51 protein-coding genes (2 of these 51 cut by a window edge) are annotated in these 56,475 nt (G+C 69.3%); 32 read left to right on the top strand and 19 right to left on the bottom strand.

Features of this window, described 5'->3' with window-relative positions; translation table 11 throughout:
- Positions 1–1,844, top strand: partial view of a preprotein translocase subunit SecA gene (gene secA / locus ON759_RS09610; protein ID WP_271680153.1) — the 3' portion only. Its footprint begins 892 nt before the window's first position; only the last 1,844 of its 2,736 coding nucleotides appear in the window; its start codon lies beyond the left edge, outside the window; it ends in the stop codon at positions 1,842–1,844.
- 187 nt (positions 1,845–2,031) lie between these two features.
- Entirely contained in the window at positions 2,032–2,982 is a 951-nt protein-coding gene (locus ON759_RS09605) for a Nudix family hydrolase (protein ID WP_271680152.1), read from the top strand.
- On the opposite strand, the gene coaE is transcribed toward ON759_RS09605, so the two are convergent.
- From coaE to pilB, 4 genes are all read right to left on the bottom strand, one after another.
- Positions 2,979–3,590: a dephospho-CoA kinase gene (gene coaE, locus ON759_RS09600; RefSeq protein WP_271680151.1), complete on the bottom strand. Its 612-nt coding sequence runs from the start codon at positions 3,588–3,590 to the stop codon at positions 2,979–2,981. The two genes, ON759_RS09605 and coaE, sit on opposite strands and share 4 nt — an antisense overlap.
- 172 nt (positions 3,591–3,762) lie before the next feature.
- Entirely contained in the window at positions 3,763–4,626 is an 864-nt protein-coding gene (locus ON759_RS09595; RefSeq protein ID WP_271680150.1) for a prepilin peptidase, read from the bottom strand.
- A gap of 17 nt (positions 4,627–4,643) precedes the next feature.
- Positions 4,644–5,912: a type II secretion system F family protein gene (locus tag ON759_RS09590; RefSeq protein WP_271680149.1), complete on the bottom strand. Its 1,269-nt coding sequence runs from the start codon at positions 5,910–5,912 to the stop codon at positions 4,644–4,646.
- 10 nt (positions 5,913–5,922) lie between these two features.
- Positions 5,923–7,647 carry a type IV-A pilus assembly ATPase PilB gene (gene pilB / locus ON759_RS09585; protein WP_271680148.1) on the bottom strand — a complete coding sequence of 575 codons (1,725 nt, stop codon included), beginning with the start codon at positions 7,645–7,647 and terminating at the stop codon, positions 5,923–5,925.
- A gap of 224 nt (positions 7,648–7,871) precedes the next feature.
- Here pilB and ON759_RS09580 point away from each other — a divergent pair, with 224 nt between their 5' ends.
- From ON759_RS09580 to ON759_RS09560, 5 genes are all read left to right on the top strand, one after another.
- Positions 7,872–8,738 carry a glycosyltransferase family 2 protein gene (locus ON759_RS09580; RefSeq protein WP_271680147.1) on the top strand — a complete coding sequence of 289 codons (867 nt, stop codon included), beginning with the start codon at positions 7,872–7,874 and terminating at the stop codon, positions 8,736–8,738.
- Between the two features lie 118 nt (positions 8,739–8,856).
- A complete protein-coding gene (locus ON759_RS09575) occupies positions 8,857–9,591 on the top strand; it encodes a class I SAM-dependent methyltransferase (protein ID WP_271680146.1) in 735 nt (244 codons plus the stop codon).
- Complete coding sequence (locus ON759_RS09570; RefSeq protein ID WP_271680145.1) at positions 9,588–10,544, top strand: lysylphosphatidylglycerol synthase domain-containing protein; 957 nt, start codon at positions 9,588–9,590, stop codon at positions 10,542–10,544. The genes ON759_RS09575 and ON759_RS09570 overlap by 4 nt, the downstream gene beginning before the upstream one ends.
- On the top strand, positions 10,541–11,386 hold the full coding sequence (locus ON759_RS09565; protein ID WP_271680144.1) for a class I SAM-dependent methyltransferase: 846 nt from the start codon (positions 10,541–10,543) through the stop codon (positions 11,384–11,386). Before ON759_RS09570 ends, ON759_RS09565 begins: the two co-directional genes overlap by 4 nt.
- 4 nt (positions 11,387–11,390) lie before the next feature.
- The gene (locus ON759_RS09560) at positions 11,391–12,536 is read left to right on the top strand and encodes a glycosyltransferase (protein ID WP_271680143.1); all 1,146 of its coding nucleotides are present in this window, start codon (positions 11,391–11,393) and stop codon (positions 12,534–12,536) included.
- 52 nt (positions 12,537–12,588) lie between these two features.
- Here ON759_RS09560 and ON759_RS09555 read toward each other — a convergent pair whose 3' ends face one another.
- From ON759_RS09555 to ON759_RS09525, 7 genes are all read right to left on the bottom strand, one after another.
- Positions 12,589–14,529 (bottom strand): hypothetical protein, encoded by a 1,941-nt coding sequence (locus tag ON759_RS09555; RefSeq protein ID WP_271680142.1) that lies wholly within the window; start codon positions 14,527–14,529, stop codon positions 12,589–12,591.
- Between the two features lie 117 nt (positions 14,530–14,646).
- Positions 14,647–14,976, bottom strand: coding sequence for a prepilin-type N-terminal cleavage/methylation domain-containing protein (locus ON759_RS14025; RefSeq protein WP_271680141.1), 330 nt, complete (start codon positions 14,974–14,976; stop codon positions 14,647–14,649).
- A 247-nt stretch (positions 14,977–15,223) separates the two neighbouring features.
- Positions 15,224–15,535: a prepilin-type N-terminal cleavage/methylation domain-containing protein gene (locus tag ON759_RS14020; protein ID WP_425608470.1), complete on the bottom strand. Its 312-nt coding sequence runs from the start codon at positions 15,533–15,535 to the stop codon at positions 15,224–15,226.
- Between the two features lie 323 nt (positions 15,536–15,858).
- Positions 15,859–16,434 (bottom strand): DUF6036 family nucleotidyltransferase, encoded by a 576-nt coding sequence (locus tag ON759_RS09540; RefSeq protein ID WP_271680140.1) that lies wholly within the window; start codon positions 16,432–16,434, stop codon positions 15,859–15,861.
- Positions 16,427–16,930: a hypothetical protein gene (locus tag ON759_RS09535; RefSeq protein ID WP_271680139.1), complete on the bottom strand. Its 504-nt coding sequence runs from the start codon at positions 16,928–16,930 to the stop codon at positions 16,427–16,429. The genes ON759_RS09540 and ON759_RS09535 overlap by 8 nt, the downstream gene beginning before the upstream one ends.
- A 158-nt stretch (positions 16,931–17,088) precedes the next feature.
- Positions 17,089–18,495, bottom strand: coding sequence for a sigma-54-dependent transcriptional regulator (locus ON759_RS09530; RefSeq protein ID WP_271680138.1), 1,407 nt, complete (start codon positions 18,493–18,495; stop codon positions 17,089–17,091).
- A gap of 67 nt (positions 18,496–18,562) precedes the next feature.
- Complete coding sequence (locus ON759_RS09525; RefSeq protein WP_271680137.1) at positions 18,563–20,170, bottom strand: sensor histidine kinase; 1,608 nt, start codon at positions 20,168–20,170, stop codon at positions 18,563–18,565.
- A 125-nt stretch (positions 20,171–20,295) separates the two neighbouring features.
- Here ON759_RS09525 and sucC point away from each other — a divergent pair, with 125 nt between their 5' ends.
- The 4 genes from sucC (at position 20,296) to ON759_RS09505 (ending at position 26,182) form a co-directional block, all read left to right on the top strand.
- Positions 20,296–21,465 carry an ADP-forming succinate--CoA ligase subunit beta gene (gene sucC / locus ON759_RS09520; protein ID WP_271680136.1) on the top strand — a complete coding sequence of 390 codons (1,170 nt, stop codon included), beginning with the start codon at positions 20,296–20,298 and terminating at the stop codon, positions 21,463–21,465.
- 136 nt (positions 21,466–21,601) lie between these two features.
- A complete protein-coding gene (gene sucD, locus ON759_RS09515; protein WP_271680135.1) occupies positions 21,602–22,477 on the top strand; it encodes a succinate--CoA ligase subunit alpha in 876 nt (291 codons plus the stop codon).
- 63 nt (positions 22,478–22,540) lie between these two features.
- Positions 22,541–24,469: an acyltransferase family protein gene (locus ON759_RS09510; RefSeq protein WP_271680134.1), complete on the top strand. Its 1,929-nt coding sequence runs from the start codon at positions 22,541–22,543 to the stop codon at positions 24,467–24,469.
- A gap of 81 nt (positions 24,470–24,550) precedes the next feature.
- On the top strand, positions 24,551–26,182 hold the full coding sequence (locus ON759_RS09505; protein WP_271680133.1) for an NAD+ synthase: 1,632 nt from the start codon (positions 24,551–24,553) through the stop codon (positions 26,180–26,182).
- Positions 26,183–26,249: 67 nt separating this feature from the next.
- Here ON759_RS09505 and ON759_RS09500 read toward each other — a convergent pair whose 3' ends face one another.
- Positions 26,250–27,092 (bottom strand): outer membrane protein assembly factor BamD, encoded by an 843-nt coding sequence (locus tag ON759_RS09500; protein WP_271680132.1) that lies wholly within the window; start codon positions 27,090–27,092, stop codon positions 26,250–26,252.
- Between the two features lie 105 nt (positions 27,093–27,197).
- Between ON759_RS09500 and rluD the strand changes: the two genes are divergently transcribed.
- Both rluD and pgeF read left to right on the top strand, forming a co-directional pair.
- Positions 27,198–28,178 (top strand): 23S rRNA pseudouridine(1911/1915/1917) synthase RluD, encoded by a 981-nt coding sequence (gene rluD, locus ON759_RS09495; RefSeq protein ID WP_271680131.1) that lies wholly within the window; start codon positions 27,198–27,200, stop codon positions 28,176–28,178.
- Positions 28,175–29,053, top strand: coding sequence for a peptidoglycan editing factor PgeF (gene pgeF, locus ON759_RS09490; RefSeq protein WP_271680130.1), 879 nt, complete (start codon positions 28,175–28,177; stop codon positions 29,051–29,053). Before rluD ends, pgeF begins: the two co-directional genes overlap by 4 nt.
- Here the strand turns inward: pgeF and ON759_RS09485 are convergent.
- Both ON759_RS09485 and ON759_RS09480 read right to left on the bottom strand, forming a co-directional pair.
- Positions 29,045–29,305: a GIY-YIG nuclease family protein gene (locus tag ON759_RS09485; protein ID WP_271680129.1), complete on the bottom strand. Its 261-nt coding sequence runs from the start codon at positions 29,303–29,305 to the stop codon at positions 29,045–29,047. The two genes, pgeF and ON759_RS09485, sit on opposite strands and share 9 nt — an antisense overlap.
- Entirely contained in the window at positions 29,302–30,612 is a 1,311-nt protein-coding gene (locus tag ON759_RS09480) for a M20/M25/M40 family metallo-hydrolase (RefSeq protein WP_271680128.1), read from the bottom strand. The genes ON759_RS09485 and ON759_RS09480 overlap by 4 nt, the downstream gene beginning before the upstream one ends.
- A 137-nt stretch (positions 30,613–30,749) precedes the next feature.
- Here ON759_RS09480 and clpB point away from each other — a divergent pair, with 137 nt between their 5' ends.
- Together clpB and ON759_RS09470 are read left to right on the top strand one after the other, a co-directional pair.
- Complete coding sequence (gene clpB / locus ON759_RS09475) at positions 30,750–33,329, top strand: ATP-dependent chaperone ClpB (RefSeq protein WP_271680127.1); 2,580 nt, start codon at positions 30,750–30,752, stop codon at positions 33,327–33,329.
- 173 nt (positions 33,330–33,502) lie between these two features.
- Positions 33,503–34,387 (top strand): AraC family transcriptional regulator, encoded by an 885-nt coding sequence (locus ON759_RS09470; protein WP_271680126.1) that lies wholly within the window; start codon positions 33,503–33,505, stop codon positions 34,385–34,387.
- Between the two features lie 12 nt (positions 34,388–34,399).
- On the opposite strand, the gene ON759_RS09465 is transcribed toward ON759_RS09470, so the two are convergent.
- Complete coding sequence (locus ON759_RS09465; protein ID WP_271680125.1) at positions 34,400–36,025, bottom strand: alpha/beta hydrolase; 1,626 nt, start codon at positions 36,023–36,025, stop codon at positions 34,400–34,402.
- Positions 36,026–36,184: 159 nt separating this feature from the next.
- Between ON759_RS09465 and ON759_RS09460 the strand changes: the two genes are divergently transcribed.
- Positions 36,185–37,477, top strand: coding sequence for an O-acetylhomoserine aminocarboxypropyltransferase/cysteine synthase family protein (locus tag ON759_RS09460; RefSeq protein ID WP_271680124.1), 1,293 nt, complete (start codon positions 36,185–36,187; stop codon positions 37,475–37,477).
- Between the two features lie 9 nt (positions 37,478–37,486).
- Here ON759_RS09460 and ybaL read toward each other — a convergent pair whose 3' ends face one another.
- Entirely contained in the window at positions 37,487–39,187 is a 1,701-nt protein-coding gene (gene ybaL / locus ON759_RS09455; protein WP_271680123.1) for a YbaL family putative K(+) efflux transporter, read from the bottom strand.
- A 95-nt stretch (positions 39,188–39,282) separates the two neighbouring features.
- On the opposite strand from ybaL, the gene ON759_RS09450 reads away from it, so the two are divergent.
- Positions 39,283–41,139, top strand: a complete 1,857-nt coding sequence (locus tag ON759_RS09450; protein WP_271680122.1) for an ABC-F family ATP-binding cassette domain-containing protein — start codon at positions 39,283–39,285, stop codon at positions 41,137–41,139.
- A 7-nt stretch (positions 41,140–41,146) separates the two neighbouring features.
- Here ON759_RS09450 and ON759_RS09445 read toward each other — a convergent pair whose 3' ends face one another.
- The gene (locus ON759_RS09445) at positions 41,147–41,764 is read right to left on the bottom strand and encodes a Pr6Pr family membrane protein (RefSeq protein WP_271680121.1); all 618 of its coding nucleotides are present in this window, start codon (positions 41,762–41,764) and stop codon (positions 41,147–41,149) included.
- A gap of 2 nt (positions 41,765–41,766) precedes the next feature.
- Positions 41,767–42,468, bottom strand: a complete 702-nt coding sequence (locus ON759_RS09440) for an SIMPL domain-containing protein (RefSeq protein ID WP_271680120.1) — start codon at positions 42,466–42,468, stop codon at positions 41,767–41,769.
- Between the two features lie 112 nt (positions 42,469–42,580).
- On the opposite strand from ON759_RS09440, the gene ON759_RS09435 reads away from it, so the two are divergent.
- On the top strand, positions 42,581–42,904 hold the full coding sequence (locus tag ON759_RS09435) for an FmdB family zinc ribbon protein (protein WP_271680119.1): 324 nt from the start codon (positions 42,581–42,583) through the stop codon (positions 42,902–42,904).
- 7 nt (positions 42,905–42,911) lie between these two features.
- On the opposite strand, the gene ON759_RS09430 is transcribed toward ON759_RS09435, so the two are convergent.
- Positions 42,912–43,859: a DUF3011 domain-containing protein gene (locus ON759_RS09430; protein WP_271680118.1), complete on the bottom strand. Its 948-nt coding sequence runs from the start codon at positions 43,857–43,859 to the stop codon at positions 42,912–42,914.
- 142 nt (positions 43,860–44,001) lie between these two features.
- On the opposite strand from ON759_RS09430, the gene aspS reads away from it, so the two are divergent.
- The 14 genes from aspS to pal form a co-directional block, all read left to right on the top strand.
- Positions 44,002–45,765, top strand: a complete 1,764-nt coding sequence (gene aspS / locus ON759_RS09425; RefSeq protein WP_271680117.1) for an aspartate--tRNA ligase — start codon at positions 44,002–44,004, stop codon at positions 45,763–45,765.
- A gap of 118 nt (positions 45,766–45,883) precedes the next feature.
- Positions 45,884–46,408: a GNAT family N-acetyltransferase gene (locus ON759_RS09420; RefSeq protein ID WP_271680116.1), complete on the top strand. Its 525-nt coding sequence runs from the start codon at positions 45,884–45,886 to the stop codon at positions 46,406–46,408.
- Entirely contained in the window at positions 46,398–47,048 is a 651-nt protein-coding gene (locus ON759_RS09415; protein WP_271680115.1) for an esterase/lipase family protein, read from the top strand. Before ON759_RS09420 ends, ON759_RS09415 begins: the two co-directional genes overlap by 11 nt.
- A 33-nt stretch (positions 47,049–47,081) precedes the next feature.
- The gene (locus ON759_RS09410) at positions 47,082–47,807 is read left to right on the top strand and encodes a YebC/PmpR family DNA-binding transcriptional regulator (protein WP_271680114.1); all 726 of its coding nucleotides are present in this window, start codon (positions 47,082–47,084) and stop codon (positions 47,805–47,807) included.
- Between the two features lie 28 nt (positions 47,808–47,835).
- Positions 47,836–48,372: a crossover junction endodeoxyribonuclease RuvC gene (ruvC, locus tag ON759_RS09405; protein ID WP_271680113.1), complete on the top strand. Its 537-nt coding sequence runs from the start codon at positions 47,836–47,838 to the stop codon at positions 48,370–48,372.
- Entirely contained in the window at positions 48,369–48,956 is a 588-nt protein-coding gene (ruvA, locus tag ON759_RS09400; RefSeq protein ID WP_271680112.1) for a Holliday junction branch migration protein RuvA, read from the top strand. Before ruvC ends, ruvA begins: the two co-directional genes overlap by 4 nt.
- 34 nt (positions 48,957–48,990) lie before the next feature.
- A complete protein-coding gene (locus ON759_RS09395; protein ID WP_271680111.1) occupies positions 48,991–50,904 on the top strand; it encodes a potassium transporter Kup in 1,914 nt (637 codons plus the stop codon).
- A 161-nt stretch (positions 50,905–51,065) separates the two neighbouring features.
- Positions 51,066–52,100, top strand: coding sequence for a Holliday junction branch migration DNA helicase RuvB (ruvB, locus tag ON759_RS09390; RefSeq protein WP_271680110.1), 1,035 nt, complete (start codon positions 51,066–51,068; stop codon positions 52,098–52,100).
- Positions 52,093–52,509, top strand: coding sequence for a tol-pal system-associated acyl-CoA thioesterase (gene ybgC, locus ON759_RS09385; protein WP_271680109.1), 417 nt, complete (start codon positions 52,093–52,095; stop codon positions 52,507–52,509). Before ruvB ends, ybgC begins: the two co-directional genes overlap by 8 nt.
- Positions 52,509–53,297, top strand: a complete 789-nt coding sequence (gene tolQ, locus ON759_RS09380; protein WP_271680108.1) for a protein TolQ — start codon at positions 52,509–52,511, stop codon at positions 53,295–53,297. Before ybgC ends, tolQ begins: the two co-directional genes overlap by 1 nt.
- Before the next feature lie 7 nt (positions 53,298–53,304).
- Positions 53,305–53,757: a protein TolR gene (gene tolR / locus ON759_RS09375; protein ID WP_271680107.1), complete on the top strand. Its 453-nt coding sequence runs from the start codon at positions 53,305–53,307 to the stop codon at positions 53,755–53,757.
- A 10-nt stretch (positions 53,758–53,767) separates the two neighbouring features.
- Positions 53,768–54,643 carry a cell envelope integrity protein TolA gene (tolA, locus tag ON759_RS09370; RefSeq protein WP_271680106.1) on the top strand — a complete coding sequence of 292 codons (876 nt, stop codon included), beginning with the start codon at positions 53,768–53,770 and terminating at the stop codon, positions 54,641–54,643.
- Positions 54,644–54,719: 76 nt separating this feature from the next.
- Positions 54,720–56,024, top strand: a complete 1,305-nt coding sequence (gene tolB, locus ON759_RS09365; RefSeq protein ID WP_271680105.1) for a Tol-Pal system beta propeller repeat protein TolB — start codon at positions 54,720–54,722, stop codon at positions 56,022–56,024.
- Positions 56,025–56,069: 45 nt separating this feature from the next.
- On the top strand, positions 56,070–56,475 hold the 5' portion of the coding sequence (gene pal, locus ON759_RS09360; RefSeq protein WP_271680104.1) for a peptidoglycan-associated lipoprotein Pal. It continues 134 nt past the right edge of the window; 406 of the gene's 540 nt are visible here — the first part of the coding sequence; it begins with the start codon at positions 56,070–56,072; the stop codon falls past the right edge of the window.

Here is a 56,475-nt window from a genome sequence, read left to right as displayed (position 1 = left end):
ACATCCACGTGGTGCACCACCTCAACGCCGCGATGCGCGCGCACTCGATCTACCAGCGCGACGTGGACTACATCGTCCGCGACGGCGAAGTGGTGATCGTCGACGAGTTCACCGGCCGCACCCTGCCGGGCCGCCGCTGGTCCGACGGCCTGCACCAGGCGGTCGAGGCCAAGGAAGGCGTCGCCGTCCAGCGCGAGAACCAGACGCTGGCGTCGGTGACGTTCCAGAACCTGTTCCGCATGTACAAGAAGCTGGCTGGCATGACCGGCACCGCCGACACCGAGGCCTACGAGTTCCAGAACATCTACGGCCTGGAAGTGGTGGTCATCCCGACCCACCGCCCGATGATCCGCAAGGACCACTCCGACCTGGTGTTCCTCAACCGCGCCGGCAAGTACCGCGCGGTGGCCAAGGACATCGTGGAATGCGTGGGCCGCGGCCAGCCGGTGCTGGTCGGTACCACCTCGATCGAAGTGTCCGAACTGCTGAGCGAACAGCTGCACGCCGCCGGCATCCCGCACGAGGTGTTGAACGCGAAGCAGCACGAGCGCGAAGCGCACATCGTCGCCCAGGCCGGCCGTCCGGGCGCGGTCACCATCGCCACCAACATGGCCGGCCGCGGCACCGACATCGTGCTCGGCGGTTCGCTGGAGGCCGAGCTCGCCGCGCTGGAGGCGCAGGGCGAGGTCGACGAGGCCACCCGCGAGCGCCTGAAGGCCGAATGGCAGCAGCGCCACGACGCGGTCAAGGCCGCCGGCGGCCTGCACATCGTGGGCACCGAGCGCCACGAGTCGCGCCGCATCGACAACCAGCTGCGCGGCCGCTCCGGCCGCCAGGGCGACCCGGGTTCGTCCCGCTTCTACCTGTCGCTGGAAGACAACCTGATGCGCATCTTCGCCGCCGACTGGGTGCAGAAGGTGATGGCGCGGATGGGCCTGAAGGAAGACGACATCATCGAGTCGCCGCTGGTCACCAAGCAGATCGCCAACGCGCAGCGCAAGGTCGAGGCCCACAACTTCGACATCCGCAAGAACCTGCTCGACTTCGACGACGTCAACAACGACCAGCGCAAGGTGATCTACGCGCAGCGCGACGAGTTGCTGGAAGCCGAGAGCGTCAAGGACAACGTCGACGGCATCCGCACCGACGTGGTCGGCGACCTGGTCGAGCGCTACGTGCCGGCCAATTCGGTGGACGACCAGTGGGACCTGGCTGGCCTGGAGGCCGAGCTGTCCAGCGAGTACGGCGTCCACCTGCCGCTGGTGCGGATGCATGCCGAGCGCGAGGAGCTGGACGCCGAAGAGATCGAGGCCAAGGTACAGGACGCGGTGGCCGAGCTGTTCGCGGGCAAGGAAGCGCAGGTCGGCGGCGAGACCATGCGCATGCTGGAGAAGCACGTGATGCTGAACGTGCTGGACCAGAACTGGAAGGAGCACCTGGGCCGCATGGACTACCTGCGCCAAGGCATCCACCTGCGTGGCTACGCCCAGAAGCAGCCCAAGCAGGAGTACAAGAAGGAAGCCTTCGAGCTGTTCTCGGAACTGCTGGAGAAGGTGAAGCGCGAGGTGATCTCCCTGCTTGCCCGCGTGCGCATCCGCGACGAGGCCGAGATCGCCGCCGCCGAGGCGGAGGAGCGCGCGCGCGCCGAGGCCGCGGCCCGGCGCATGCAGTTCCAGCACCCGGACATGGGCGGCATGGGTGCCGACGAGGAGGCTGCCGCGGTGCAGGCCGCAGCTGCCCAGCAGGCCGCCTACGGCGAAGAATCGCAGCGCATCGGTCGCAACGATCCGTGCCCGTGCGGCTCCGGCAAGAAGTACAAGCACTGCCACGGGCAGCTCAGCTGAAGCTGAGCTGCCCGTCGTGCAGCCCGCTGAACCGGGCTGCACCCCCAGGTCCGCTGCGCGGGCCCGGGGCCCCGACGGGTCATCCTTCCGATCCCCCGCGCCCCTGGCGCGCCCCCCTTACCAAGGGGGGCTTGGTTGCGCCAAGCGTCATCGCGCCCGGGTCGATTCGATCAGCCACCCTCCCGCGATGAAGCAACTCCACGTTGTCGCCGGCGTCATCCGCGATGCGCGTGGCCATGTGCTGCTGGCCCAACGCACGCAGGCGCGCGACCTCGCCGGCCTGTGGGAATTCCCCGGCGGGAAGGTCGAGCCCGGTGAGGCGCCCGCGTCCGCGCTGGCGCGTGAGTTGCACGAGGAGCTCGGGATCGAGGCCGTCCCCGGCGCGCCGGTGATCCGCGTGCCGCAGCGCTACCCGGACAAGCGCTTGGTGCTCGACGTGCATGAAGTCGCGCATCGCGGCACGCCGCGCGGGCTGGAAGGCCAGGCCCTGGCCTGGGTAGCCCCGGCCGACCTGCCCGGCTATCCGATGCCGCCTGCGGACCGGCCCGTGGTCGCGGCGCTGCTGCAGCCCGCGCAGTACCTGGTCACCCCGGCACCGATCGACGCGGCGTCGTGGCTCGCCGGCCTGGAAATGGCGCTGGCCGGTGGCATCCGGCGGGTGCAGCTGCGCGCGCCGGGGCTCGATTCCGCGATCTGGGCACGGCTGGTGGACGCTGCGGCCGAACGCTGCCGCGCGGCGGGTGCCGACCTGCTGGTGAACGGCGATGCCGCCTCCGCCACTCGCTTGCGGGTCGGCCTGCACCTACGCGCGACGCAGTTGCGCGAGTCCGGGATCGCGGCTGCGATTGCCCGCGTGCGCGCGCAGGGCGGGACGGTCGCGGCATCCTGCCATGACGCCGACGAGCTCGATGCGGCGCAGGCGCTGGGCTGCGACTTCGCCGTGCTCGGCCCGGTGCAGGCGACCGCGAGCCACCCCGGCGCCGAGGGCATCGGCTGGGCGCGATTCGCCGCATTGCGCGAAGGCGTGTCGCTGCCGATCTACGCGATCGGCGGGCTCGGTCCGGGCGACCTCGAGCAAGCACGCTGGCATGGCGGGCAGGGCATCGCCGCGATCCGCGCGTTGTGGCCGCTCGCCTAAGCGGCCGCCAGGTTCCGATACAACCGATCCAGGGCTTCCACCGCCGCGGGCAGCGCCTCCAGCGGGCCGTCGTTCGGCAGGAGGTCGTCCGCGATCGCCAGCCGCTGCGCGCGGGTCGCCTGCGCGGCGATCATCGCCTCGGCCAGCGCGGTGTCGATGCCGTCGCGCCGCAGCAGGCGCTGCAGCTGCACCGTCGCAGGCACGTCCACCACCAGGATGCGGCGCAGCCAGGGATAGGCGGCGCGGCCGCCGGCTTCGGCCAGCAGCGGGATCGAGGCGATGGCGTACGGCCCGTCGGCGTTGGCACAGGTCGCTTCCAGCGCCGCGCGCACCCGGGGATGGATGATCGCTTCCAGCACGCGGCGCGCCTCGGGATCCTCGAACACCCGTCGCCGCATCGCCGCGCGATCCAGGCTGCGATCAGGCGCCAGCACCCCCGTGCCGAACGCCGCGACCACCTCGGCCAGGCCCTCGCTACCCGCCGCCACCGCGTCGCGCGCGGCGGCATCGGCATCCGCCACCGCGATCCCGCGGTCGCGGAACAGGCGGTCCACGGTGCTCTTGCCGGAGGCGATGCCGCCGGTCAGGCCGATGACGAGGGCGCTCATGCCGTGCTGAAAAGGGGCCAGAGTGAATTTCCCGTCGAAACAATCCGGGGATTCCGTGGTGCCAGGTCGGGAAACTTCACTCTGGCCCCTTTTCCCCGCTCGGCGTCAATGTGAGGTCGTAGGAGCGCGCCTTGCGCGCGATGGCAACACGGGTCGCGCGCAAGGCGCGCTCCTACGCCAGGCCCGCTAGGCGCATGTACCAGCCCACCAGGTCCTTGCCCCAGAAGAAGCTGATCCAGCCGGCGATCGCCAGGTACGGCCCGAACGGGATCGGCGTGGCTTTGTCCTTGCCCTTCGCCGCCAGCCAGAGCGAGCCGACCACCGCGCCCACCAGCGACGACAGCAGGATCGTCGGCAGCACGCCGGCCAAGCCGGTCCATGCCCCCAATGCGGCCAGCAGCTTGAAGTCGCCGTGGCCCATGCCTTCCTTGCCGGTCAGTTGCTTGAACACCCAGTACACCGACCACAGGCTCAGGTAGCCGGCCATCGCGCCCAGCATGGCGGACTTCTGGCCGACGTACAGGTTTTCCACCGAGGCCACCATGCCCAGCCACATCAGCGGCAAGGTGAGTTGGTCTGGCAGCAGGCGGGTGCGCAGGTCGATGCCGGAGAGCGCGACCAGGAAGCTGGTCAGCAGCATCGCGCCGAAGCCCTTCCAGCCGAAGCCGAACTGCCACACGCAGGCCAGGAACAGCAGGCCGGTCAGCAGCTCCACCAGCGGGTATTGGAACGATATCGGCGCCTTGCAACTGCGGCACTTGCCGCGCAGGGCCAGCCAGCTCAGCAGCGGAATGTTCTCGTACCAGGACAGGGCATGCCCGCAGTGCGGGCAGTGCGAGCGCTCGACCACGATCCCCGGTGGCGGCGGTTCGTACAGCTCCGGGATCTCCAGGATCTCGCGGGCGTCCCGCTTCCACTGCCATTCCAGGCGCCTGGGCAGGCGCAGGATGACCACGTTGAGGAAGCTGCCGACCAGCAGCCCGAGGCCGGCCGCGGCCGGGTAGCCGAGGCCGGGGTGCGCATCCAGGAACGCCATCTAGCCGCCTGCCCCGGTCACATCACGGTCATGGCGATCTTGAAGATCGGTAGGTACATCGCCACGACGATGGAGCCGACCAAGCCGCCGATGACCACCATGATGAAGGGTTCGATCAGGCTGGAGATCGCATCGACGGCGTTGTTCACTTCTTCCTCGTAGAACTCCGCCACCTTCATCAACATCGTGTCCAGCGCGCCGGCTTCCTCGCCGATCGCGGTCATCTGCACCACCATGTGCGGGAACAGGTCCACCTGCTTCATCGCCACGTTGACCGGGTAACCCACGGCGACATCGTCCTTCATCTTGCGCACCGCGCGCTCATAAACGGTGTTGCCGGTGGCGCCCGCCACGTTGTCCATCGCTTCCACCAGCGGCACGCCGGCCTTGAAGGTGACCGCCAGGGTGCGGGCGAAGCGGGCGATCGAGGAGTCGTGCAGCACCTTGCCGATCACCGGGATCTTCAGCATGAGCCGGTCCATCGTGTGTTTCAGCGCGGGCGAGCGCTTGTAGAAGAACAGGAACACGCCCACGCCGATCGCCGTGAGGATGGCGAACAGCCACCACCACTTGACCAGGTAATCCGACAGCCCGAACACCAGGGCCGTGAAGGCGGGCAGGTCGGCGCCGAAGCTGCTGAAGGTTTCCTTGAAGATGGGCACCACGTAGGTGAGCAGGATCCCGCAGACCAGGATCGCCACCGCGATGATCGAGGCCGGGTAGAACAGCGCCTTCTTGATCTTGCCCTTGACGCTCTCGATGTTCTCCTTGTACGTGGCGATGGTCTCCAGGACCGTTTCCAGCACGCCGGAGGATTCGCCGGCGCGGACCAGGTTGCGGTAGAGCTCGTCGAACTGCACCGGGTACTGGCTGAGCGCCTCGTAGATCGAGGCGCCGCCCTCGATGTCGCCCTTGATGTTGTTGACCATCTTCTTCATGGCCGGGTTCTTCTGCCCGCCGGCGATGATCTCCAGCGCCATCACGATCGGCACGCCCGACTTCATCATGGTCGCCAGCTGGCGGCTGAAGATCGCGATGTCGCGCGCACCGATTTTCTTCGCCGCGCCGCCGAACAGCGGCTTGGCCTTTGGCTTCACCGTGGTCGGGGTGATGCCCTGCTTGCGCAGCTCGGCACGCAGCAGGTTGGCGTTCTTCGCCAGCTGCTCGCCCTTCATCACCACGCCGCGCTTGTCGCGGCCCTGCCAGACGAATTCCACCATGGGGTTCAGGCGGCGCGCTTCGGCCTGGGTGCGCGCCTTGCTGACGGCTGCTCTGCGTGCGGACATGTCGGTTCCCTCAGTCCTTGGTGACGCGGTTGATCTCGATCAGGCTGGTGATCCCCTGTTTCACCTTGTCCAACGCGGAACGCCGCAAGTCGCGGACCCCGCTGTCCAGCGCGGCCTGCGCGATTTGCTGGACATTACCACCGGCCAGCACGATGTGCTGGATTTCGTCGGTCATCGGCATCACCTGGTAGATGCCGACGCGGCCCTTGTAGCCCTCGGTGCAGTCCTCGCAGCCCACCGCCTCGTAGGTGGTGATCCCGGCATGCACCTCGTCGGCGGTGTAGCCCTCGGCCAGCAGCGCGTGCTCCGGCAGGTGCACCGCGCGCTTGCAGTCGTGCAGGCGGCGCGCCAGGCGCTGGGCGATGACCAGGGTGACCGAACTGGTGATGTTGTAGGGCGCGATGCCCATGTTCATCATGCGCGCGATCGTCTGCGGCGCGTCGTTGGTATGCAGGGTGGACAGCACCATGTGGCCGGTCTGCGCCGCCTTGACCGCGATCTCGGCGGTTTCCAGGTCGCGGATTTCGCCGACCATGATGATGTCCGGGTCCTGGCGCAGGAAGCTGCGCAGCGCGGCGGCGAAGGTCATGCCGCGCTTGACGTTCTGCTGCACCTGGTTGACCCCCGGGAGGCGGATTTCCACCGGGTCCTCCACCGTGCTGATGTTGCGGGTCTCGTCGTTGAGGATGCCCAGCGCGGTGTACAGCGACACCGTCTTGCCGGAGCCCGTGGGACCGGTGACCAGGACCATCCCGTAGGGCTTGTGGATCGCGTCCAGGAACAGCTTCTGCTGCTCCGGTTCATAGCCGAGCTTGTCGATGCCCAGCTTGGCCGCGCTGGCATCCAGGATGCGCAGCACGATCTTCTCGCCGAACAGGGTGGGCAGGGTACTGACGCGGAAGTCGATCTGCTTGGACTTGGACAGGTTCAACTTGATGCGCCCGTCCTGCGGCACCCGCTTTTCGGCGATGTCGAGCTGGGCCATGACCTTCACGCGCGCGGCGATGCGCGCATGCAGCTTGACCGGGACCTTCTTGGCGGTCTTCAGGATGCCGTCGATGCGGAAGCGGACCCGGTAGTCGGTCTCGTAGGGTTCGAAGTGGATATCCGAGGCGCCCTTGCGGATCGCGTCCACCAGTGCCTTGTTCACGAACTTGACGACCGGCGTGTCCTCGCCCTTGGCGTCCACCCCGGTGTCGTTGCCGAAATCCTCCTCGCCGGCACCGACTTCCAGCCCTTCCAGGCCCTCGGCGTCGGCCAGCTCGTCCGCCATTGCCTCGGCGGCTTCCAGCCACTGGTCCAGGCAGCGCTTGATGCGGTCCGCGTCCACCAGGATCGGTTCCACCGCGAGGTTGGTGTGGAACTTCAGTTCCTCCAGCGCCCTGTTGTCGGTGGGGTCCGCGGTGCCCACGAACAGGCGGTTGCCGCGCTTGAACAGCGGCAGGACCTGGTGCTTGCGCAGCAGGTCTTCCTTGACCAGGGCGATCGCCGACTGGCTGGGGTCGATCACCAGCGCGTCCACCAGCGGCATCCCGAACTCGATCGAGTTGGCGGCGGCCAGCGCCGCGGGCGAGGCCAACCGCCGCTCGGCGATGTACTGGGCCAGCGGCAGCTTCTCCGCCGAGGCGGACTCCATCGCCTTGCGGGCGCTGGCTTCGTCCATGGCGCCATCCAGCACCAGGCGCCGGGCAATCCCGGTGATCCCCATCAGGTTGGCGGTGGCGACTGCGCTCATCTGGCCCCATGCATGACTCGAACACCCCGCCGCACTCTACCCCAAACGCAATGTCCCGGCCTCACGCGGCCAGGTGCCCGGGCTGAATCGCCACTTCCGTCACAGCCCAGCCGTGGCCGTGGCGTAGCGGTCCGCGACATCCCGGGCCGGGAGATCGAATTCAATCCGATCGGTCAGTGACGACGCATGCGGCAAACCCCCAGGTTCCAAGCTACCCTTCTCGGATGACACCCGCCCACCGCCTCAGCATCATCCTCCCCGCCAGGAACGAGGCCGAGGGCCTGCGCCACGTGCTGCCGGCGCTGCGCCAGGAGTTCCCGCTGGCCGAGCTGATCGTGGTGGACGACGGCTCCACCGACGAGACCGCGGCGATCGCCGGGGCGGCCGGCGCGCGCGTGCTGTCGGCCCCCTACGGCATGGGCAACGGCGCCGCCATCAAGCGCGGTGCGCGTGCAGCCAGCGGGGAGATCCTGGTATTCCTGGATGCCGACGGCCAGCACGACCCGGCGCATATCCACCTGTTGCTGGCCAAGCTGGACCAGGGCTACGACATGGCGGTGGGTGCGCGCAGCCGCGACGGCCAGGCCAATGTCGGGCGCGGGCTGGCCAATGGCCTCTACAACCGGCTGGCCAGCTGGATGACGGGGCACCGCATCCTGGACCTGACCTCCGGCTTCCGCGCCGTGCGCGCCGACCGGTTCCGTGAATTCCTGCACCTGCTGCCCAACGGCTTCAGCTACCCCACCACCAGCACCATGGCCTTCTTCCGCAGCGCCTACCCGGTGGCCTACGTCCCGGTGGAGGTGGCGCGGCGGATGGGCACCAGCAGCCACATCCGCCCGATCAAGGACGGGGTGCGCTTCCTGTTGATCATCTTCAAGATCGCCAGCCTGTACTCGCCACTGAAGCTGTTCGTGCCTGCGGCCATGGCGTTCATGCTGGCAGGCATGGGGTGGTATGCATGGACCTACCACGAGTCCGGCCGCTTCACCAACATGAGCATGCTGTTGATCAGCGCAGCGGTGATCGTGTTCCTGATCGGGCTGGTGTCGGAGCAGATCACCAACCTCACGTACCGACAAGACAAATGACGGAAGGGCATCATCTCGCCTGCTCCCAGGTCGGATGGGCGCTTTGACAGTGACGATGTCGTACTCGACTTCCCCCTTGTTCGGACCAGTCGTACCGGAGATCGGCTGGGCGCCTCCCTTGCGTTACTTGCTGCGCCGCAATCGCGTGTTGAAGCTGTTGGCTCCACTGCCCATGGAAGCGTTGCTCGAGGTGGGCTGCGGCAGCGGGGCGTTGCTCCACGAGCTGGCAAAGTTCGCGCATGAGGCCGTGGGCCTGGAGACGTCCGAGCCTGCAGTGCGAATGGCAAGGGAGATCGCCAGGCTGGGCGGCGGAAGGCAGGAGGTCGTGGACATGCCATCCGCGCTTTGGTCGGGCCATTTCGACCTGGTGTGTGCGTTCGACGTGCTGGAGCATATCGAGCAGGACACGACAGCGGTGGACCAATGGCTCGGATGGCTGCGTCCTGGCGGGCGGCTCTGCATTTCGGTTCCCGCGCACGGCGCACGTTGGGGTGCCGGGGACGTGTGGGCGGGCCATTACCGGCGTTACGAGCGTGCGGGGTTGCAAGAGTTGCTGCGATCGAAAGGGATGCGGATCGAACACTTCGAATGCTACGGGTTCCCACTCGCGAATTTGACGGAGGCCATGGGCAACCGCGTCTACAGGCGCCTCCTGTCGCAGCGCCAACGTGCGTACTCCCCCGAGGAGTCCTCGTCGTTCAGCGGCATCGAACGGACTGACTATTTGCGGATGTTCGGAAGGATCGACACGATGGCCGGGCGCACCGCCATGCGGCTTGCGAACATCGCCCAAGCGGTGACAGCGCGAACCGATCTCGGTAGCGGCTACCTGGTCCTGGCCCGCATTCCGTGAAGCATCCTTGGCGCGCGCTGGGATACCTGGCTGCGGCGGCGCTCGCGGGATATTTCGCATGGTTCCTGGCGGGCAGCATCGACATGGCCATGCTCGAATCCGCCATGTCCACGAAAGTGCTCGCTGCGTTGGCACTTTCGGCAGTGATGTACGCGTCGATCATCCCGATCACGGGGTGGGCCTGGAGACGCTTGCTTTCGGGGCAAGGAGAGCGATGGCGGATTTCATGGCTCACCGCGCTTCTCGCGGTGACGCAACTTGCCAAATACGTGCCCGGCAACATCGCCCAGCATGCAAGCCGGGCGGCGCTCGCCATGCGAGGGGGGATGGCGGGTCGTTCGCTCGTGTCCACGGTCGCGCAAGAAACCATCCTGGCCGCAGCGGCGAGCGTGGTCGTCGGTGTGCTCATGTACGCGATTTCCGCACCAGGTGCGGGTCGTTTGCCCGACGATGCGCGAGCTGGCCTGCTGTGGCTCGGCCCATTGCTCGGGTTGGCCTTCGTCGCATTGGCAAGCGTGCGCATATCGCCACAGCATGCCTCGGCCAGCCCGCATCGCCTGATTCGCTTGCTTGGACGCCTGGGCGGGCTGCCTGGGGCGAGGGTGGCGCTTCCTGCCTTCGCGGCGTATGCCCTCAATTACCTGCTGATCGGCATCGGGCTCTGGGTGGTGGCTCGCGCAAGTGGCATGCCATCGGCCCTTGATTTCCCGCTCGTGACCGCCGCATTTGCCCTGTCTTGGCTGGTCGGCTTCCTGGCTCCCGGCGCGCCGGCAGGACTTGGCGTCCGCGAGGGCATCATGGTGGTCTTGCTTTCCGGTGCGGCCGACAATGCGCAGCTTCTCGTCTTCGTGTTGTTGGCCAGGTTGGTCACCATGCTGGGGGATGCATGCAACTTCCTGATCGGCAGCGCCTGGCTCGCCGTGGATCAATCAAAGGGGAACGCGGTCTCATGAATGCCGGGTTGGAAGCGACGGGAGAGCGCGTCATCGAGGACGCCTACAGGGAAAGCTTGGGCGGGTACGTCATCTACCTGATGCATATCGCGAGTTACCAGTTCGCGAGGACGTATTGCGCCGGGCGGAAGGTGCTCGATCTCGGATGCGGCAGCGGCTACGGAGCAGCGTCGCTGGCCGATACCGCCGAGTCCGTGACCGCCGTCGACGTGTCTGCCGAAGCGGTGGCTTTCGCATCGGAGCGCTACACGGCCGCCAACCTGAGCTTCCTGAAGGTCGATGCGGAACGCCCGCTCCCTTTTCCCGACAGGCAATTCGACGTGGTCCTGTCGTTCCAGGTCATCGAGCACGTCATCGACGAGGCAGCCTACCTTCGAGAGGCGCGTCGCGTCCTGAAGGCGGGGGGCGTGATGATCATCGTCACCCCGAATCGCGTGGTGAGGCTCCTCCCGTTCCAGAAGCCATGGAACCGCTGGCATGTACGCGAGCATGCCATGGCATCGCTGCAGCGGGTGGTGGCGCCCTGGTTGGACATCCGCGAGGCGCACTACATGGGGGCGGCGGACAAGGTGGCGGATGTCGAGCTCCGGCGCTATCGCGCCGTCAAGTGGGCCATGCTGCCGCTGACGTTGCCGTTCGTGCCGGAAGCGATACGCCGCCGCGGGCTGGATGCCGTGCATGCGATCCGCGAGAGGAAGGGCAAGGGATCGCCCCGCAAAGCCCAGGCGCTCGAGTTCGATTTCGATGCGTCGGCGATGCAGATCGGTCCTGCCGTGCCGAACCCCCTGAACCTGCTGCTGGTTGCCGAGCGCCGAGGCGAGGGCGATGCCACCGGGCCCTGACGCCTTGAGGCTTGCGTCGCTGCGTGTCGCAGGCGTGGCGTTGCGGGGAAGCGGCTATCCCAATGCAACGAACACGCTGCGTTACCTGCGTGCTGCCGGGGTCAGGATCGTGGACCAGGCGGACTGGTTGCCGGAAGGCTTGCACTTATGGAAGGCCCTGCGGGCGTCCCCGAGGGCGAAGATCGTGCTCTACGTGCGGCTCCTGTTCGGGAACGCGTTTTCCGCATGGCGCGTGGTCGTGGCAAGCCGTCGGGAACGCTTGATCACCTACGTGCCTTACCCCGCGATATTCCTGCTGTGGTGGCTCTCGTGGTTTCCCAAGGCCTTGCGACCTCCCCTGGTCGCCGATGCGTACATTTCCATCTGGGATGCCGCAGTGCGCGATCGGGGCCTGCTCGGCGGGGGGCGCTGGTCGGATCGCCTGCTGAGACGACTTGAGGCGCGCGCACTGCGCGTTGCCGACATCGTGCTGGTGGATACCACGGCCAACCGCGAGTGGATGATCGCCGAGTTCGGGCTTGCGCCGGATGCGGTGAGCGCGGTGCCACTGGCGATCGACGATGACGCCCTCTTGTCGCTTCCCTTGCCGCCGGCGCGTGCGCCGTTGCGCGTGTCCTTCATCGGCACCCTCGTGCCCCTGCACGGCATCGAGGTATTGATCGACGCAGTCAGGCACGTCCAGCAGCCGGAGCGGATCATCTTCCGTTTCATCGGCGACGGGCAGGATGCAGCGAAGGTGGAGCGTGCGATGGCCGAGGGAATCGCCGGACTTTCGTGGGAGCGACCATGGCAGGACCATGAGGCGATCATCGCCGCCCTGGGGGAGAGCGACGTTTCGCTCGGAGTTTTTGGTGGTGCGGCCAAGGCCGCCCGGGTCCTGCCCTTCAAGCTGTATCTGGCCTTGGCGGCTGGCCGTACCGTCGTCACCCAGCCGGATTTCTCGTTGCCGGAGGGCGTGCCCACGCCGCCATTCCTGACCCCTCGCGCCGATCCGACGGAGATAGCAAGCGGGCTGCTTGCGTTGAGCGCCGATCCGGACGCCTGCCGTGCCGCCGCCCTCGCCGGGCGCAGCTATTACCAGCAGTGGCTCGGCGCTCGCGGTGTGCTCAAGGCTTGGCAGGGAGTGTTCGAGCGGTTACCTGCCCAATAGACCGAGCAAGCCCCCCGGCCATCGCCCGTGACGCAGCGTGTGCCAACGCGAATCACCTCTGTGGCGCTCTCGATGTCATGGCCGAACTACGCCTTGATGCTGCGAGTTGCTCGATCCGCTTGGCGAGATCGGGTCGGTTCTTCTGCCGCAACTCCTGGGCAAGTTGCACGGGGAATGGATCGTTCGGTGGCGCTGAGCCAATGGCGCGCAGGAAGTAGGGCATCGCCGCATCCGGCTCTGCCAGGTCATTCATGACGAAGTAGCCGATCGATGCGGCCTCGAAAGGCTTCTGATCGCATCGTCGTGCCATGGTTTCCAACGCTTGCAGGAGGCGGCGCTTGTCCACGGCGACGCCCTGCCTATGGTTGTAACTTAGGATCTGTGGCGCACGGCAATTATCCAGGGACATGTGCACCGTTTCCAGGCGCTGTTGGAATAGATCCCAATCTGATCCCGAAACATTTCCTTTCAAAGTCTTCAACACCACCAGGAGTGCAGCGTTATTGAGGCTGGCGGGTACTGCGGAAGTTCCTTTTGTGCATGCCTCGATAGCCGCATCGATGCGTGGGTTGTGCTTGACCGCGCCGCCGCCTGTCTCGTACTCGCCCGCGCACAGCTGCACCCAAGCCCTAGCGGACAGCGGTGCGTATCGGGTCACGGTATTGGCAAGCGAGAGGCGGTCATGCCAACTCCCGGCACGAATCAGCGTGGTACCCGCGAGCGCGGATAGCACCAGCACGGTGATCGCGATCTGCATGTTCCGACTGGGTTGCAAGCGCCGCGCCGCCTGCGCAAGCAAGCTTCCGGTTGCAAGGACGCCGCCCGCCAGGGCGAAGTGGTTGCGGTGCTCGAACGCCAGTTCAAGGCCGATGACGTTGCTGGCGACAAAGTGCGCGGACAGGAACCAGAGGATTCCGAGCGCGAGCAACGGTTGACGCAGGCGTTGATGCAGCGCTAGGGCGAGCATGCCGGCGAGCAGCAGCATGGACGACAGCGTGGTCCATGGTTGCAACAGGCTACGCGAGGGCTGCAGCCAGTCATAATAGAACGGCATGTGGCTCGGCAAGGGCAGGACGATCTGCCATAGGTACATGCACAGCACGCGTGCCTGGGTCAGCAATCGCTCTAGAGTGGAAAAGTCGCGGTTCGGGTACGCCTCCCACTGCCAGAAGTGGGGTAGGACGAGCAGTAGGTACGCTGCTGCGCCCATCACGGATGCCGTCGGATATCCCTTGCGCAAGAGGCGGCCTGTACGGATGTCCGCAGCCCTAAATCCAAGGAGCGTGAGTTCGAGCGCGAGGGTATATGCCGGCAACAGGATTGCGTCCTCTTTGCAACCCATCGCCAATGCCCAGGACAGCATGGCCATCAGCATCCCGGTTCGCCCGGAGCGACCCTCGATCTGTGCGACCCGTCCTTGAAGGTAGGCCAGGAGCGCGAGCACGACGAACAAGGTCGCAAGCGTCTGGATGCGTTGGACCACGTAGAGGACGGACGATACCTGCAAGGGGTGTAGCGCCCATGCCAAGGCCAGGAGGGGTGCGAGCCAGCGTGCCTTCCCGGCAGGCACCCCGGCAAGCAGCAGCAAGCTCCGGAATAGCCACGCCATGGCAAGCGTGGTCAGGCAATGCAGCAGTACGTTGGTGGCCTTGAACGTCGCCGGATCCGCACCACCGCCGCGCCAGTAATCCACCGCAAAGGTGAGGGTCGGCAAGGCGCGAAGGGAGCCGGATGGCTGGGGACTCAGCACGGCCTTCGCCAAGCTCCCGGCATCCAGTTGCGTCATCTGGATCGCTTGGTTGTTGACGATGTTCGGGAAGTCATCGAACACGAAGGCGCCGGGAAAACCCGCAAGGTACGGCAATCCCGCGAGGAGGCCCGCGATCAGGCTCAGAAGCAGGAAACGATCCCTGATGAGGTGCATGCGAATGCGCTTTCGATTGTTCGGCAAGCGATTATCGTGCAACGGAGAAACGCGAGCTGCGTTGGCCACGATGCGAATCGATTTGGAGTCGTGTCGGCCTGCAGCACGTTCCGAGCCTACTGGCCTGCATGCACAGGGCGGCGTGAGGAGGCCGCGCGTGTGTCGATCAGCCGGGGTACCTGCGGATCAGATGAGCGAGCAGGTTGCCGAGTTCATGTCGCACTGGGTCTGGCGGAGGCCGGGCGATCGCGGCGTTCCCGTGATCGGCGTGGCCATGTCGGTCGCGGTATCGATCGTCGCGCAGGCGCCGACGATCGGCACCGACGGGGCAGTCTGGTCGTAGATTGCAGCCAAGGCGAAACTGGCGTAGTTCTTGGTTTCTGCCAGGCAGGCACTTTCCGCCGAACGGATCCGGTAATTGTTGTAGGCGGGCAAGGCGATAGCCGCCAAGATCGCGATGATCGCGACCACGATCATCAACTCAATCAGGGTGAAGCCGCGTGCGAGGCCGCGCATGGTAAATCCCCCGGCAAAGTCCAATCTGACCTTCAAGCACACGCAAGTAGCGGGCCAGACCCGAGGTCGACTGGCATTCATCGTGTGCATTTGTGACAGCACTCGCGAAAAATGCGGCCTCGAGCTGCAATTGATTTTCTGGGAAAGTAAGGCGGCGGCATGTCGGAGCATCGCCGCAAACAAGAAAGCCCCTCTTACGAGGGGCTTTCAAGTATTCCAGATGGCCACGACGAACGTGGCCGTCGACTTACATGCTGCAGGTCGCCGAGTTGACGTCGCAGGTGATCGTTGCGTTGCCCGGAGCGCGCGCCGCGGAACTGCCGTCCGCCGGCGAGTCGCCAGCAGCACACGCGGTGCCGGCGAAGGTCGGGAGGGTCATGCTGTTGACCGATGCCGACACCCACGAGTTCATGAACGCCTTGGCTTCCGCCAGGCAAGCGGCGTTGGCCGAACGGATACGGTAGTTGTTGTACGCCGGCAGCGCGATGGCGGCCAGGATGGCGATGATCGCAACGACGATCATCAGTTCGATCAGGGTAAAGCCTTGCTGCTTCTTCATGGTGTTTCCCCTAGGGTTGGTTGGGTGTGTCCACGTGCCGCGCCGCGCGCTGGTCGGGTCCGTCGGCAGCCATGCGGTCCGGCACGTGCGAGGGTTATAACGCAGGATGCGTGCCAAGGGAGGACAAGGGGCAGGCGATTCTTCTTTTGCAGTGGCAGGTCACGCTTTTCCGCGGGGCCTGCGCGAGCGGTCAATGCAATTTCGTCGGAATGTGACCTTTTGTGGCAGTTCCGGCGGCGCCGGCGGGGCGCGGCCTCAGTCGATGCCCGGCTTCTCCGGCTTGTCGCGCAGGGCACGGAAGGTGATGCCCAGTTGCGCGGCGGCTAGCGGGTGGTCAGCATCCGGCAGGCGATGTCCAGGCTGGTGCGCAGGCGGGCAAGGTCGCCGATGTAGCCGCCCATCGCTTGCTCCGCCCGCTGCCGGAGTGGCAGTTCGGCGATCAGCCCGTGCCGGCCCAGGCTGGCGATGTCCTCGCGGTCTTGCTGGCCGAAACGGGCCAATTTGCTGACCGCGAGGTCCAATGGCGTCAGCAGGCGAATGTCCAGCACATGCGTGTCCACGCCGGGCAGCGACAGAGGGAGGGCATCGTTGTAGGCGTCTTCATGCAGCAGAGCGAACGTGTCGTTGTAGTTGCGGTCCAGATAGAGCAGCGCACTGCTGCCATCCGCATCCAGGTAGGCAATGTCCAGGTCGTCGGGCAGTGCGATGCGGTGCGAAAACGCGGCATCGACGTCCTTCGAAATACGATCGCCGGTATGCCAATGCAGTGCGGTTCCGCCGGCAATGACCATGCGGATGGGCAAGGCCTGTGGAGGCGTGCCGGCCAGTGATGCAGCGATGCGCCGGCCGATTTCCGCCAATGCGGCCTGGTAGTCCGGCTGCGCGGTGGGATCAGGCATGGCGGCGCATGGCGTCCAGCATCGGCAGGAATCGCGAGGGTCGCACCGGGCTGCGGTGTAGCCAGGCCTGGAATGCATCTGGATGGGTGGCACCTGGGTGCAGTTGTTCGGCAAGCGCCAGCCAGCGCGGCCGGTCGGGTCCGCGTTCGCTGGCCAGCATGACAGCCAGCCCGGCCATGAAGTCGCGCGAACCTGCGTGCTTCCAGGCGTGGACATTCGCAGGACCACGGGCGGCGAGCGCCAGCAACTGCGCTTCGTCGTCGCGGTCGAGCGTGTCGGGGAATGCCGTGCCTGACACGGGCGATGCATCGCCGACGGCCAACGCTGCCCCCACTTCACGGGCCAGTGCATGCAGGGTGCGCAGGTCACAGTCGTTGCGCCTGCGCAGGCGCGACAGTGTTTCCTTGCGCAAGCCAGCGCGCCGCGACCACTCGGCATCGGTCAGGCCCTGCGCCCGGGCACGAACGGTGAGGTCATCGAGTAGCTGGTTCAGCATGTGATTGACTCCAAGGTCAACCGCAGTCTGTCAGAAATGACGTTGAAGTCAACGCTGCAGTCAGCGCATGCGTCGCTCAGGGGGTGTGGGAGGGTGTCAGGCGATCGCCGGTTCATGCCCACCGCCGGGGTGTCGGCCGCGGGAATCGCTGCCACGCCTCAGTCGATCCCCAGCTTCTTCAGCTTGTAGCGCAGGGCACGAAAGGTGATGCCCAGTTGCGCGGCGGCCTTGGTCTTGTTGTAGCGGTTGTCCACCAGGGCCTGTTCGATCGCCTTGCGCTCGATCTCTTCGATGAAGCTGGGCAGGGCACTGGTGGAGGACTCGCGCGGATCGATCTTGCTGGGGTCGCGCGCGGCGGCGGCGGCCTGGGCGGGCGGGCTGGGCCGCATCTCCGGGAGGCGCAGGTCGGCGGCGCGGATGCCGTCGTCGTCGGCAAGGGCGAAGGCGCGTTCGAGGATGTTCTCCAGTTCGCGCACGTTGCCGGGGAAGTTGTAGCGGGCCAGCGCCTGCTCGGCGTCCGGGTGCAGGGTCGGGCGCGGGCGTTGTTGGGCGGTCGCCAGCCGGGCCAGGATCGCATCGGCCAGGACGCCGAGGTCTTCGCGGCGCTCGCGCAGCGCGGGCACGCGCAGTTCGATCACGTTGATGCGGTAGTAGAGGTCGTGGCGGAAGCGGCCTTCGTCGACCAGCGCGGCCAGGTTCTTGTGGGTGGCGGAGAGGATGCGCACGTCCACCGGCACCTCGCCGTTGGCGCCGACCGGGCGCACCGACTTTTCCTGGATGGCGCGCAGCAGCTTGACCTGCATGTGCATGGGCAGCTCGGCCACTTCATCCAGGAACAGGGTGCCGCCCTCGGCGGCCTGGAACAGGCCGGGCTTGTCGGCGTGGGCGCCGGTGAAGCTGCCCTTCTTGTGGCCGAAGAACTCGCTTTCCATCAGCTCGGCCGGGATCGCGCCGCAGTTGACCGGGATGAACGGGCCGAGGGCGCGCGCGCCCTCGGCATGGATGGTGCGGGCCACCAGCTCCTTGCCGCTGCCGGACTCGCCGGCGATGTAGACCGGCGCCTGGCTGCGCGCGACCTTGGCCAGGGTGGTGCGCAGTTCGGCCATGGCGGCGGACTGGCCGAGCAGGCGGTTGCCCTGCGCGCCGGGCGCGGGGCTGGCCGCTGCCGCATCGCCCCCGAGCTTGAGCGCGTGCTGGACCAGGCCGCGCAGCACGGCCAGGTCGACCGGCTTGCTGACGAAATCGAAGGCCCCGGCTTTCAGCGCGCCCACCGCGGCTTCCTGGTTGCCGAACGCGGTGATCATCGCCACCGGGGTCTGCGCGTACAGCTGGGAAATCTCGCGGACCAGTTCCACCCCCGAGCCATCGGCCAGGCGCATGTCGGTCAGGCACAGGGCGTACTGGTTGTGCCGCAGCAGTGCGCGGGCGTCGCCCAGCGAGGAGGCGGTGTCGCAGCGCAGGCCCATGCGGCCCAGCGTGAGCACCAGCAGTTCCCGGATGTCGCGTTCGTCGTCGACGATCAGGACCGATTGCGGCCTGTAGCCATTCTTGTCGGAAGCTGCCATGGAGCGTCACCTTACCCGGTTGTCGCAGCGCCGGCCAGATGCAGCCGCGGCGTGCTGCAGCGCCGGCTCAAGGGGCGGCGAGGGCCTGGCTGCCGGCGGCCACCAGGCGCACCCGGAAGCAGGCACCGCCGCCGGGCAGGGGCACGTAGTCCAGGGTGGCCTGGTTGGCGAGGCAGAGCTCGCGCGCGATGTACAGACCCAGCCCGGTGCCGTGCGGCGACGTGGTGTGGAAAGGTTTGAACAGCTGGCTGGCGGCGGCGTCCGGGATGCCGGGGCCGCGGTCGATCACGTCCAGCAGCGGGCGCCCGCCGGGATCGGCGTGGACGCGCACCGCGACCCGCGCCGGCTCGCCGGGCAGCCGCCCGTAGACCAGGGCGTTGTGCACCAGCACGGTCGCGACCTGCTGCAGCTGCCGGCGATCGACCAGGCAATGCAGGGGCGTGGCGGGGGTGCCGGCTTCCAGCAGGTCGTCCTCCAGGGGATGGCTGGCGCGGTAGTCGGCGACGAACTGCCGCGCGAATTCGCCGAGGTCCACGTGCTCGGGCTGCGCGCGCTCGCGCTTGGCCAGGCCGAGCACGTTCTCGACGATCCCGTTCATGCGCTGGGTCTGCTGCAGGATGATCTCCAGCAGGCGGCGATCGGAGGCGGGGATGTCCGGCGACTCCTCCATCAGCTGGGTGGCGTAGCTGATCGCGGCCAGGGGGTTGCGGATTTCGTGGGCCAGGCTGGCCGCGAACCGGCCCAGGGTGGCGAGGGTCAGCGACTCCGCGCGCTGGGTGGCGATGCTGGTGTCGTCCAGGAACACCAGCGCCTGGTCGTCGCTGGCGCGCAGCCGGGCGAAGCGCGGCAGCACTTCGGGCAGGCCGGTCGCCAGTTGCAGGGGGTGGGGGTCCAGCTGGCCGTCGTGCATCCATTCGCGCAGGCGCCGGTCGAGGGCGGGGGACGCCTCCGACAATGGCCGCTGGTCCAGCGGGTTGCCGCCCAGCAGCAGGGTGGCGGCCTCGTTAGCCAGGGCCACCCGGCCCACGGCGTCCACCAACAGGACCCCGGTGCGCATGCGCCGGATGATCAGTTCGTTCACCTCGGCGAGATCCGCGACCTGGGTGCCGCGGCGCTCGGCCAGTGCTTCGGCCGCCTGCGCCTGGCGCCCGAGCAGGTGGGTAAGCGTGGCGATCGCCAGGTAGCTGACCGAGAACATCGACAGCTCGGCCAGCGAGTGGGTGGGGGCGATGCCGTCGACCAGCGCCCAGCCGTACTCGACCGCGAACGCGACCGCCGCCAGCGCGGCCATCCCGAGCCCCAAGCGCAGGGGCAGCAGCACGGCGGCGGCACCGACGTTGAACAGCAGCATCATCGCGATGCCGGCGCTCGATTGCGGCAGCGCATGCATCGCCAGCGCGGCGGCGAGAATGTCGACCAGCACGCCGGCCAGCGCCTGCCGCTCGACATGGCCGGCGCGTCCGGCCAGGAACAGGGCCACCGCCAGCACCAGGTAGCCGGTGGCGACGGTGGCGGCCAGCGCCGGATGGCGCGGCGGGGCCAGCAGCGCGGCCACCGGCCCGAACACCACCAGGCAAAGCAGCGCCGCCTCGAAGATGCGGTACAGGGTGAGGAAATAGAGTTCGCGCCGGACGGTGGCCGGATCGGGCACGACGGCGAAGGCGCGGGGCAGCATCGACCAAAGTATGCGGCAGGGCGGAGGGGCTGCGCGGCATGTCGCAGCGCAACACGCTAAAATGGCGGACCGCCCGCGCCGGGCCTGCCCCGGTCCCGGGCGTCCGTCCTCACCCCGGGTGTCCCATGAACTTCCACGAGTACCAGGCGAAGCAGCTGTTCGGCGATTACGGCATTGCGGTGCCCAAGGGCAAGGTTGCCCATTCCCCCGACGAGGCCGTCGCGGCCGCGAAGGACATCGGCGGCGACTTCTGGGTCGTCAAGGCGCAGATCCACGCGGGCGGCCGCGGCAAGGCCGGCGGCGTGAAGCTGGCCAAGACCCTGGACGAGGTGAAGCAGCACGCCAAGGCGATGCTGGGCACCTCGATGGCGACCTACCAGACCGCCGGCGTCGCGCTGCCGGTCGACTCGGTGCTGGTGACCCAGGCCACCAACATCGACAAGGAGCTGTACCTGTCGGTGCTGGTCGACCGCGCCACCCAGACCGTCACCTTCATCGCCTCGGCGGAAGGCGGCATGGACATCGAGCAGGTCGCCCACGAGAAGCCGGAGGCGATCAAGACCCTGCACGTGGATTTCGTCGAAGGCCTGCAGCCGTACCAGACCCGCGACCTCGGGTTCGCGCTGGGCCTGAACGCCAAGCAGGTGGGCCAGCTGTCGAAGATCATGCTGGGCCTGTACCGCCTGTTCAACGACAAGGACCTGGCCCTGGTCGAGCTGAACCCGCTGGCGATCCTCGACACCGGCGACCTGGCCGTGCTCGACGGCAAGATCAATTCCGACGACAACGCCAACTTCCGCCACGCCGAGCTGGTCGCCATGCGCGACGTGCGCCAGGAGGACGAGACCGAGGTGCTGGCGTCGAAGTACGACCTGAACTACGTGACCATGGACGGCAACATCGGCTGCATGGTCAACGGCGCCGGCCTGGCGATGGCGACCATGGACGTGATCAAGCTCAACGGCGGCGAGCCGGCGAACTTCCTCGACGTCGGCGGCGGCGCCAACAAGCAGAAGGTGACCGAGGCGTTCAAGCTGATCCTGCGCTCGCCGTCGGTGGAGGCGATCTTCGTCAACATCTTCGGCGGCATCGTCCGCTGCGACATGATCGCCGAGGGCATCATCGCCGCGGTCAAGGAAGTGGGCGTGCAGGTCCCGGTCATCGTCCGCCTCGAGGGCACCAACGTGGAGGCCGGCAAGCAGCTGCTGAAGGACTCCGGGCTGGCGATCATCCCGGCCGACGACATCAACGATGGCGCGAAGAAGGCGGTCGAGGCCGTCAAGCGCGCCGCCTGATCCTGCTTTCCCTTCCCTCTCCCCTCGTGGGAGAGGGTGCCCGAAGGGCGGGAGAGGGGGCATCGCAAGCGCGACACCCTCTCCCCAACCCCTCTCCCGTCGAGGGAGGGGGCTCAAAATCCAAGGACACATTCCGATGAGCGTTCTGATCGACAAGAACACGAAGGTGCTGGTGCAGGGCTTCACCGGCTCGCAGGGCACCTTCCACGCGCAGCAGATGCTGGACTACGGCACCAAGGTCGTGGGCGGCGTCACCCCGGGCAAGGGCGGCACCGAGCACCTCGGGCTGCCGGTGTTCGACACCGTGGCGCAGGCCGTGGCCGCGACCGGCGCCGATGCGTCGGTGATCTACGTGCCGCCGCCGTTCGCCGCCGACGCGATCATGGAAGCGGCCGCCGCTGGCATCCGCGTCATCGTGTGCATCACCGAGGGCATCCCGGTGCTGGACATGATGCGCGTCAAGAACGTGCTGAAGGGCCATCCGGACACCCGCCTGGTCGGCCCGAACTGCCCCGGCGTGATCACGCCCGGCGAGTGCAAGATCGGGATCATGCCCGGCCACATCCACGTGCCGGGCAAGGTCGGGATCGTGTCGCGCTCGGGCACGCTGACCTATGAAGCGGTCAAGCAGACCACCGACGCCGGCCTCGGCCAGTCCACCTGCATCGGCATCGGCGGCGACCCGATCAACGGCACCAACTTCATCGATGCCCTGCGCCTGTTCCAGGACGACCCGCAGACCGAGGGCATCATCATGGTCGGCGAGATCGGCGGCTCCGCCGAGGAAGAGGCGGCCGAGTTCATCAAGCAGTACGTGACCAAGCCGGTGGTCGGCTTCATCGCCGGCGCGTCCGCGCCGAAGGGCAAGCGCATGGGCCATGCCGGCGCGATCGCCTCGGGTGGCTCGGGCACGGCCGAGGGCAAGTTCGCGGCGATGGAAGCCGCGGGCGTGACCACGGTGAAGAGCCCGGGTGACCTGGGCGCGGCGATCGCGAAGCGACTCAACAAGTAGCCTCGGCAGGCACGCTGCAGATCCAGGGGCCGCCGAACGCGGCCCTTTCGCATGGGGGGGCACTTGCGAGACGCACTCGCGTTCCGGCCGGAAATCGAGGGCTTGCGGGGCATCGCGGTCCTGTTGGTGATGCTGGCCCACGCCGGCGTGCCTGGCCTCGCCGGTGGCTTCATCGGCGTCGACATGTTCTTCGTCATCTCCGGTTACCTGATTTCGGGGCTGCTGGAGAAGCAATTCCAAGCGACGGGACGCCTGGACCTGGCGGCCTTCTACGCGCGTCGCATCAAACGCCTGCTGCCGGCGCTGCTGCTGGCGATGGTGGTGACGGCACTGGCGTGCCGGTCGATCCTTGATCAAGCGCAACAAGCGCCGCAGGCACAGGCGGGGTATTGGGCATCGCTGTGGGTGTCGAACATCCACTTCGCGCTGTCACGGCTTGATTACTTCGATGATGCGGCCCAGCGCAACGTCTTCATCCATACCTGGTCCCTCGGGGTCGAGGAGCAGTTCTACCTGGCGTGGCCGCTGTTCCTTCTGCTGGTGTGGCGGCGGTGGCGAGCCAGCGGCCATTGGTGGATCGCCGGCGTGGGCCTGGCCAGCTTCCTGTGTTGCATGGCTGTCGCGTCCCGGGATGGCAATGCCGCCTACTACCTCATGCCGACGCGGCTCTGGCAGCTGGCCGCGGGTGCCTGGGCCAGCCGTCTGAGCCTCCGAGATGGCCGCTTGCCGATACTCGGGCTGGGGATCGGCGTTGTTGCCCTGTTCGCCCTGGCAGAGAACGCGGCCTATCCCTCGGCGTGGGCAATCCTTCCGGTCGCGAGCGCCGTGCTCCTGCTCCAGGCGGATCCGGCGCGATCCCCGGTGGCGTGCGCGCTGCTCGGCAGCGCTCCATTGCGATTTCTGGGGCGGATATCCTACAGCCTGTACCTATGGCATTGGCCGATGCTGGTGCTCTGCGGACATGCGGCGCCGACGGCCGGGGCATGGGCATCCGTCACGGCGCTCGGCGGTTCGCTCGCGCTGGCCACCCTGAGCGAACGGTGGGTGGAACGACCGATCCGTGCGGCCGGTTGGCCCCCGCGCCGAGTGCTTGTCGGTGGCCTGTTCGCGACGCTCGCGCTGGCGGCGATGATGTGGTTCTGGCAGGCGAGCCTGTCGGCGGGTGGTGCGCTCGGCTGGGTCGGATCGCAGGGGCGGGTCGCCGAAGCCAATCTCCTTGCTGGCCGGATCAGCGTCCCGGAGGTCTACAGGGTGGCGGGATTCGACGACGCTTTCGAGTCCGACCGATTCGCGCCGTACGTTGTCGTCAAGGCAGAAGCCGCCTCGGGGAAGCGTGTCCTGATGGCTGGCGACAGCATCCTAATGCAATGGGAACCCGCAATCGCAATGGCGGCGCGCGATCGCGGCTGGGAACTGGTCGCGGCGACCAAGTCGGCCTGCCCCATGATCGATGCTGGTTACGTGAACGAGCGACTCAGGCGGCGATTCGGCGAATGCGAAAGCTGGCGGGATGCGCTGGTCGCGTTCGCCAGGTCGAATCGCCCGGACACGCTGATCCTGGGTTCGGCATCGACATATCCGTTCGACGATGCCACCTGGGTCCGCGGGACGCGATCCTTCCTTTCGAAACTGCAGGCCCATGTCGGACGGCTGGTGGTGATTGCGCCACCACCGCTGATGCCGTTCCACCCGCTGGAATGCGTCGTCGTGCACGGTGAGTTGGTGTCCGGCACGCTCAGGGCAGACGCGTGCAGCGCCCCCCTTGCGGTCGCACGGCAAGCAAGGGTCGCAGGGCTGCTCGCCCGCGCGTCAAGTGGACTTCCCAACGTAACGGTCGTCAGCCTGGACGAGGTGGTTTGCCCACGCGGGGAATGCGGGGCCGTCGTGGCAGGCAATCTGGTCTATCGGGACCGGAATCATTTGAACGCTGCGTTCGTGCGTGCTGAATGGCCGGTGCTTTCCAGACGGCTTGACCTTGCGGGCGTACGCTAGCCCGTTGGTGCAACGCCCTACCTGCGACTTGCGTGGTGTTGGCGGCATTGTGGTGTCACGGCTGCTGGCTACACTGCGCGCATGACCCTGCGCATCGCGATGGCCCAATTCGACTTCCCGGTCGGCGACGTCGCCGGCAATGCCGCCCGCATCGCCGAGATGATCGCGGAGGCACGCGACGCCTACGACGCCGACGTGGTGCTGTTCCCGGAGCTGGCGCTGTCCGGCTACCCGCCGGAGGACCTGCTGTACCGCCCGTCGTTCCTGCGCGACTGCGAGGCGGCGATGGCGCGCATCGCGGCCTCGGCCACCGGTATCGTCGCCATCGTCGGCTGGCCGCAGGCGGCGGGCGCGGTGGTCTACAACGCGGCCAGCGTGCTGCGCGACGGCGGCATCGCCCAGACCTACCGCAAGCGCGAGCTGCCGAACTACGCGGTGTTCGACGAGCGCCGCTATTTCGATGTCGACCCGGACCGCGAGGATTGCGTGTTCGAGGTCGCGGGCGTGCCGCTCGGCCTGGTGATCTGCGAGGACCTGTGGTTCGCCGAGCCGATCGCCTCGACCGTGGCCCGGGGCGCGCAGCTGGTGCTGGTGCCGAATGCCTCGCCGTTCGAGCGCGACAAGCATGCCCAGCGCGATGCGCTGCTGGCGCAGCGGGTGCGCGAGACCGGCGCGGCGATCGCCTACCTCAACCTGGTCGGTGGCCAGGACGCGCTGGTGTTCGATGGCGCCAGCGTGGTCGCCGACGGCGACGGCAGCGTGCATCCGGCCGCGGCCGCGTTCACCGACCAGTGGCTGGTGGTGGACTACGATGCCGCCAGCCGCCGCTTCGCGCCGGTGCAGTGGGTCGAGGATGGCGACGAGAGCCGCGATGCGCTGGCCTGGCGCGCGGTGGTGCGCGGCACCCGCGACTACTGCGCCAAGAACGGCTTCAAGAGCGCCTGGCTCGGCCTGAGCGGCGGCATCGATTCCTCGCTGGTGCTGGCGATCGCCGCCGATGCGCTGGGCCCGGAGAACATCACCGCGGTGCGCATGCCCTCGCGCTACACCGCCGACCTGTCCAACGACCTCGCCCGGGAACAATGCGACGCGATGGGGGTGAAGCTGATCGCGCTGCCGATCGAGAAGCCGTTCCAGGGCTACCTCGATGCGCTGGCCGAGACGTTCGCCGGCCTGCCCGCCGACACCACCGAGGAGAACCTGCAGTCGCGTACCCGCGGCGCGCTGCTGATGGCGCTGAGCAACAAGTTCGGCGGGCTGCTGCTGACCACCGGCAACAAGAGCGAGTACGCGGTGGGCTACGCCACCATCTACGGCGACATGTGCGGCGGCTATGCGCCGATCAAGGACCTGTACAAGACCGAGGTGTTCGCGCTGGCGCGCTGGCGCAACACGGTCGGCGACCCGGTGGTGCCGCAGGCGGTGATCGACCGCCCGCCGTCGGCGGAGCTGCGCCCGGACCAGAAGGACGAGGACTCGCTGCCGCCCTACGACGTGCTCGATGCGATCCTGCTGCGGCACGTGGACCAGGAACAGTCGCGCGCGGAGATCGTGGCGGCCGGCTTCGACCCGGCCACGGTGGACAAGGTCCTGCGGCTGGTGCGGATCGGCGAATGGAAACGGCACCAGGCCGCGCCCGGCCCGAAGGTCAGCCGGCGCGCGTTCGGGCGCGAGCGGCGCTATCCGATCAGCAACGGGTATCGCGAGGGCTGACGCGCCTCGCCCGCAACGCAACAGGGGGCCGACGGCCCCCTGCTTGCGTGTTGCCGATGGCGACGGGTCAGAGGTCGCCGGCGAACGGGTTCAGGCGGTTGTAGAAGCGACTGTCGTGCGGCCACTTGCCGGTCAGCCACGGGTGCTGCGGGTCGTTGGCCTCCAGCACGCGGCGGGCGTCCGCGGCCAGCTTGTCGTTGCCCATGCGCGCGTAGGACTCGCCGAGCAGGGCCACCGCATCGTTCTGGTACTCGCTCTGCGGGTAGGTTTCCAGCAGGTAGGTCGCGCGTTCGTTGGCGGCGATCCAGGCGCCACGGCGCAGGTAGTACAGCGCGGTGTTGCGCTCGAAGCGGGCGAACTCGTTGCGCAGGAACACCATGCGCTGGCGGGCGTCGGCGGCGTAGCGGCTGTTCGGGTAGCGGGTGGCGACGGTGCTGAAGTCGGCGTAGGCCTGGTTCGGCGCCTGCAAGTCGCGGTTGCTCATGTCGAGCTTGAACGCGCGGGCCATGAACACCGCGTTGCGGCTCATGTTGGTGAGGCCGCGCAGGTAGTACAGGTAGGCGATGTTCTTGTGGGTCGGGTAGGTGCGGATGAAGCGGTCGATGCTGGACACCGCGTCGTCGTGCTTGCCCGCCTTGTACTCGGCATAGGCCTGTTCCATCAGCGCTTGTTCGGTGTAGGGGCCGTACGGGTACTGCGCGATCAACCGGCGCCAGACTTCCACGGCGCTGCTCCAGCGGCCGTTCTCCATGTAGCCGTGGGCCTTGTCGTACAGCTCGCTGACCGGCAGCCCTTCGTTCTTGTCCTTGTCCTTGAACATGCCCTTCATGCGGGCGCAGCCGCTGCCGGCGACGACCACGGCGAGCAGCAGGACGATCAGGGGGCGCAGCGGGGCGGTACGCAGGGTCATGGGCATCGAACGGGCGCCGGGGGCATGAAGGGCCGATAATACCAGTCCCGCTTCAACCGACGCCCAACGCCGTCCCCGGGTCCCGCCCGGCCGGCGCCGCCCGCCATGACCGCCCCCGACGCCCGCCACGCCCTCGTTCCCGCCGCCGCCGCCGGCCGTCGCCTGGACGCCGTCCTCGCCGAGCTGTTCCCCGAGTACTCGCGTTCGCGGCTGTCGGCCTGGATCAAGGCCGGGCAGGTGACCGTGGACGGCGCGCCGGCGCGCCCGCGCGACCCGGTCCACGGCGGCGAAACCATCGTGCTGGACGCGGTCGAGGAGGTGCAGACCCATGCGGTCGCCGAGGACATCCCGCTGGACGTGCTGTACGAGGACGAACACGTTTTCGTCCTCGACAAGCCGGCCGGGCTGGTGGTCCATCCGGGCGCCGGCAACCCGGCCGGCACCCTGGTCAATGCGCTGCTGCATCGCGACCCGGCGCTGGACAAGCTGCCACGTGCCGGCATCGTCCACCGCCTGGACAAGGACACCAGCGGGGTCATGGTGGTCGCGCGCACCCTGCAGGCGCACACCGCACTGGTGGCGCAGCTGTCCGCGCGCGAGGTCCATCGCCAGTACCTGGCCATCGTGGTCGGCGCCCTGGTCTCCGGCGGCACCGCCGATGCCGCGATCGACCGCCATCCGCGCGACCGCCTGCGGATGGCGGTGCGCGAGGACGGCAAGGACGCGGTGACCCATTACCGCCTGCGCGAGCGCTTCCGTGCGCACACCGCACTGGAATGCCGATTGGAAACCGGGCGCACCCACCAGATCCGGGTGCACATGGCGCACCTGAAGCACCCGATCGTCGGCGACCCGTTGTACGGCGGCTCGCTGCGCCTGCCCAAGGGCGCGTCCGAGGACTTGATCGCCGCCCTGCGCGGCTTCAAGCGCCAGGCCCTGCATGCCGAAGTGCTGGCGTTCGCGCACCCGGTCACCGGCGAGGCGATCCGCTGCGAGGCGCCGGTGCCCGCGGACATGCAGGCCCTGATGGCGTTGCTGCGCGAGGATGCCGCTGCGCACGCCGAGGCCGAGCGCACGCGCCGATGAGCGGGACCGCCGCGCGCGCCTGGATCGAGGCCGACTGGCCGGCGCCGGCGAACGTGCGCGCGCTGACCACGACGCGCCACGGGCTGGGCGTGTCGCAGCCGCCGTTCGACCACTTCAACCTGGGCGCGCGCTGCGGCGATGCGCCCGACGCCGTGGCCGAAAACCGCCGCCAGCTGGCCGAGGCGCTGGGCCTGCCGTCGCCACCGCGCTGGCTGCGGCAGGTGCATGGCATCGGCGTGGCGCACTTTGCTCCCTCCCTTTCGCCTCAGGCGAAGGGGAGGGCTGGGGAGGGGTCATCCGGTCTCGATGCAGCCGCAACCCCCTCCCAACCTCCCCCTTCGCTGCGCGAAAGGGGAGGGGACGGCATCGAACCCGAAGCCGACGCCGCCGTGACGTCCACGCCCGGCACCGTCCTCGCCATCCTGACCGCGGACTGCCTGCCGGTGGTATTCGCCGCCCGCGACGGCACCGAGGTCGCCGCCGCGCACGCGGGCTGGCGTGGACTGGCCGAGGGGGTGCTGGAGGCCACGGTGGCGGCGATGCGCTCGCCCGCCGATCGCCTGCTGGCCTGGCTCGGGCCGGCCGCGGGGCCCGGCGCTTACGAAGTGGGGACGGAGGTGTTCGAGGCCTTCGTCTCGCGGGATGCGGGCGCGTCCGCGATGTTCGCGCCGACCCGGCCCGGGCACTGGAACGTAGACCTGTATTCGCTGGCCCGGCGTCGCCTCGCCGCGATCGGCGTCGCCGACGTGCATGGCGGCGACTTGTGCACGCTGTCGGATCCGGCGCGGTTCTTCTCGCACCGGCGCAGCACGCACGACGGGAGCGGGGGCAGCGGCCGCATCGCCACCCTGGCCTGGATCGCGCCCTCAGCCTGAGGCGTCGGCCAGCAGCCACGCCAGCTTGCGCGCCTTGGGTTGGCGCTTGAGCTGGTGCTCCGCACGCGAAGCGCTGGCCCGGTCCGGGTAGGCGCGACTGGCGAGCACGCAGTCCGGCGGGTGCGCGCGGGTGTACTTGGCGCCCTTGCCTGCAGCGTGCTCGCGGAAGCGGCGTTCGACATCGGTGGCGATCCCGGCGTACAGGCTGCCGTCGCGGCAGCGCAGCAGGTAGAGATGCCAGTCGCCGCTCACCGCGGCGTGCGCGCCAGCCGGTCGATCAGCACCGCGCTGCGCAAGGCCTGGCGCGGGATGCTGGCGAGGTCCAGGGTCTCGCCCACCGCGTGCGCGCCGGTGCCGGCGGCGCCCAGCCCGGCCAGCACGTCGGCATCGGCGGCGACGAAACTGGAATCCGCGGCGCCGCGCTTGGCCGGATCCCATTCGCCCATCTCCGGCAGGCCGAGGTCGGCGTTGACCTGATTGAGCAGCGCCAGCAGGGCGCGGTTGCCCGCGGTCGGCGCCATCGCCGGATAGGAATCGTCGAAGGCGAGGGTAGCCGTGGTCTTCGGCAGGTGCGCGGCCACGATGGCCTGCATCTTCGCGCGCGCCCGCGCTTCCTGTTCCGCGCTGAAGGTGCGCATGTCGCCGCGGGCCACCGCCTGCGCGGCGACGATGTTGGTCTTGCCGGCGGCGCTGCCGCGGGCGCCGCCCGGGTCCAGCGTGGCCGGCGTTCCGCCCAGCATGAGGCCCACGTTGAGGGTGAGGTTGCGTTCCGGCAGTTCGCGGCGGAACGCATCGAGGATGCGCACCAGCTCGTAGTTCGCGCCGTAGCCCAGCGCCTCGCCGAACACCCCGCCGGAATGCCCGGATTCGCCGGTCGTCGTGACCTGCCAGTCGGTGACGCCGCGGCGCGCCACGGTCGCCCAGTCGCGGCCGTCGCGCACGATCAGCTCTTCGTATTCCAGCGCCACGTCGGCCCACTTGCCGGCGGCGATGAGGTCGGCGCGCGCGGTCTCCAGCGGCGTGCCGGCGGATTCCTCGTCGCCGGTCAGGACCACCTTGATGTCGGCGTCGCGCAGGGTGCCCGCGGCGTGCATCGCGCGCAGCGCGGACACGATGATCACCACCCCGCCCTTGTCGTCGGCGATGCCCGGCCCGGTCGCCTTGTCGCCGCTGCGCTCGAAGCGCTGGAACGGCGAGTCGGGCTCGAACACGGTGTCGAGGTGGCCGATCATCAGCACGCGCTTGCCGCGCCCGTTGCCACGGTGGGTGGCGACCAGGTGCCCGGCGCGCCCGGTGGCGCGCATGTCGATCCATTCGACCTCGAAGCCCAGCGGTTCCAGCTCGGCGCGAACCATGTCGCCCACCGCCTTCACCCCGGCCAGGTTGAGCGAGCCGGAGTTCTGGTTGACCAGCCGCTCCAGCAGGGCGATGGCATGCGGCTGGTCGGCCTCGATCGCCGCGCGCAGCCGTTGCTCGCCGGCGGTCGGCGTGGCCGCCAGGCAAGGGGCGAGGGACAGGGCCAGCCACAGGCCGCAGGCCAGCGCGCGGGGTCGGGTCATCGGTCGGGCTCCGGGTCGGGCAGCAGACCATAACCCAGCGGCAACGGCGCGGCGCGCTTGACTTGAATCACGGCGCGGCAACCGCATGTGCACGACATTGGGCCACGGGGTGGCCCCCTCGACACAGGAGTCCCGCCATGCGCATGGACAAACTCACCTCGCGCTTCCAGCAGGCCATCGCGGACGCGCAGTCGCTGGCCGTGGGCCGCGACCACACCATCATCGAACCGGCGCACCTGCTGCTGGCACTGCTCGACCAGCAGGGCGGCGGCACCCGTCCGCTGCTGGCGCAGGCCGGCGTCAACGTGCCGGTACTGCGCGAGCGGCTGGCCGAGACACTGGACAAGCTGCCCAAGGTCACCGGCCAGGCCGGCAACGTGCAGGCCGGCAACGACCTGGTGCGCCTGCTCAACGTGACCGACAAGCTGGCCCAGCAGCGCGGCGATGCCTACATCGCCAGCGAACTGTTGCTGCTCGCGGCCCTCGACGACAACGGCGAGGCCGGCAAGGCGCTGAAGGTGGCCGGCGCGAACAAGCAGAAGCTGGAAGCGGCGATCGACAAGCTGCGCGGAGGCGAGAAGGTGACCGACGAGAACGCGGAAGACGCGCGCCAGGCGCTGGAGAAGTACACCATCGACATGACCGCGCGCGCCGAGGGCGGCAAGCTCGATCCGGTGGTCGGCCGCGACGAGGAGATCCGCCGCACCATCCAGGTGCTGCAGCGCCGGACCAAGAACAACCCGGTGCTGATCGGCGAGCCGGGCGTGGGCAAGACCGCGATCGTCGAAGGCCTCGCGCAGCGCATCATCAATGGCGAGGTGCCGGAAGGCCTGCGCGGCAAGCGCCTGCTCAGCCTGGACATGGGCGCGCTGATCGCCGGCGCCAAGTTCCGCGGCGAGTTCGAGGAGCGGCTGAAGGCGGTGCTCAACGACCTGGCCAAGAACGAAGGCCAGATCATCCTGTTCATCGACGAGCTGCACACCATGGTCGGCGCCGGCAAGGCCGAGGGCGCGATGGATGCCGGCAACATGCTCAAGCCGGCGCTGGCGCGTGGCGAGCTGCATTGCATCGGCGCGACCACGCTCGACGAATACCGCAAGTACGTGGAGAAGGACGCCGCGCTGGAGCGGCGCTTCCAGAAGGTGTTCGTCGGCGAACCGAGCGTCGAGGACACGATCGCCATCCTCCGCGGGCTGAAGGAACGCTACGCGGTGCACCACGGGGTGGAAATCACCGATCCCGCCATCGTCGCCGCGGCGACGTTGAGCAACCGCTACATCGCCGACCGCCAGCTGCCGGACAAGGCGATCGACCTGATGGACGAGGCGGCATCGCGCATCCGCATGGAGATCGATTCCAAGCCGGAGGAGATGGACCGCAAGGAGCGCCGGCTGATCCAGCTCAAGATCCAGCGCGAGGCGCTGAAGAAGGAGAAGGACGCCGAATCGAAGCAGCGGTTGGCCGACCTGCAGGACCAGATCGACGTGCTCGAACGCGAGTACAGCGACCTCGAGGAGGTCTGGAAGGCGGAGAAGGCGACGCTGCAGGGCGCCACCCGCATCAAGGAGCAGATCGAGGCTGCACGGCTGGAGCTGGAGGCGGCGCAGCGCAAGCAGGACTTCGCGCGGATGAGCGAAATCCAGTACGGCACGCTGCCGGAACTGGAGAAGCAGTTGAAGGCGGCGCAGGAAGCGGAGACCAAGGGCTTCACCCTGCTGCAGGACAAGGTGACCGCGGAGGAGATCGCGCAGGTGGTGTCGCGCTGGACCGGCATCCCGGTCAGCAAGATGCTGGAGGGCGAGCGCGAGAAGCTGCTGCAGATGGAAGCGCAGATCGGCGCGCGCGTGGTCGGCCAGGCCGAGGCGATCAAGGTCGTGTCCGACGCGGTGCGGCGTTCGCGCGCCGGGCTGAGCGATCCGAACCGGCCGTCCGGTTCGTTCCTGTTCCTCGGCCCGACCGGCGTCGGCAAGACCGAGTTGTGCAAGGCGCTGGCCGAGTTCCTGTTCGACAGCAGCGATGCGATGGTGCGCATCGACATGAGCGAGTTCATGGAGAAGCACGCGGTGAGCCGCCTGGTCGGCGCGCCCCCGGGCTACGTGGGCTATGAGGAAGGCGGCTACCTGACCGAGGCGGTGCGGCGTCGCCCGTACAGCGTGATCCTGCTGGACGAGGTGGAGAAGGCGCACCCGGACGTGTTCAACATCCTGCTGCAGGTGCTGGACGACGGCCGCCTGACCGATGGCCAGGGCCGCACCGTGGACTTCCGCAACACCGTGATCGTGATGACCTCCAACCTCGGCAGCCACCAGATCCAGGAGCTGGCCGGCGATGGCAGCGCGGAGGCCTACACCCAGATGAAGGCCGCGGTGATGGGCGTGGTGCAGGCGCACTTCCGCCCGGAGTTCATCAACCGGCTGGACGACATCGTGGTCTTCCACCCGCTCGACAAGCCACAGATCAAGGCCATCGCGCGGATCCAGTTGCGCGGGCTGGAGAAGCGGCTGGCCGAGCGCGGCATCCGCATCGCGCTGACCGACCAGGCCTACGACTTGCTGGGCAACGTCGGCTTCGACCCGGTGTACGGTGCCCGCCCGCTCAAGCGCGCGATCCAGCAGCAGCTGGAGAACCCGCTGGCGCAGGCGATCCTGTCCGGCCGGTTCGGCAACGGCGACGTGGTGCAGGTCGACGCGGAGGGCGGCAAGCTGGTGTTCGGCTGAGGCGCGCGCCACCCGCAAGGAGGCGGGTGGCCTGCCCAGGCCACCAAGCGAGTCTCGGGGAGCCACTTGTCGGGTCCGGCTGCCGCGCCCGGAACAGCGCAAGATCGGGAACGCGCGCCGGTGGCGACGGCAGGCATCGTGCCGGTGCATCCTCACCGCACCGGAGACCGCCGATGAAACCCGATACCCGCAACGCCTATGCCCGCCGCGTCGATGCCGTGCTCGCCCGCCTGCAACAGGCGATCGCGGCCGGCGCCGACCTGCCCGGCCTCGACGAACTGGCCGCCGTCGCCCACCTCTCGCCCTTCCATTTCCACCGCGTGTGGCGCGCGCTGACCGGCGAGCCGCTGGGCGGCACCGTCGCCCGGCTGCGGCTGGCGCGCGCGCTGCAATTGCTGGGCGATGCCGAGGCGGGCGTCGCCGAGGTCGCGCTGGCGGTGGGCTACGACACCCCGCAGGCGCTGGCCCGTGCCATGCGCGAACGCCTCGATGCCAGTCCCTCCGAATTGCGCGACGATCCCGCGCGGCGTGCGGCGCTGCTGGCGAGGCTCGGGCGCCCGACCCGCGCCGTGGGCGACCCGCTGCCGTTGCAGGTCGAAGTGGTGTCGCTCGAACCGTTCGAGGTCGTGGCGCTGCGCAACCGCGGCGCCTTCGCCGACCTCGACCAGGCCTACGGCGCGCTGTTCGACTGGGCCGCCGGTGCCGGCGTCGTCGAATCGATCATCGGCCTGCACGGCATCCCGTGGGGCGACCACCGCGACTTGCCGGCGGAGACGCTGGAGTTCGACTGCGCGATCCGCCTCGATGGCGAGCTCGCCGCCGAGCCGGAGATGCCGCTGCGCCGCGAGACCCTGGCGGGCGGCCTGTTCGCGCGCCTGCGCCACGTCGGTCCCTACGAGGGCCTCGAGGACGCGGTGGACGGCGTGCTGGCGGACTGGTTGCCCGGCAGCGGGCACGTGCTGCGCGCCGCGCCGATCCGTTACGACTTCCTCGACGACCCCGAGACCGTGCCGGCGCCGTTGCTGCGCGCCGACATCCTGGTGCCGCTCGCCGGCTGAGCAGGCGCCCGCTCAGCGCGCCGGCGCGGGCGGGCGTTTCGATCCGGGGCGGGCGATGGCGTACATCTGCCAGGCGATGTCCTTCAGCATCGCCCGGCGGTCGTCGCCTTCCACGTACAGGTCGAAGTGGGTGCGGTCGGGCACGAAGCGGATATCCGCGCGTGCGCCGACGGCATCCAGTGTTTCCTTGAGCTTGTGGACGCCGCCGTCGAGGTAGAAGGTATCCGCGGTGCCGACGTACACGTGCAGCTTGCCGTCCAGGTCGGGCTTGAGCCGCGGCCAGTCGCGGCGGATCCGCTCGGCGATGTCGTAGTGCTCGCGCCAGTAGGCGACCACCATCGGATCGACCTGGCCGGTGCCGCGGTCGAACATCGGCATCGGCCGGCCATCGGCGCCGCGCGGCGAGAACACCCACTCGAACGAGGCGAGCTGGCCGCCGACCGGCCCGACGATTTCCTCCAGCCGCGCGAACTGCTCGAAGCTGGCGACCACCTGGCCCTTGTCGCGCATCAGCGGCCACGCAGTACCATCGGGCTTGCGGTAGACGTTGGCGTCGGCGGCGTACAGGTCGATGCCGCTGAAGTCGCGGAAGTCGCTGGAATCCGGCGCGGTCGACCAGGTGCCGCCGAACAGCTTGGGATAGCGCACCTGCAGCCACAGCGTGGCCCAGCCGCCGGAAGAGTGGCCGTTGAGGAAGCGGCCGTTGGCGGTGGCGTCCATCCGGTAGCGCGATTCCAGGGCCGGGATCAGTTCCTCGGTAAGCGCGGTGCCCCACGGGCCGTTGTTGACCGAATCGGCGAATTCGTGGGTGCCGGTCGGGCTGGATTCGTCCAGCAGCACCCAGATCATCGGCGGGATCGACCCATCCGCCATGCCGGCATGCGCCGCGATCGCGGTCGGCACCAACGCGCGCGTGCTGCCGCCGAAGCCGTGGGTGAAGTACAGCACCGGATAGCGCGCCTTGTCGTCGGCGTCGTAGCCGGGCGGCAGCACCACCCAGCCGCGCAGGTGCACCGGCCGTCCCCAGAACGCGCCCAGGGCGGCGCTGGGCATGTCGATCGCCTGGGTGGCAGCCTTGGCGGCGGGGATCGCGGCGCGCAGCGCCTCCGGGGCGGTTGGCGGCAACTGCCAGGGATCGCCGGCGGCCGGTGCGCGCTGGTCGAGCACCAGGGTGGCGGGCTTCGCGCCCGGACCCACGGTGATGCGCTGCGGCGTGCTGCTGAGATCGTCCGCGCCGCGCCCGCCGTAATTGTTGTTGCGCGCCACGTCGAGCACGGCCTGCACGTAGTAGTCGCCCGCCGGCAGGCGCGAGAGGGGCTGCGGCCAGGCCAGGCTGTCGCCATCCACCGGCAGCACCTGCCCCGGGGCGATGCGGGCCAGCTCCATCGCGGCAGCGCTTGCGCCCTTGCCGCCGAACGGGCTGGCGTCGACCGCGGCGACGACCCCGTCCTTGGCCCGGGCCAGCGCATCCGCGGCAGGTTCCGCGAACACCAGCAGCCGGCCCGAGGTGCCCGCGGGCGCGTCCGCGGGCAGTTGCACGCGCAAGGGCGTGGTGCCCTGTGTCCGCGGCGCGTGGGCGCACGCGGCGAGCAGGCAGGCCGCCAACGCGGGCACAAGGGCGATCGGAGGGTGGCGCATGGCGGTATCCGGCGGGGCAGGAACGTCGGAGTGTGCGCCCATCCGGCGAGGACGTGGGCGCGTCAGGTCGCCATGCCGGATGGTCATGAGCACGGGGCGCGTGGCCGCCGCTGCGCCCGGTAAGGTGAAGTCCCCACGTCAATGCGGTGCATCGCAGCCATGAGCCAGCCAGCGTCTTCCTGGAAACCCGAGACCATCGCCGTCCACGGCGGCTACAGCCCCGACCCGGCCACCCGCGCGGTGGCGGTGCCGATTTACCAGACCGTGGCCTACGCCTTCGACAGCGCGCAGCACGCGGCCGACCTGTTCGACCTCAAGGTGCCGGGCAACATCTACACCCGGATCATGAACCCGACCACCGACGTGCTGGAGCAGCGCGTGGCCGCGCTGGAAGGCGGCATCGCCGCACTGGCGCTGGCCTCGGGGCAGGCCGCGATCACCTACGCGATCCAGACCATCGCCGAAGTCGGCGACAACATCGTCTCCTCGAGCGCGCTGTACGGCGGCACCTACAACCTGTTCGCGCACACCCTGCCGCAGTTCGGCATCGAGACCCGCTTCGCCGACTACCGCGACCCGCAGGCGTTCGCGGGCCTGATCGACGCGCGCACCAAGGCGGTGTTCGTCGAATCGGTGGGCAACCCGCTGGGCAACGTCACCGACATCGAGGCGCTGGCCGCGGTCGCCCACGCGCACGGGGTGCCGCTGATCGTCGACAACACCGTGCCGTCGCCCTACCTGCTGCGCCCGATCGACTTCGGCGCGGACATCGTGGTGCATTCGCTGACCAAGTACCTGGGCGGCCATGGCAACAGCATCGGCGGCGCGATCGTGGACAGCGGCCGCTTCCCGTGGGCCGGGCATGCGGCCCGCTTCCCGCGGCTCAACACGCCGGACGTGAGCTACCACGGCGTGGTCTACACCGAAGCGCTGGGCCCGGCGGCCTACATCGGCCGGGCGCGGGTGGTGCCGTTGCGCAACACCGGCGCGGCGCTGTCGCCGTTCAATGCGTTCCTGATCCTGCAGGGCATCGAGACGCTCGCGCTGCGCATGGACCGGATCAACCAGAACGCGCTGGCGGTGGCGACCTACCTGCAGGGCCATCCGAAGGTGGCCTGGGTGAACTATGCCGGCCTGCCCGGCCATCCCGAGCACGCGCTGGCGCGCAAGTACCTGCCGAAGGGCGCGTCCGGCCTGCTGACCTTCGGCCTGCCCGGCGGCCGCGAGGCCGGGGCGCGCTTCCTCGATGCGCTGCGCCTGTTCACCCGCCTGGTCAACATCGGCGACGCGAAATCGCTGGCCACCCACCCGGCCTCCACCACGCACCGGCAGCTGTCGCCGGAGGAACTGGCGCTGGCCGGCGTCGGCCTGGACACCGTGCGCCTGTGCGTCGGCATCGAGCACATCGAGGACCTGCTGGCCGACCTCGAGGCCGCGCTCGCCGCGGCCTGAGCCGACGCCTCAGCCGGCGGGCCGGGGCTCGGGATCGGGCGCGCGCGCCGGGCGGTAGGGCGGGGTGGACATCACCATGTCCGCCAGCGAGTAGGCCAGCTCGCGTTCGGCCAGCACCGCCGCGTCGGCGCCGTGGTCGAGCAGGTGCTTCACTTCCGCCTCGCTGTGGGCGCGTGCGAGGACGCTGATGGACGGGTTGATGGCCTTGAAGTGGGCGATGATCTCACCGGCTTCCAGTGCCTGCGGAATCGCCAGGATCGCCAGTTGCGCGGTGTCCGGCCGGGTCGCCTTGAGGATCGCCTCCGAGGCGGCGTTGCCGCGTACGGTGACCAGCCCGTGGTTGCGCGCCTGCTCCACCCGGTCCGGGTCGCTCTCCACCAGCACCAGCGGCACGCCACGATCCTGCAGCAGGCGCGAGAGCTCGCGTCCGACCCGCCCGTAGCCCACCACGATGGCGTGGCCGCCCATGTCCTCGGGGACTTCGGAATTGTCGGCAAGGACCTGGGTGACGGCCACGCCCGGCTGCTGCTGCTTCTGCCAGCGGTCCAGCCAGGCGAACAGCAACGGGTTGGCGATGATCGACAGCAGCGCCCCGGCCAGGATCAGGTCGTGCCCCTGCTGTGGCAGCACCTTCTGGCTGAGGCCGAGGCCGGCCAGGATGAAGGAGAACTCGCCGATCTGAGACAGGCTGGCGGCGATGGTCAGCGCAGTCAGCTGCGGCAGCTTGAACAGGCGCACCACGGCGAACCCGATCAGCGCGTTCCCGAACACGATGATGGCCACGGTCGCCACCACCAACAGCGGGTGATCGACCAGGATCGACGGGTTGAACAGCATGCCCACCGATACGAAGAACAGCACCGCGAACGCATCGCGCATCGGCAGCGAATCCGCCGCGGCCTTGTGGCTGAGCTCGGATTCGTTGAGCAGCATGCCGGCGAAGAACGCACCCAACGCGAAACTCACGTCGAACAGCGCCGCCGCCCCGAACGCGACGCCCAGCGCGATCGCCAGCACGCAGAGGGTGAACAGTTCGCGCGAGCCGAGCCCGGCCACGTGCTCCAGGATCCGCGGGATGAGCCGACGCCCGACGACCAGCATGAAGGCGACGAACGTGGCCACCTTCACCAGCGTCCATGCCAGCGCGCCGATGACCCCGCCCGCGCCGACCTTCTCGCCGCTGCCGAGCGCCCCGGCCAGCGCCGGTAGCAGCACCAGCGCCAGCACCATCGCCAGGTCCTCGACCACCAGCCAGCCGATCGCGATGCGCCCGCGCCGGGTGTCCAGCAGGCGCCGCTCCTCCAGCGCGCGCATCACCACCACCGTGCTCGCCACCGACAGCGCCAGCCCGAAGATCACCGCGCCCATCGTCGGCCAGCCCTGCCACAACCCGAAGGCCGCGCCGATGGTGGTGACGAAGGCGATCTGCACCAGCGCCCCGGGCACCGCGACGTGCTTCACCTCGAGCAGGTCGCGCAGCGAGAAATGCAGGCCGACGCCGAACATCAGCAGGATCACGCCGACCTCGGCCAGCTGCGGGGCCAGGGTCTGGTCGGCGACGAAGCCGGGGGTGAACGGCCCGACGATGACGCCGGCCAGCAGGTAGCCCACCAGCGGCGACATGCGCAGGCGCTGGGCCAGCATGCCCAGGGCGAAGGCCATGACGAAGCCCACGCACAGCAGGGCGATCAGCGAGGTGTGGTGCGGCATGCGCCTCCCGGCGGTGGGCCAGGCCCCATCTTCGCATCCCCGGGCGTGGCTGCCTGAGCCGCGGTTCAGCTTGCCCGGCCGCTTACACTATGCGGATGATTTCCTTCCGCAATTTCGCCCTGCGCCGGGGCGAGCGCCTGCTGCTGTCCGACGTCGACCTGGCCCTGCATGCCGGCTACCGGGTGGGCGTGGTCGGCCGCAACGGCGCCGGCAAGTCCTCGCTTTTCGCCGCCCTGATGGGCGAGGTCGAGCCCGACCGCGGCGACATCGACCTGCCCGGCAAGGCGCGCATCGCCAGCGTGTCGCAGGAAACCCCGCACCTGCCGGACCCGGCGATCGACTTCGTGCTGTCGGGCGATGCCGCGGTGCACGCCGCGATCCAGGCCGAGGCGAACGCCTTCGCCGCCGAGGACTGGGAGGCGGTCGCCGAAGCGCACCAGCGGCTGGAGGAAGTCAACGGCTACGACGGCACCGCGCGCGCCGGCCGCCTGCTGCACGGGCTGGGCTTCCCGGCGGAGACCCACGAAAAGCCGGTCGCGGACTTCTCGGGCGGCTGGCGGGTGCGCCTGAACGTGGCGCGCGCGCTGATGACGCCGTCCGACCTGTTGCTGCTGGACGAGCCGACCAACCACCTCGACCTCGATGCGGTGGTGTGGCTGGAGGAATGGCTGAAGCGCTACGACGGCACGCTGCTGGTGATCTCGCACGACCGCGAATTCCTGGACAACGTCACCACCCACATCCTGCACCTGCACGACGGCAAGGCGAAGCTGTACGCCGGCAATTACACCGCGTTCGAACGCCAGCGCGCCGAGCACCTGCGCCAGCAGCAGATCGCGTTCGACAAGGAACAGGCCGAGCGCGCGCACCTGCAGAGCTTCATCGACCGCTTCAAGGCCAAGGCCAGCAAGGCGCGGCAGGCGCAGTCGCGGATGAAGCGGCTGGAGAAGCTGGCCGGCACCGAGGCGGTGCGCGTCGAGCGCGGGGTCAGCATCCAGCTGCCGGCGCCGCTGCGGCTGCCGAATTCGCTGCTGTCGCTGCGCGACGTTGATTGCGGGTACGGCCCGGGCGCCACCATCCTGCGCAACGTCGGCTTCGGGCTGGAGGCGGGCGACCGCATCGGCCTGCTCGGCGTCAACGGCGCCGGCAAGTCGACGTTGGTGAAGACCCTGGTGGGCGAGCTGGCGCCGATGTCCGGCGAGCGCATCGCGCACCCGGACCTGCGCATCGGCTATTTCGCCCAGCACACGGTGGAATCGCTGGTGGCCGGGACCTCGCCGATCGACCACCTCAAGGAACTCTCGCCGAACACCGCGACCCAGGACTTCCGCAATTTCCTCGGCGGCTGGCAGTTCCCGGGCGACCGCGCGTTCGAGGTGATCGACAACTTCTCCGGCGGGGAGAAGGCCCGGCTCGCGCTCGCGCTGCTGGCGTGGAACAAGCCGAACCTGCTGCTGCTGGACGAGCCCACCAACCACCTCGACCTCGAGATGCGCGAGGCGCTGGCCGAGGCGCTGTCCGATTTCGATGGCGCGATCGTGATGGTGAGCCACGATCGCCACCTGATCGGCCTGGTCAGCGACCAGTACTGGCGCGTGCACGACGGCATCGTCGAGCCGTTCGACGGCGACCTCGACGACTACGCCGCGTGGTTGCGCACGCGCCCCGGCGCCGACAACCCCAAGACCCCGGTGCCGAAGTCCGCGCCGGCGGTGGCCGCACCCGCGCCCGCACCGGTGGCGAAGCCCAAGCCCAATCCGCACAAGCTGCAGAAGGCCGAGGAACGGGTGGCGCGGCTGGAAGGCAAGCTGGTCGAATGCGATGCGGCCATGGCCGACCCTGCGGTCTACGCGGATGCCGGCAAGGTCGCCGACCTCGGGCGGACGCAGCTGCAGTTGCGCCAGGAACTCGAAACCGCCGAAGCCGAACTGCTGGCGCTGTACGAGGGCTGAGGCCGGCTCAGGCCGGTCGCTGGCGCACGTGCGCCAGCGCGCGCAGCAGGAAGCTGGTGGCCAGGAACACGATGCACAGGCCGACGACGTTGCCCAGCACCCGCCCCATCCCGAGGCTGGCGACGTCCACGAAGGGATACGGGTAGAAGCCGCTCAGCGCCCCGCGGACCAGGGCGTAGGCGGCATACCCCAGTGGCCACGCCAGCCACCAGCCCGGCGCGGTCGCGGGGATGCGGGCCCGTGGCGGGAACACCCACCACCACGCCAGCGCGGCGGCCGGCACCGCGTAGTGCAGCAGCAGGTCGGCAAGCCACGCCGCGCCTTGCGGGTTCCAGATTTCGCGCAGCAACAGGTGGTAGCCGATCCCGACCAGCACGATCGCGGTCGCCGCGCAGCCGCGCCAGCGCAGGTCGCGGCCGCCATCCGCCGCCAACGCGCCACGCAGCGCGAGCCACGCGACCAAGCCGTTGCTCAGGACGGTGAAATAGCCAAGGAACTGCCAGAGCCCGTGCAGGGCGCCGCGCCCGGCGTCGAGCCCCATCCGCAGCGACAGCACCAGCTGCAGCAGCAGGGCGGCGCCGGCGAGCATCGCCAGCGCCGCAGCCCACTGGCGTGCCGGCGTCATCCTCAGTCCTTGAGGAAATACTCGACCGTGGTGACCACCCGGATCTTCTTGATCTGCGGGCTGCCGGCATCCCGGTTCTCGATGCTGACCACGCCTTGGTTGGCGCTGCGGATGCCGCCGATGCGCGCCCCCGAGTCCTTGGCGAACTGTTCGGCGGAGCTGCGCGCGGCCGCAGTGGCCTCGGCGATTAGCGTCGGCTTGATCGCGTTGAGCTGGGTGTAGTCGAACTCGGGCCCGCCGCCTTCCTCGGTGTTGAGCATCACCCCGCGGGCGACGATGTCGCCGCTGCGGCGCAGCGCGCCCAGCGCTTCCTTGACGCGGCTGGTGCGCAGGGTGACGGTGTTGGAATAGCGATAGCGCTCCGGCGGGCGGTTGTCGCCATAGGCGTAGGTCCAGCGGTCCTCGAGTCGCGGCGGGCTGACCACCACTTCGTCGTCCTTGAAGCCGGCGCTGGTCAGGAATTCGCGGATGGTGCGGGTGTTGGCGTCCAGTTGCGCCTGCACCGCGCCCAGTTCGTTGCCGCCGACGGTCTGCGACAGCGGCCAGACCACCAGGTCGGCATCCACGATCTTCTCCGCCGAGCCCTTCACGGTCACGTAGCGGTCGGCGGTGCGCAGGTGGGCCATGCCCTGCGCGGCGAACCAGCCGGCGCCGGCCAGGCCGAGGGCGATGAGGGCGGCGGCGATCAGGTTGCGGGACTGCATGCGGGGCTCCGGCGGGGTGGGGTGTTGGAGGGAAGCACGGCGATCCCTTGAAACGCCGGCCACAGGCCGCACTATGCCAGCCTCGCTGCACGCCTGACGTGGACCCTGCCCGATGCCGATCTATGCCTTCGCCTGCGACGCCTGCGGGCACCGCTTCGACCGCCTGCAGAAGCTGTCGGATCCCGACCCCGACCGGTGCCCGGCCTGCGCGGCCGAGGGCGCCGTCCATCGCCAGCTGACCGCCCCGCAGTTCCGGCTGGCGGGCAGCGGCTGGTACGAGACCGACTTCAAGAAGGACGGCGACAGGAAGCGCAACCTGGCCGGGGAGGGCGGCGGCGCCGACAAAACGGCCGGCGACGCCAAGCCCGAGGCGAAGTCGGAGGCCAAGCCGGCCGTGCCGGCGACACCGGCCGGGGGCGGTGCCCCGGCCGGCTGAAGCGACCTCAGCGCACGCCGAAGCGCGCGCGGCAGCCCTTGTCGACCCACAGGCCGGTCCGCTGGTTGTAGCCCCACGAATAGCCTTCGCGGCAGCTGTCGTTGGACAGTTGGGAGATCAGGCGCGGGTAGCCGCGGCGCGCATCCCAGGCGCAGGTGGTGTAGCGGTTGTTGGTGCTGGAGCAGGTCACCGAATAATCGCTGCCGCCGTTGCCGCCCCAATGGCCGGTGCGGACCTGGAACACGCCGCGGCAACCACGGTCGACCCACAGTTGCCCATTGCGCACGCCGAAACTGACGTTCTCGGTGCAGCGGGTGTCGGAGAGTTGGCGCACCAAGGTCGCGCGACCGCTGATGTTGCTGCCGCAGGTGCGGTAGCGGTCGTCGCGGCTTTCGCATTGCAGGGTCGTGGTGTTGCCGCCGCCCATGTGGCCGGGGCCGAATTCGGCGCGACAGCCGTTGGTCACCGTGACCCGGCCGTTGCTGTCGTACCAGGTCCGTCCCTCCACGCAGCTGGTGTTGGACAGCTGGCGGAGCAGGCGCGACTGGCCGTTCCACGGCGTGTTGCAGGTGCGCGAACGGCCGTCGGTGCTCTCGCAGCGGATCGACTGCCCGCCAGGGCCAGGTCCCGGCGGCGGACGCCAGCCGCCCCCGGTATTGCCCAGCGACTTGGCGATGTCGGCCTTGACCTTGCTGAAGGTCCAGCGCGACAGCCGGACCTGGTCGAGATAGAAGCGCAGCTGGTCGTTCGGGATCTGGCGGCCGTTGGATTGCTCGCGGTATTCCAGCGAGATCACCCGGGTCTGCTCCGAGGTGCTCAGGGTCCACAGGTCTTCCGGCGCGTAGGCGCGCTGGGACTGGGCATGGGCGGGGGCTGGCAGGGCGGACAGACTGGTGGCGAGGCCGAGGGACAGCAGGGACGCGAGCAACAGGCGATGCGGTGTCAGGCTGGACATGGCGGATCCCCGGAACAGGTGGGTCGGTGGGTGTTCGCCGGGGCGCCGGGCCCCGGTGCACCGGCACAGTAGCGCCTTGGCCCGTTAAAATGGCGTTTCAGGCTGCCCGGTTCCCGGCGCCGGCCGATTTCCCGGAGTGTCCATGCGTACCCATTTCTGTGGCCTGGTCGACGAAGCGTTGATCGGCCAGACCGTGACCCTGTGCGGATGGGCGGACGTCGCCCGCAACATGGGCCAGATCGTCTTCATCGACCTGCGCGACCACGAGGGCGTCGTGCAGGTGGTCGCCGAACCTGCGGATGCCGCCGGCAACGCCGCGGTGCTCGAGGCTGCCGGCAAGGTGGGCTACGAGGATTGCCTGCGCATCACCGGCACGGTGCGCAAGCGCCAGTCGGTGAACGACAGGATCAGGACCGGCCAGGTGGAAGTGGTGGCCGAGACGATCGAGCTGTTGAACAAAGCCGAGCCGTTGCCGTTCCACCACCACGAGAACCCGGGCGAGGACATCCGCCTGAAGTACCGTTACCTCGACCTGCGCAGCCCCGACATGCAGCGCAAGATGCGCACGCGGACGAAGCTGGTCTCGGCGCTGCGCCACTGGCTGGACGCGCGCGGCTTCCAGGACATCGAGACGCCGATCCTGACCAAGGCCACGCCCGAGGGCGCGCGCGACTTCCTGGTCCCGGCGCGGATGCACCCGGGCGAGTTCTACGCCCTGCCGCAGAGCCCGCAGCTGTTCAAGCAGATCCTGATGATGGCGGGCTTCGACCGCTACTACCAGGTCGCGCGCTGCTTCCGCGACGAAGCCCTGCGCGCCGACCGCCAGCTGGAATTCACCCAGCTCGACATGGAGTTCGCGTGGGTGTCCGAGCGCGACGTGCAGGACACCGTCGAGGCGATGGTCCGCGACGTGTTCCGCGAGGTCGCGGGCGTCGAACTGGCGACGGAGTTCCCGCGCATGACCTATGCGGAAGCGATGCGCCGCTACGGCTCGGACAAGCCCGACCTGCGCATCGACCTGGAACTCGTCGATGTCGCCGATCGGGTGAAGGACTGCGACTTCGCGGTGTTCACCGGCGCCGCCAACGACCCCGAGGGCCGGGTCGCCGCGCTGCGCATCCCCGGCGGCGCGTCGCTGTCGCGCAAGCAGATCGACGAGTACGCCGCCCACGCCGCCAAGTTCGGCGCCAAGGGCCTGGCCTACGCCAAGATCGACGAGTCCGGCGCGATCAATTCGCCGGTCGCCAAGTTCTTCGCAGAAGGCGCGTTCGAGGCGCTGCTGGCGCATGTCGGCGCAGGCAACGGCGACCTCGTGTTCTTCGGTGCGGGCGCCTACGGCAAGGTCAGCGATTTCATGGGCGCGGTGCGGCTGAAGGCCGGCAAGGACTTCGGCCTGGTCCAGGACGGCTGGAAGCCGCTGTGGGTCACCGACTTCCCGATGTTCGAATGGGATGCGGAGGAGCAGCGCTACGTGGCCCTGCACCACCCGTTCACCGCGCCGGCGGTGGATTCGATCGAGGACCTGCGCGCGAATGCGAAGACCGCGGTGAGCCGCGGCTACGACATGGTGTTGAACGGCAACGAGATCGGCGGCGGTTCGATCCGCATCCACCGCCCGCAGATGCAGGCGGCGGTGTTCGACCTGCTGGGCATCGGCGCCGAGGAACAGCGCGCCAAGTTCGGCTTCCTGCTGGACGCGCTGAAGTACGGCGCGCCGCCGCACGGCGGCATCGCCTTCGGCATCGACCGCATCGCCGCGCTGATGGCCGGCAGCGACTCGATCCGCGACGTGATCGCCTTCCCCAAGACCACGTCCGCGCAGTGCCTGATGACCGACGCGCCCAGCCCGATCCCGGATGCGCAGCTGGCCGAGGTGCACGTGCAGGTGCGGGCCGCCGACCGGTGACCGGCGCCGGGGACTGCTGCCCGACGCGTGCGGACGTCCTGTCCGACGCGTCGCCGCGGGCCGTCCCTGGCCCGCTGTCCGCAGCCGCCCATCCCCGGTCCCCGTCAGGCGGCGCCCGATGACTGCATCGATCCGCCGCGCCACCACCGCCGATGCGGACATGCTCGCCGCGCTCGGCGCAGGCACCTTCGTCGAGACCTTCGGCCACCTGTATGCGCCGGAGGACCTGCAGGCCTTCCTCGACGAAAGTCATTCGCGGCAGGCGTATGCCGCCGTCCTCGACCAGCCCGACTATGCGCTGTGGATCGCCGAGGCCGACGGGCATGCGATCGGCTACGTGCAGGCGGGTCCCTGCGGCCTGCCGCATGCCGACGTGCGCCCCGGCGATGGCGAGGTCAAGCGCCTGTACCTGCGCGCGGATGCCCAGAACGGCGGCGTGGGGCGCGCGCTGATGGATACGGCGATGCCCTGGCTGCTGCGCGACGGGCCACGCACCCTGTGGCTGAGCGTATGGTCCGAGAACCTCGGCGCGCAGCGCTTCTACGCACGCTACGGCTTCGGTTTCGCCGGCGAATACGAATTCATCGTCGGCGCCCAGCGCGACCGCGAGTTCATGTACCGGCGCCCGCCCGATGCCGCCTGACGCCGCGCCCGGCGTGCTGCTGGTGCACGGGCTGTGGATGCGCAGCATCGCCATGCGCTGGCTGGCGACGCGGTTGCGCAGCCAGGGCTTCGCGCCGACCACCTTCGGCTACTACAGCCTGCTGCAGGACACCGATGCCGTGGTCGCGCGGCTGGCCGGGGTGCTGGCCGCGCATCCGGGCCTGCACGTGGTCGCGCACAGCCTGGGCGGGCTGCTGACCCTGCGCGCGGTCGAGCGCCTCGGCGACGCCGCGATCGGCCGCATCGTCTGCCTGGGCTCGCCGCTGGCAGGCAGCGGGGCCGCGGCCGCGATCGCCGCGCGGATCCCGGCGGGCGCCCAGCTGGTCGGCCACAATCGCGCCCTGCTGCAGGCGGGCATCGGCCGGATCCCGGACGGAATCGAGGCCGGGATGGTCGCCGGCTGCGTGCCGCACGGGCTGGGCGGACTGGTCGCGCGCTTCGACGGCCCGCACGACGGCACCGTGTCCGTGGCCGAGACCCGGGTCCCGGGCCTGGCCGACCACGTGGTGGTGCGGGCCAGCCACAGCGGCCTGCTGTTCTCCGACGAGGTGGTGCGGCAGGTGGCGGGGTTCCTGCGTGGCGACGGGTTCGAGCACGCGGTCGAACCGCCCGCCGTATAATCCGCGCCCTCCGCAAGACAGTCTGGACAGTGCATGGGACGTGGCCCTTCCATCGAGGCGCGCAAGAACGCGGTCGACGCGCAGCGCGGCAAGATCTTCACCAAGGTGATCCGCGAGATCTCGGTGGCGGCGCGCGCCGGCGGCGGCGATCCCAACGGCAACCCGCGCCTGCGCGCGGCGGTCGACAAGGGCCTGGCCGTGAACATGTCCAAGGACGTGATCGAGCGCGCGATCAAGAAGGCCACCGGCGAACTGGAAGGCGTGACCTACGAGGAAGTGCGCTACGAGGGCTACGGCGCCGGCGGCGTCGCGGTGATCGTGGATTGCCTGACCGACAACAAGGTGCGCACCGTCGCCGACGTCCGCCACGCCTTCGGCAAGTTCGGCGGCAACCTCGGCACCGACGGCTCGGTCAGCTTCATGTTCCGCAAGCTGGGCGTGCTCAACTACGACGGCGGCGCGGACGAGGACGCGGTGACCGAAGCCGCGATCGAGGCCGGCGCGGACGACGTGGTGGTGTATCCCGAGGACGGCGCGATCGACGTGTTGACCGCGCCCGAGGCCTTCGCCGACGTGAAGGCCGCGATGGAGGCCGCGGGGCTGGCGCCGGGCTTCGCCGAGGTCACCCTGCGCGCCGACAACGATTCCCCGGTGGACGGCGAGACCGCGGAGCAGGTGCAGAAGCTGCTGCGCTGGCTCGAGGACATGGACGACGTGCAGAACGTCTACTCCAACGCCGATTTCGGCGCGGCCGCGTAAGCCTCCCTCGCCGACGCGATCCCGCGACGTGACGCGCATTCTCGGCATCGACCCCGGCTCGCAGCGCACCGGCGTGGGCATCATCGACGTCGCCGCCGACGGCAAGGTGTCGCATGTGCACCACCAGCCCTTGAACCTGCTGGATGCCGAATCCTTCCCGCTGCGCCTGCGCAAGCTGCTGGACGGCCTGTGGGCCTTGATCGAGCAGTACGCGCCGGACGAGGTCGCGGTGGAGCAGGTGTTCCTGTCGAACAACGCGATGTCCGCGCTGAAGCTGGGGCAGGCGCGGGGCGCCGCGGTCGCCGCCTGCGTGGCGCGCGACCTGCCGGTCAGCGAATACGCCGCCAAGGAGATCAAGCTGGGCCTGGTGGGCAGCGGCAACGCCGACAAGACCCAGGTCCAGCACATGGTCGGGATCATGCTCGGGCTGCAGGGCAAGCTGCAGGCCGACGCCGCGGACGCGCTCGCGGTGGCGATCACCCACGCCCACGTGCGCGCCAGCGCCAACCGGCTGGGGACGGATGCGCGTACTGCGTGGGGCCGCAAGGGCAGGGGGACGCGATGATCGGTCGGCTGAAGGGCATCCTGATCCACAAGGCACCGCCCTGGCTCGTGGTCGACGTCAGTGGCGTGGGCTACGAACTGGAGGCGCCGATGAGCACCTTCTACGACCTGCCCGAGGTCGGTCGCGAGGTGTTCCTGTTCACCCACCATGCGCAGAAGGAAGACAGCGTCTTGCTGTACGGCTTCCTGCGCGAGTCCGAGCGCCGCCTGTTCCGCGACGTGCAGAAGGTCAGCGGGATCGGCGCGAAGATCGCGCTGGCGGTGCTGTCCGGCGCCAGCGTGGACGAGTTCGCGCGGCTGGTGCAGGCCTCGGACGTGACCGCGCTCACCCGCATCCCCGGCATCGGCAAGAAGACCGCCGAGCGGATGGTGGTGGAGTTGCGCGACCGGGCCGCCGACTTCGCCGGCGGCCCTGCTTCGGCGTCGCCCGGATTGCCCGGTGACCCGCTGGCCGAGGCGATCACCGCCCTGCAGGCGCTGGGCTACAAGCCGGCCGAGGCCGACCGCATGGCGCGCAAGGTGGCCGCCGAGGGCGACGTCGCCGAGGCCATCATCCGCAAGGCGCTACAGTCGGCGCTCCGCTGAGCCGGCATCCTTCCCGAGAGCCCACAGGCGTCCGATGAGCACACAGACTTCCCACGGACAGGCGCATGGCGCGCACGGCGGCGCAGGCCTCGCCGCGCTGGTGGCGGGCGCGGTCGGCGTGGTGTTCGGCGACATCGGCACCAGCCCGCTGTACACCATCAAGGAGATGTTCCACCCGCATTTCGGGCTGACCCCGGATCCCGCGACGGTCAAGGGCCTGCTCTCGCTGGGCTTCTGGTCGCTGGTGCTGGTGGTGACCCTGAAGTACGTGGTGGTGATCATGCGCGCCGACAACGACGGCGAGGGCGGGATCATGGCGCTCACCGCGCTGGCCCAGCGCAGCCTGAAGCAGGGTTCGCGGCTGGCCTACACGGTGGGGATCCTGGGCATCTTCGGCGCGGCGCTGTTCTTCGGCGACGGCATGATCACCCCGCCGATCACCGTGCTCGGCGCGGTGGAGGGCCTGGAGGTGGTGTCGCCGCTGTTCAAGCAATGGGTGCTGCCGATCAGCCTGGTGATGCTGACCGCGTTGTTCGCGTTCCAGCGCTTCGGTACCGCCAGCGTCGGCAAGGCGTTCGGCCCGATCATGATCACCTGGTTCGTGGTGATCGCCGGGTTCGGCGTCTGGAACATCGCCCAGCATCCGATCGTGCTGCGCGCGCTGAACCCGTACTGGGCCTGGCTGTTCTTCACCACCCACGACTGGCACGCGGTGCTGATCCTCGGCGCGGTGGTGCTGACGGTGACCGGCGGCGAGGCGCTGTACGCGGACATGGGCCACTTCGGCAAGCAGCCGATCCGCTGGGGCTGGTTCGGCTTCGTGCTGCCGGCGCTGGTGCTGAACTACTACGGCCAGGGCGCGGTGCTGCTGCGCCACCCGGACGCGGTCGCCAACCCGTTCTACATGTCGATCCCCGGCTGGGCGCAGGTGCCGATGCTGGTGCTGGCGACCACCGCGGCGATGGTCGCCTCGCAGGCGGTGATCACCGGCGCGTTCTCGGTCACCCGCCAGGCGATCCAGCTGGGCTACCTGCCGCGCCTGCAGATCAAGTACACCTCGCGCGACACCATCGGCCAGATCTACGTGCCGTCGATCAACTGGATGCTGTTCGCGGCGGTGGTGGTGCTGGTGCTGTCGTTCCGCAGCTCGGGGGCGCTGGCCACGGCCTACGGCCTGTCGGTGACCGGCACCATGCTGATCGACACCCTGCTGCTGGCGATCGTCGCCTACACGCGCTGGCCGGACACCCGCAAATGGGTGCTGCCGCTGTGCGCGATGTTCCTGCTGATCGACGTCGCCTTCCTGTTCGCCAACGGCGCCAAGCTGATGAGCGGCATCGGCGCGTGGGTGCCGCTGTTCATCGGCATCACCGCCTTCACCATGATGCGCACCTGGCGCCGCGGCCGCGAATTGCTCCACACGGAGATCCGCAAGGAAGGCATCCAGCTCGACAGCTTCCTGCCGGGGCTGATGCTGTCGCCGCCGGTGCGGGTGCCGGGCACCGCGATCTTCATGACCGCGGACAAGGGCGTGGTGCCGCATGCGCTGCTGCACAACCTCAAGCACAACAAGGTCCTGCACGAGCGCAACATCTTCCTGACCGTGGAGACCCTGTCCGTGCCCTACGCGGCCAAGGGCGAGCGGCTCAAGGTCACCTCGATCGGCGACGACTTCTACCGCGTGCTGATCCGCTTCGGCTTCATGGAGACGCCGGACGTCCCGCAGGCGCTGATGCAGACCTGCGACCAGTGCGACCTGGTGCTGGACCCGATGGACACGACCTATTTCACCAGCCGCGAAACCATCGTCGCCAGCCCGCACCGCAACATGCCGGCCTGGCGCGACAAGCTGTACGCGCTGATGCACCGCAACGCCGCTCCCGCGACCGGGTTCTTCCACATCCCGGGCAACCGGATCGTGGAGCTGGGGACCCAGGTCCAGATCTGACAGGTGGGGCGCATCAATCGCCGGAGCAGACTGGCCCGATCCGCCCGGAGCAGGCCAAGGAAGGCCTGCGTCGGCGAATCGAAGCAGGATGCGAAGCCTGAGCCGCAGGGCGGACCGGGCCAATCCGCTCACGGGACGGGACGTCGGGCGATAATCCCGGCATGACCAGCGACCGCATCATCGGCACCGGCGCCACCCGCGAGGACGAGGTCCTCGAGGCCAGCATCCGCCCGCGCCGGCTCGACGAATACCTCGGCCAGCAGCCGGTGCGCGAGCAGCTGCAGATCTACATCGAGGCGGCCAAGGGCCGCGGCGAGGCGCTCGACCACGTGCTGATCTTCGGGCCGCCGGGGCTCGGCAAGACCACCCTCAGCCACGTCATCGCCAACGAACTCGGGGTCAGCCTGCGGGTCACCTCCGGCCCGGTGATCGAGAAGGCCGGCGACCTCGCCGCGCTGCTGACCAACCTGCAGCCGCACGACGTGCTGTTCGTGGACGAGATCCACCGCCTGTCGCCGGTGGTCGAGGAGATCCTCTATCCGGCGATGGAGGACTACCAGCTCGACATCATGATCGGCGAAGGCCCCGCCGCGCGTTCGATCAAGCTCGACCTGCCGCCGTTCACCCTGATCGGCGCCACCACCCGCGCCGGCCTGCTCACCGCGCCGCTGCGCGACCGCTTCGGCATCGTCCAGCGGCTGGAGTTCTACTCGCCCGAGGAGCTGACCCGGATCGTGCGCCGCTCCGCGCGCATCCTCGGCATCGACTGCGACGCCGAGGGCGCCGGCGAAGTCGCGCGCCGCTCGCGCGGCACCCCGCGCATCGCCAACCGCCTGCTGCGGCGCGTGCGCGACTACGCGCAGGTCCGCGCCGGCGGCGGCATCGACAGCGCCATCGCACGCGCGGCGATGGACATGCTGAAGGTCGACCCGGAGGGCTTCGACGAGCTCGACCGGCGCATGCTGGGCACGATCATCGACGCCTTCGACGGCGGCCCGGTGGGCGTGGAGTCGCTGGCCGCCGCACTCAGCGAGGAACGCGGCACGCTGGAGGACGTGATCGAGCCCTACCTGATCCAGCAGGGCTTCCTGGTGCGCACCGCGCGCGGCCGCATGGCCACGCCCAAGGCCTACCGCCACCTGGGGTTCAAGCCCAAGGCCGGCGAGCCGGGGCTGTTCGAGGCCGGCGATGGCTGAGCCCTTCGCCTGGCCGGTCCGCGTCTACTGGGAAGACACCGACGCCGGCGGCGTGGTCTACCACGCGCAGTACCTCGCCTTCATGGAGCGCGCCCGCAGCGAATGGATGCGCGGGCTCGGCCTGGGCCAGGACCTGTTGCGCAGCCGCGACGACCTGGTCTTCGTGGTGCGCGCGATGACCACCGACTTCCGCGCACCCGCCCGGCTGGACGATCAGCTGCAGGTCAGCGTGCGCCTGCTTGAATGCCGCGGCGCCAGCCTCGTGCTGGCGCAACGGGTGGAACGCGATGGCGCGCTGCTGGTCGAAGCCTCGGTGCGCATCGCCGCGCTGCGCGCGTCCTCGTTCCGGCCATGTCCGATCCCGCCGGCCCTCGCGGCCAGCCTTGCCCTTCTCGTGGAGACCGTTTGATGTCCATGTCCACCATGCTGCAATCCATGCCGCAGGCCCTGCCGGAAGCCGGCGCCGCGAACACGGTGGAACTCGCCGCCGAGGGCGCGCGGACCGCCGTGGTGCAAGGCGACCAGGGGCTGGACATCCTGCAGCTGGTGCTGCATGCCAGCCTGCCGGTGCAGCTGGTGATGGCCCTGCTGCTGCTGGCCTCGCTGGCCTCGTGGGTGATCATCCTGCGCAAGAAGCGGGTGCTCGATCGCGCGGAGCAGGAGGCCGACCGCTTCGAGGAACAATTCTGGTCGGGCATCGAGCTGCCCAAGCTCTACGCCGCGGCCGCCGGCCGCGGTCGCGAGATCGAGGGGCTCGAGGCGATCTTCGAAGGCGGCATGCGCGAGTTCAACCGCATCCGCCAGCGCCGCGGGGTGGATGCCCGCATGCAGCTGGAGGGCGCCCAGCGCGCCATGCGCGCGACCACCTCGCGCGAGCTGGACGGGCTGGAGCGCAACCTCGAGTTCCTCGCCAACGTCGGTTCGATCAGCCCGTACGTGGGCCTGTTCGGCACGGTGTGGGGGATCATGATTTCCTTCCAGGGCCTGGCCAACGTCAAGGAAGCCACCATCGCCACCGTCGCCCCCGGCATTTCCGAGGCGCTGATCGCCACCGCGATGGGCCTGTTCGCGGCGATCCCGGCGGTCTGGGCCTACAACCGCTACGCCACCCGCGCCGAGCGCATCGCGGTGCGCTACGACACCTTCGGCGAGGAGTTCGCGTCGATCCTGCAGCGCCAGGCGCACGTGGACGACTGAGGCGCGCATGGCCACCACCTCCCGCCGGCACCGCAAGCGCAAGCTCAAGGCCGACATCAACGTCGTGCCCTACATCGACGTGATGCTGGTGCTGCTGATCATCTTCATGGTCACCGCGCCGCTGCTCAACGTCGGGGTGGACGTCAACCTCCCGCAGTCCGACGCAAAGCCGCTGGAACAGAGCAAGAAGCAGCCCGTCGTGGTGCAGGTGCAGCGGGATGGCGCCCTCTCGCTGACCTACGAAGGCCTCGACCGGCCGCAGGCGGTGGATCGCGCCGCGCTGGTGGCCAAGGTCCGCGGCTTCGTGCAGGCCGATCCGCAGCTGTCCGTGTACGTCGCCGGCGACCGCGATGCCAGCTACCAGACGGTGTACGAGGTGCTGACCCTGCTCCAGCGCGATGCCAAGGTCAGCCGCGCCGGCCTGATGGGCGCGCCGGCCGACAGCGCCAAGGCGAAGTGAGCCAGGCCCGATGAGGGAGTCGCGCGCCGATACCCGGACGGCGATGCTGCAGGCCCTCGGCCTGCATGCGGTGCTGTTCGCGCTGATGTTCGCCGGCTTGCATTGGACCCGGCCCAGCCTGCCGGAGGCCGCGCGCGGCGACGTGATCGAGGCCGACCTGGTCGACGCGGGCGACCTCAGCGCGGCGATGCAGCGGGCCCTGCGCCAGCCGCCCCGGGTGCCGCCGCAGCCGGTCGTCGAGCCGCTACCGACCCCGGTCGAGGAGCCACCGCCGGCGCTGCCCGAGGCCCTGCCGCCGCCGGTGCCGGAACCGGCGCCCCAGGATCAGGAGGCCGTGCAACGCGATGGCCTGGCGCCCGGTGTCGCGGAGGTGCCGCGCGAGCAGGAGGCGACCCGTCGCCAGCCCGACCAAGCCGAACTGGAAGCCCGCCAGCAGGTAGAGGCCGAGCGCCTGAAGGAACAGCGCATCGCAGAGATCCGCCAGAAGATCGAGCAGGCGCGCAAGGCCCGGGAGCTGGCCGAGCAGCGCCGGCAGCAGCTGGCGGACGCGCGCGCCACCGCCTCGTCGAGCGGCGCCCGGCCGCTCGGCACGCCGGAGGGGGATGCCGCGAAGATGGCGGCATACGGCGTGGCGATTACCGCGGCGGTCGAACGCCAGTGGATCCGCCCCGACAGCGTCCGCGCCGGTCAGCGCTGCCAGGTCCTGATCGTGCAGGTGCCCGGCGGCGACGTGGTGGAAGTGCAGGTCTCGCCCAACTGCCCGTTCGACGAACTCGGCCGGCGTTCGCTGGAAGCCGCCGTGCGCAAGGCCTCGCCGCTGCCCTACGCGGGCTTCGAACAGGAGTTCCAGCGTCGTCTGGTGCTGTGGTTCGAGCCCTCCGAGTAGTCCCGGTGTGGCAGGATTCACCTGGACGTACGCCGCTTGCGCCACAGTAGCCGGCGGTCCTGACGCGAGGGAATGCATGGCTCCGAACATCCGCACGCTGGTCACCACCGTCCTCCTGGCCGCCGCGCCGCTTGCCGGCGCGCAGCAGAAGGGCATGCTCGAGCTGGACGTGATCGGCGGGCGCGCGGCCGCGTTGCCGATCGCCGTGGTGCCTTTCGGCGGCGATTGCGGGGAAACCGACGTGGGTGGCGTGGTGCGCGCCGACCTTGGTCGCTCCGGCCAGTTCCGCGCGCTGGACGTGTCGCAGATCGTCGAACGCCCGACCCGCGGCAGCGAAGTCGCGTACCCGGCCTGGCGCATGCTCAAGCAGGACTTCCTGCTGGTCGGTCGCTGCGTGGCGGAGGGCGGTGGCTACCGCACCGAATACGAATTGTTCGACGTCGCCAAGCAGGAGCGCCTGCTCGGTTTCGCCCTGACTGCGCCGGCGGGGTCGATGCGCGACGTTGCCCACCAGATCAGCGACGCGGTGTACGAGAAGATCCTCGGTGTCCCCGGCGCATTCTGGACCCGCATCGCCTACGTCACCTCGAGCGGCCTCGGCCGCGGCGCGCGCTACGCGCTGATGGTGGCCGACGCCGACGGATGGAACCCGCGCACGGTGGTGAATTCCACCGAGCCGCTGATGTCGCCGTCGTGGAGCCCGGACGGGCGCCGGCTGGCCTATGTCAGCTTCGAAGGCGGCAATTCCGCGGTGTGGATCCAGGACATCGCCAGCGGCTCGCGCGAGAAGCTCACCAGCTTCCGCGGCATCAACGGCGCGCCCAGCTTCTCGCCGGACGGCGGGCGCCTGGCGCTGACCCTGTCCAAGGGCGGCAACCCCGACGTCTACGTGATGGACCTGGGCAGCAAGCAGCTGACGCAGGTCACCAACCACTTCGGCATCGACACGGAGCCGAGCTGGAGCCCGGACGGCAGCCGCCTGTACTTCACCTCCGACCGCGGCGGCCGGCCGCAGGTCTACCAGGTCGCGGCCAGCGGCGGCAGCGCCACCCGGGTGAGCTTCGAGGGCAGCTACAACGCCAGCCCCAGCGTCTCCTTCGACGGCAAGAAGATCGCCACCGCGCAGGGCGCGGGCAACGTCTACCGCATCGCGCTGCTCGACAACAGCCTGGGCAGCCCGCGCTGGAGCATGCTGTCGCCGGGGTCGCTGGACGAATCGCCGAGCTTCGCGCCAAACGGCGCGATGGTCCTGTACGCGGCGCGCGAAGGCCGGCGCGGCGTGCTGTATGCCGTCTCCGCCGACGGTCGCGTCCGCCAGCGCCTCGTGCTGGCCGAGGGCGACGTCCGCGAGCCGGCCTGGTCGCCCTACCGCAAGCGTTGAGCCCCAACGGACACGCGCCATCACTTCCACGACGAGGACATCCGCATGAACGCCCAGACTCCCCGCATCGCCCGCTTCCTGGTCCTGGCCGTCCTGGCCAGCGCGGTCGCCGTCGGCTGCAGCAAGAAGGTCAAGGAAACCCCGCCGACCGACACCGCGCCGGTCGACAGCGGCGCCACCACCACCCCGATCGCCGACACCCCGCGCCCGGGTGCCTATTCGCCGGCCGACCTCGACACCGACGCCTGCCTGCGCAACCGCGTGGTGTACTTCGACCTCGACCAGGACGCGCTGAAGCCGGAATTCCAGGCCGCCATGGCCTGCCACGCGAAGTACCTGCGCGACCGTCCGTCCGCGCGCCTGCGCCTGGAGGGCAATGCCGACGAGCGCGGCAGCCGCGAATACAACCTCGGCCTCGGCGAGCGCCGCGCCAACGCGGTGTCGTCCGCGC

Origin of the sequence: Thermomonas mangrovi, assembly GCF_028201335.1 — a bacterium.
Classification (GTDB): Bacteria; Pseudomonadota; Gammaproteobacteria; order Xanthomonadales; family Xanthomonadaceae; genus Thermomonas; species Thermomonas mangrovi.
Note: the sequence above shows the minus strand (reverse complement) of the source record. Positions and strands in the feature narration are given on the sequence as shown.

What these genes read in the sequence shown, in the direction of transcription:
- pilB (WP_271680148.1), bottom strand. Translation starts at nt 7,647, where the DNA reads ATGAGCGCAGTCGCCACCGCCAACCTGATGGGGATCACCGGGATTGCC.
- ON759_RS09535 (WP_271680139.1), bottom strand. Translation starts at nt 16,930, where the DNA reads ATGCTGAACCAGCTACTCGATGACCTCACCGTTCGTGCCCGGGCGCAG.
- clpB (WP_271680127.1), top strand. Translation starts at nt 30,750, where the DNA reads ATGCGCATGGACAAACTCACCTCGCGCTTCCAGCAGGCCATCGCGGAC.
- ruvA (WP_271680112.1), top strand. Translation starts at nt 48,369, where the DNA reads ATGATCGGTCGGCTGAAGGGCATCCTGATCCACAAGGCACCGCCCTGG.
- ON759_RS09435 (WP_271680119.1), top strand. Translation starts at nt 42,581, where the DNA reads ATGCCGATCTATGCCTTCGCCTGCGACGCCTGCGGGCACCGCTTCGAC.
- ON759_RS09530 (WP_271680138.1), bottom strand. Translation starts at nt 18,495, where the DNA reads ATGGCAGCTTCCGACAAGAATGGCTACAGGCCGCAATCGGTCCTGATC.
- ON759_RS09460 (WP_271680124.1), top strand. Translation starts at nt 36,185, where the DNA reads ATGAGCCAGCCAGCGTCTTCCTGGAAACCCGAGACCATCGCCGTCCAC.
- tolA (WP_271680106.1), top strand. Translation starts at nt 53,768, where the DNA reads ATGAGGGAGTCGCGCGCCGATACCCGGACGGCGATGCTGCAGGCCCTC.
- ON759_RS09540 (WP_271680140.1), bottom strand. Translation starts at nt 16,434, where the DNA reads ATGCCTGATCCCACCGCGCAGCCGGACTACCAGGCCGCATTGGCGGAA.
- ON759_RS09590 (WP_271680149.1), bottom strand. Translation starts at nt 5,912, where the DNA reads ATGTCCGCACGCAGAGCAGCCGTCAGCAAGGCGCGCACCCAGGCCGAA.
- ON759_RS09415 (WP_271680115.1), top strand. Translation starts at nt 46,398, where the DNA reads ATGCCGCCTGACGCCGCGCCCGGCGTGCTGCTGGTGCACGGGCTGTGG.
- tolR (WP_271680107.1), top strand. Translation starts at nt 53,305, where the DNA reads ATGGCCACCACCTCCCGCCGGCACCGCAAGCGCAAGCTCAAGGCCGAC.
- ON759_RS09480 (WP_271680128.1), bottom strand. Translation starts at nt 30,612, where the DNA reads ATGACCCGACCCCGCGCGCTGGCCTGCGGCCTGTGGCTGGCCCTGTCC.
- ON759_RS09500 (WP_271680132.1), bottom strand. Translation starts at nt 27,092, where the DNA reads ATGACCCTGCGTACCGCCCCGCTGCGCCCCCTGATCGTCCTGCTGCTC.
- ON759_RS09470 (WP_271680126.1), top strand. Translation starts at nt 33,503, where the DNA reads ATGAAACCCGATACCCGCAACGCCTATGCCCGCCGCGTCGATGCCGTG.
- ON759_RS09395 (WP_271680111.1), top strand. Translation starts at nt 48,991, where the DNA reads ATGAGCACACAGACTTCCCACGGACAGGCGCATGGCGCGCACGGCGGC.
- ON759_RS09525 (WP_271680137.1), bottom strand. Translation starts at nt 20,170, where the DNA reads ATGCTGCCCCGCGCCTTCGCCGTCGTGCCCGATCCGGCCACCGTCCGG.
- ON759_RS14025 (WP_271680141.1), bottom strand. Translation starts at nt 14,976, where the DNA reads ATGCGCGGCCTCGCACGCGGCTTCACCCTGATTGAGTTGATGATCGTG.
- aspS (WP_271680117.1), top strand. Translation starts at nt 44,002, where the DNA reads ATGCGTACCCATTTCTGTGGCCTGGTCGACGAAGCGTTGATCGGCCAG.
- ON759_RS09565 (WP_271680144.1), top strand. Translation starts at nt 10,541, where the DNA reads ATGAATGCCGGGTTGGAAGCGACGGGAGAGCGCGTCATCGAGGACGCC.
- tolB (WP_271680105.1), top strand. Translation starts at nt 54,720, where the DNA reads ATGGCTCCGAACATCCGCACGCTGGTCACCACCGTCCTCCTGGCCGCC.
- ON759_RS09445 (WP_271680121.1), bottom strand. Translation starts at nt 41,764, where the DNA reads ATGACGCCGGCACGCCAGTGGGCTGCGGCGCTGGCGATGCTCGCCGGC.
- ruvB (WP_271680110.1), top strand. Translation starts at nt 51,066, where the DNA reads ATGACCAGCGACCGCATCATCGGCACCGGCGCCACCCGCGAGGACGAG.
- ON759_RS09605 (WP_271680152.1), top strand. Translation starts at nt 2,032, where the DNA reads ATGAAGCAACTCCACGTTGTCGCCGGCGTCATCCGCGATGCGCGTGGC.
- ON759_RS09450 (WP_271680122.1), top strand. Translation starts at nt 39,283, where the DNA reads ATGATTTCCTTCCGCAATTTCGCCCTGCGCCGGGGCGAGCGCCTGCTG.
- sucC (WP_271680136.1), top strand. Translation starts at nt 20,296, where the DNA reads ATGAACTTCCACGAGTACCAGGCGAAGCAGCTGTTCGGCGATTACGGC.
- ON759_RS09430 (WP_271680118.1), bottom strand. Translation starts at nt 43,859, where the DNA reads ATGTCCAGCCTGACACCGCATCGCCTGTTGCTCGCGTCCCTGCTGTCC.
- tolQ (WP_271680108.1), top strand. Translation starts at nt 52,509, where the DNA reads ATGTCCATGTCCACCATGCTGCAATCCATGCCGCAGGCCCTGCCGGAA.
- pgeF (WP_271680130.1), top strand. Translation starts at nt 28,175, where the DNA reads ATGAGCGGGACCGCCGCGCGCGCCTGGATCGAGGCCGACTGGCCGGCG.
- ON759_RS14020 (WP_425608470.1), bottom strand. Translation starts at nt 15,535, where the DNA reads ATGAAGAAGCAGCAAGGCTTTACCCTGATCGAACTGATGATCGTCGTT.
- ON759_RS09595 (WP_271680150.1), bottom strand. Translation starts at nt 4,626, where the DNA reads ATGGCGTTCCTGGATGCGCACCCCGGCCTCGGCTACCCGGCCGCGGCC.
- ON759_RS09580 (WP_271680147.1), top strand. Translation starts at nt 7,872, where the DNA reads ATGACACCCGCCCACCGCCTCAGCATCATCCTCCCCGCCAGGAACGAG.
- ybgC (WP_271680109.1), top strand. Translation starts at nt 52,093, where the DNA reads ATGGCTGAGCCCTTCGCCTGGCCGGTCCGCGTCTACTGGGAAGACACC.
- ON759_RS09505 (WP_271680133.1), top strand. Translation starts at nt 24,551, where the DNA reads ATGACCCTGCGCATCGCGATGGCCCAATTCGACTTCCCGGTCGGCGAC.
- ON759_RS09420 (WP_271680116.1), top strand. Translation starts at nt 45,884, where the DNA reads ATGACTGCATCGATCCGCCGCGCCACCACCGCCGATGCGGACATGCTC.
- ybaL (WP_271680123.1), bottom strand. Translation starts at nt 39,187, where the DNA reads ATGCCGCACCACACCTCGCTGATCGCCCTGCTGTGCGTGGGCTTCGTC.
- ON759_RS09410 (WP_271680114.1), top strand. Translation starts at nt 47,082, where the DNA reads ATGGGACGTGGCCCTTCCATCGAGGCGCGCAAGAACGCGGTCGACGCG.
- coaE (WP_271680151.1), bottom strand. Translation starts at nt 3,590, where the DNA reads ATGAGCGCCCTCGTCATCGGCCTGACCGGCGGCATCGCCTCCGGCAAG.
- ON759_RS09440 (WP_271680120.1), bottom strand. Translation starts at nt 42,468, where the DNA reads ATGCAGTCCCGCAACCTGATCGCCGCCGCCCTCATCGCCCTCGGCCTG.
- rluD (WP_271680131.1), top strand. Translation starts at nt 27,198, where the DNA reads ATGACCGCCCCCGACGCCCGCCACGCCCTCGTTCCCGCCGCCGCCGCC.
- sucD (WP_271680135.1), top strand. Translation starts at nt 21,602, where the DNA reads ATGAGCGTTCTGATCGACAAGAACACGAAGGTGCTGGTGCAGGGCTTC.
- ON759_RS09465 (WP_271680125.1), bottom strand. Translation starts at nt 36,025, where the DNA reads ATGCGCCACCCTCCGATCGCCCTTGTGCCCGCGTTGGCGGCCTGCCTG.